At 69.7% G+C, this 47,703-nt stretch carries 43 protein-coding genes, 1 tRNA gene and 1 pseudogene; 30 read left to right on the plus strand and 15 right to left on the minus strand.

Annotation, left to right across the window (positions count from 1 at the left end; all coding sequences use genetic code 11):
* Window positions 1–127 precede the first annotated feature (127 nt).
* Window positions 128–292 (minus strand): annotated as a pseudogene (locus tag MU407_RS06980) (transposase); the annotation flags it as partial.
* A gap of 163 nt (window positions 293–455) precedes the next feature.
* Here MU407_RS06980 and MU407_RS06985 point away from each other — a divergent pair.
* Entirely contained in the window at window positions 456–923 is a 468-nt protein-coding gene (locus tag MU407_RS06985; RefSeq protein WP_246956416.1) for a hypothetical protein, read from the plus strand.
* A gap of 39 nt (window positions 924–962) precedes the next feature.
* Here MU407_RS06985 and MU407_RS06990 read toward each other — a convergent pair whose 3' ends face one another.
* The 7 genes from MU407_RS06990 to MU407_RS07020 all read right to left on the minus strand — a co-directional run bounded on the left by MU407_RS06990 (window position 963) and on the right by MU407_RS07020 (window position 8,020).
* Window positions 963–1,718, minus strand: coding sequence for an alpha/beta fold hydrolase (locus tag MU407_RS06990; protein WP_281507743.1), 756 nt, complete (start codon window positions 1,716–1,718; stop codon window positions 963–965).
* A gap of 332 nt (window positions 1,719–2,050) precedes the next feature.
* A complete protein-coding gene (locus MU407_RS06995) occupies window positions 2,051–2,788 on the minus strand; it encodes a C2 family cysteine protease (protein WP_246956420.1) in 738 nt (245 codons plus the stop codon).
* 45 nt (window positions 2,789–2,833) lie between these two features.
* Window positions 2,834–4,054, minus strand: a complete 1,221-nt coding sequence (locus MU407_RS07000) for a pyrophosphate--fructose-6-phosphate 1-phosphotransferase (RefSeq protein ID WP_246956422.1) — start codon at window positions 4,052–4,054, stop codon at window positions 2,834–2,836.
* Between the two features lie 76 nt (window positions 4,055–4,130).
* Window positions 4,131–4,922, minus strand: coding sequence for a histidinol-phosphatase (gene hisN / locus MU407_RS07005; RefSeq protein WP_102235151.1), 792 nt, complete (start codon window positions 4,920–4,922; stop codon window positions 4,131–4,133).
* Window positions 4,923–5,076: 154 nt separating this feature from the next.
* A complete protein-coding gene (gene rsgA, locus MU407_RS07010; protein ID WP_246956424.1) occupies window positions 5,077–6,129 on the minus strand; it encodes a ribosome small subunit-dependent GTPase A in 1,053 nt (350 codons plus the stop codon).
* Window positions 6,126–7,466, minus strand: a complete 1,341-nt coding sequence (gene aroA, locus MU407_RS07015; protein WP_102235153.1) for a 3-phosphoshikimate 1-carboxyvinyltransferase — start codon at window positions 7,464–7,466, stop codon at window positions 6,126–6,128. Before aroA ends, rsgA begins: the two co-directional genes overlap by 4 nt.
* A 5-nt stretch (window positions 7,467–7,471) precedes the next feature.
* Entirely contained in the window at window positions 7,472–8,020 is a 549-nt protein-coding gene (locus tag MU407_RS07020) for a hypothetical protein (RefSeq protein ID WP_102235154.1), read from the minus strand.
* Window positions 8,021–8,342: 322 nt separating this feature from the next.
* On the opposite strand from MU407_RS07020, the gene MU407_RS07025 reads away from it, so the two are divergent.
* Both MU407_RS07025 and MU407_RS07030 read left to right on the plus strand, forming a co-directional pair.
* Complete coding sequence (locus MU407_RS07025) at window positions 8,343–9,050, plus strand: sigma-70 family RNA polymerase sigma factor (RefSeq protein ID WP_281507744.1); 708 nt, start codon at window positions 8,343–8,345, stop codon at window positions 9,048–9,050.
* Window positions 9,047–9,376: a zf-HC2 domain-containing protein gene (locus MU407_RS07030; protein ID WP_246956426.1), complete on the plus strand. Its 330-nt coding sequence runs from the start codon at window positions 9,047–9,049 to the stop codon at window positions 9,374–9,376. The genes MU407_RS07025 and MU407_RS07030 overlap by 4 nt, the downstream gene beginning before the upstream one ends.
* Window positions 9,377–9,665: 289 nt before the next feature.
* On the opposite strand, the gene MU407_RS07035 is transcribed toward MU407_RS07030, so the two are convergent.
* From MU407_RS07035 to MU407_RS07050, 4 genes are all read right to left on the minus strand, one after another.
* A complete protein-coding gene (locus tag MU407_RS07035; protein WP_246956428.1) occupies window positions 9,666–10,310 on the minus strand; it encodes a GDSL-type esterase/lipase family protein in 645 nt (214 codons plus the stop codon).
* Between the two features lie 81 nt (window positions 10,311–10,391).
* Complete coding sequence (locus MU407_RS07040; RefSeq protein WP_246956430.1) at window positions 10,392–14,192, minus strand: multifunctional oxoglutarate decarboxylase/oxoglutarate dehydrogenase thiamine pyrophosphate-binding subunit/dihydrolipoyllysine-residue succinyltransferase subunit; 3,801 nt, start codon at window positions 14,190–14,192, stop codon at window positions 10,392–10,394.
* Window positions 14,193–14,310: 118 nt separating this feature from the next.
* Entirely contained in the window at window positions 14,311–15,411 is a 1,101-nt protein-coding gene (locus MU407_RS07045) for an ATP-binding protein (protein ID WP_102235158.1), read from the minus strand.
* Window positions 15,408–16,154, minus strand: coding sequence for a response regulator transcription factor (locus tag MU407_RS07050; protein ID WP_246956432.1), 747 nt, complete (start codon window positions 16,152–16,154; stop codon window positions 15,408–15,410). The genes MU407_RS07045 and MU407_RS07050 overlap by 4 nt, the downstream gene beginning before the upstream one ends.
* Window positions 16,155–16,451: 297 nt before the next feature.
* Between MU407_RS07050 and MU407_RS14465 the strand changes: the two genes are divergently transcribed.
* The 3 genes from MU407_RS14465 (at window position 16,452) to MU407_RS07065 (ending at window position 18,524) form a co-directional block, all read left to right on the plus strand.
* Window positions 16,452–17,330: a M23 family metallopeptidase gene (locus MU407_RS14465; RefSeq protein ID WP_246956434.1), complete on the plus strand. Its 879-nt coding sequence runs from the start codon at window positions 16,452–16,454 to the stop codon at window positions 17,328–17,330.
* The gene (gene tsaD / locus MU407_RS07060; RefSeq protein ID WP_246956436.1) at window positions 17,327–18,376 is read left to right on the plus strand and encodes a tRNA (adenosine(37)-N6)-threonylcarbamoyltransferase complex transferase subunit TsaD; all 1,050 of its coding nucleotides are present in this window, start codon (window positions 17,327–17,329) and stop codon (window positions 18,374–18,376) included. Before MU407_RS14465 ends, tsaD begins: the two co-directional genes overlap by 4 nt.
* A 75-nt stretch (window positions 18,377–18,451) precedes the next feature.
* Window positions 18,452–18,524 (plus strand) — tRNA-Arg (locus tag MU407_RS07065).
* A gap of 79 nt (window positions 18,525–18,603) precedes the next feature.
* Here the strand turns inward: MU407_RS07065 and MU407_RS07070 are convergent.
* A complete protein-coding gene (locus MU407_RS07070) occupies window positions 18,604–20,877 on the minus strand; it encodes a bifunctional alpha,alpha-trehalose-phosphate synthase (UDP-forming)/trehalose-phosphatase (protein ID WP_102235161.1) in 2,274 nt (757 codons plus the stop codon).
* Window positions 20,878–21,128: 251 nt separating this feature from the next.
* On the opposite strand from MU407_RS07070, the gene lysA reads away from it, so the two are divergent.
* The 21 genes from lysA (at window position 21,129) to MU407_RS07175 (ending at window position 42,309) form a co-directional block, all read left to right on the plus strand.
* Entirely contained in the window at window positions 21,129–22,541 is a 1,413-nt protein-coding gene (gene lysA / locus MU407_RS07075) for a diaminopimelate decarboxylase (RefSeq protein ID WP_102235162.1), read from the plus strand.
* A 142-nt stretch (window positions 22,542–22,683) separates the two neighbouring features.
* Entirely contained in the window at window positions 22,684–24,057 is a 1,374-nt protein-coding gene (locus MU407_RS07080) for a homoserine dehydrogenase (RefSeq protein ID WP_246956438.1), read from the plus strand.
* A gap of 4 nt (window positions 24,058–24,061) precedes the next feature.
* Window positions 24,062–25,120 carry a threonine synthase gene (thrC, locus tag MU407_RS07085; protein ID WP_246956440.1) on the plus strand — a complete coding sequence of 353 codons (1,059 nt, stop codon included), beginning with the start codon at window positions 24,062–24,064 and terminating at the stop codon, window positions 25,118–25,120.
* Window positions 25,117–26,031 (plus strand): homoserine kinase, encoded by a 915-nt coding sequence (thrB, locus tag MU407_RS07090; protein WP_102235164.1) that lies wholly within the window; start codon window positions 25,117–25,119, stop codon window positions 26,029–26,031. The genes thrC and thrB overlap by 4 nt, the downstream gene beginning before the upstream one ends.
* 329 nt (window positions 26,032–26,360) lie before the next feature.
* Window positions 26,361–28,358, plus strand: coding sequence for a transcription termination factor Rho (rho, locus tag MU407_RS07095; protein WP_246956442.1), 1,998 nt, complete (start codon window positions 26,361–26,363; stop codon window positions 28,356–28,358).
* Between the two features lie 29 nt (window positions 28,359–28,387).
* Entirely contained in the window at window positions 28,388–29,359 is a 972-nt protein-coding gene (locus MU407_RS07100) for a LacI family DNA-binding transcriptional regulator (RefSeq protein ID WP_246956444.1), read from the plus strand.
* A 174-nt stretch (window positions 29,360–29,533) separates the two neighbouring features.
* Window positions 29,534–29,746, plus strand: coding sequence for a 50S ribosomal protein L31 (gene rpmE / locus MU407_RS07105; protein ID WP_246956446.1), 213 nt, complete (start codon window positions 29,534–29,536; stop codon window positions 29,744–29,746).
* A gap of 149 nt (window positions 29,747–29,895) precedes the next feature.
* On the plus strand, window positions 29,896–31,035 hold the full coding sequence (prfA, locus tag MU407_RS07110; protein WP_348648020.1) for a peptide chain release factor 1: 1,140 nt from the start codon (window positions 29,896–29,898) through the stop codon (window positions 31,033–31,035).
* Entirely contained in the window at window positions 31,032–31,937 is a 906-nt protein-coding gene (gene prmC / locus MU407_RS07115; RefSeq protein WP_102235169.1) for a peptide chain release factor N(5)-glutamine methyltransferase, read from the plus strand. Before prfA ends, prmC begins: the two co-directional genes overlap by 4 nt.
* Window positions 31,934–33,046, plus strand: a complete 1,113-nt coding sequence (locus MU407_RS07120; RefSeq protein ID WP_246956448.1) for an L-threonylcarbamoyladenylate synthase — start codon at window positions 31,934–31,936, stop codon at window positions 33,044–33,046. The genes prmC and MU407_RS07120 overlap by 4 nt, the downstream gene beginning before the upstream one ends.
* Window positions 33,043–34,167, plus strand: a complete 1,125-nt coding sequence (locus MU407_RS07125) for an MraY family glycosyltransferase (RefSeq protein WP_246956450.1) — start codon at window positions 33,043–33,045, stop codon at window positions 34,165–34,167. Before MU407_RS07120 ends, MU407_RS07125 begins: the two co-directional genes overlap by 4 nt.
* Window positions 34,154–34,606 carry a hypothetical protein gene (locus tag MU407_RS07130; protein WP_246956452.1) on the plus strand — a complete coding sequence of 151 codons (453 nt, stop codon included), beginning with the start codon at window positions 34,154–34,156 and terminating at the stop codon, window positions 34,604–34,606. The genes MU407_RS07125 and MU407_RS07130 overlap by 14 nt, the downstream gene beginning before the upstream one ends.
* A gap of 343 nt (window positions 34,607–34,949) precedes the next feature.
* The gene (atpB, locus tag MU407_RS07135) at window positions 34,950–35,669 is read left to right on the plus strand and encodes a F0F1 ATP synthase subunit A (RefSeq protein ID WP_255407867.1); all 720 of its coding nucleotides are present in this window, start codon (window positions 34,950–34,952) and stop codon (window positions 35,667–35,669) included.
* Between the two features lie 72 nt (window positions 35,670–35,741).
* Complete coding sequence (gene atpE / locus MU407_RS07140) at window positions 35,742–35,978, plus strand: ATP synthase F0 subunit C (RefSeq protein ID WP_102235174.1); 237 nt, start codon at window positions 35,742–35,744, stop codon at window positions 35,976–35,978.
* A gap of 10 nt (window positions 35,979–35,988) precedes the next feature.
* A complete protein-coding gene (locus tag MU407_RS07145; RefSeq protein ID WP_102235175.1) occupies window positions 35,989–36,528 on the plus strand; it encodes a F0F1 ATP synthase subunit B in 540 nt (179 codons plus the stop codon).
* Between the two features lie 9 nt (window positions 36,529–36,537).
* Window positions 36,538–37,353 (plus strand): F0F1 ATP synthase subunit delta, encoded by an 816-nt coding sequence (locus MU407_RS07150; RefSeq protein ID WP_102235176.1) that lies wholly within the window; start codon window positions 36,538–36,540, stop codon window positions 37,351–37,353.
* A gap of 78 nt (window positions 37,354–37,431) precedes the next feature.
* A complete protein-coding gene (gene atpA, locus MU407_RS07155; protein WP_246956454.1) occupies window positions 37,432–39,057 on the plus strand; it encodes a F0F1 ATP synthase subunit alpha in 1,626 nt (541 codons plus the stop codon).
* Window positions 39,058–39,121: 64 nt separating this feature from the next.
* A complete protein-coding gene (locus MU407_RS07160; RefSeq protein WP_102235178.1) occupies window positions 39,122–40,033 on the plus strand; it encodes a F0F1 ATP synthase subunit gamma in 912 nt (303 codons plus the stop codon).
* A 51-nt stretch (window positions 40,034–40,084) separates the two neighbouring features.
* Window positions 40,085–41,554, plus strand: coding sequence for a F0F1 ATP synthase subunit beta (atpD, locus tag MU407_RS07165; protein WP_158239348.1), 1,470 nt, complete (start codon window positions 40,085–40,087; stop codon window positions 41,552–41,554).
* Window positions 41,551–41,850, plus strand: a complete 300-nt coding sequence (locus MU407_RS07170; protein WP_102235180.1) for a F0F1 ATP synthase subunit epsilon — start codon at window positions 41,551–41,553, stop codon at window positions 41,848–41,850. Before atpD ends, MU407_RS07170 begins: the two co-directional genes overlap by 4 nt.
* Before the next feature lie 18 nt (window positions 41,851–41,868).
* Window positions 41,869–42,309: a DUF2550 family protein gene (locus tag MU407_RS07175; protein ID WP_102235181.1), complete on the plus strand. Its 441-nt coding sequence runs from the start codon at window positions 41,869–41,871 to the stop codon at window positions 42,307–42,309.
* Between the two features lie 61 nt (window positions 42,310–42,370).
* Here MU407_RS07175 and MU407_RS07180 read toward each other — a convergent pair whose 3' ends face one another.
* Window positions 42,371–43,594 carry an amidohydrolase family protein gene (locus tag MU407_RS07180; RefSeq protein ID WP_102235182.1) on the minus strand — a complete coding sequence of 408 codons (1,224 nt, stop codon included), beginning with the start codon at window positions 43,592–43,594 and terminating at the stop codon, window positions 42,371–42,373.
* Window positions 43,595–43,741: 147 nt separating this feature from the next.
* Complete coding sequence (gene nucS / locus MU407_RS07185) at window positions 43,742–44,467, minus strand: endonuclease NucS (protein WP_102235273.1); 726 nt, start codon at window positions 44,465–44,467, stop codon at window positions 43,742–43,744.
* A 146-nt stretch (window positions 44,468–44,613) separates the two neighbouring features.
* On the opposite strand from nucS, the gene MU407_RS07190 reads away from it, so the two are divergent.
* The 3 genes from MU407_RS07190 to MU407_RS07200 all read left to right on the plus strand — a co-directional run bounded on the left by MU407_RS07190 (window position 44,614) and on the right by MU407_RS07200 (window position 47,507).
* Complete coding sequence (locus MU407_RS07190; RefSeq protein WP_233190604.1) at window positions 44,614–45,420, plus strand: hypothetical protein; 807 nt, start codon at window positions 44,614–44,616, stop codon at window positions 45,418–45,420.
* Window positions 45,417–46,496, plus strand: coding sequence for a hypothetical protein (locus MU407_RS07195; protein ID WP_102235183.1), 1,080 nt, complete (start codon window positions 45,417–45,419; stop codon window positions 46,494–46,496). Before MU407_RS07190 ends, MU407_RS07195 begins: the two co-directional genes overlap by 4 nt.
* A 123-nt stretch (window positions 46,497–46,619) precedes the next feature.
* Complete coding sequence (locus tag MU407_RS07200; RefSeq protein ID WP_102235184.1) at window positions 46,620–47,507, plus strand: tetratricopeptide repeat protein; 888 nt, start codon at window positions 46,620–46,622, stop codon at window positions 47,505–47,507.
* Window positions 47,508–47,703: the final 196 nt, after the last annotated feature.

Here is a 47,703-nt window from a genome sequence, read left to right on the forward strand (position 1 = left end):
GCTCGGCCTGCTTTCTACGACGCTCAGCGCGCTCCTCGGCGCTCATCTTCGGCATGGCGTCAATCGTCACAGTGTGTCTCCTTCAGGGGGTGGTGCCACACCCCTTACACACACCATTTGACAGGCCTTCGGGATTCTCTTCACGGTACTTGTTCACCCAGTTCCCGAGGGTGCCGGGAATGATCCCCAGCTCGCCAGCGACCTCGACGATCGGCCGGTCGGACTGGATCACCAGCTGGACTGCCTCGGCCTTGAACTGGGGACTGAACTTACGCCTGGATCTTCCTGCCATGTCCTTGATCCTTCCTCATAGAAGACTGTCCAAGAACCTTGGTACACCCCAGCCCCAACATCGCCTTTGCTGTCACGGATCTCCAGGACCGCCGCAGGGAGGTGGACATCACCGAGTCCACCACGGCGAACTCGCGGCCCCTGCAGCTGCCGGCCCCATCGGCGTGGACAGCCAGGAACCGGTCTCCTTTCCGCTGTTCACCCTGCGTGACGTCGAGTTCCTGCGGTTGAACGGCACCGAGTTCCACGTCGTCGTGGACTCTCAGAGCATCGTGCTGGCGCCGTTCCCGGTGCCGCTGCCGATGCAGGGCCAGCGGCGGTCCTTCTCGAAATACAGCGAGCACGCGGACCTCATGGAGGTCTTCCCCGCAGGAATCGACCAGCTCCCGCGCATCGCCATTGCCGAGGGCACGGATGTCCATCGCGAAGGCCCGACCGCGTATCTCTTCGCCGGTGACGCCCTCGAACGCATCGCCGTGGGGGAGACCGAGGTGGTCAATCGCTTCACGACGTTCGGCACCTGGCCGAAGAAGTACAGCTACCGCGCCGAGATCGACCTTCAGCCCGGCGCGAACGCGGCTGCCTGGCACAATGCCTCCGCCGATGCCACCGGATCGGACGCCACCGAGTGAACGCGCTGTGCCACCGAGTGAACGCGCTGCGGCGGCGCATCACAGCGCGTTCAGGAACTCCTCAATGCTGCGCCGGTACAGCTCCGCATCGTCCCGGTGGATCTGCGCATGCTCGGCCTCCTCAGAGGTCACCAGCTGCTTATCCGCATGGGGCACAGCATCGTAGAGCGTCTGCCCCATCGGCGGGGGAGTGACCTCATCGGCCATCGTGCGCAGCACCAGCGTCGGCCGCGACGTCTTCGCGAGCCACGGCGTGACCTCCGCCTCGCCCAGCCACCAGCCGTGCTCGATCCGGTTCATGACCGTGCCGACGGCCATCATGTAGCCCACCGGGATCCCCTGCTCGGCCTGGACCTCCTGCAGCACCTGCTCGATGAACACGCGCCCGTTGGCGACCGGGCAGTCCAGGATCAGCGCATCGATCCGCGACGCATCCCGCCCCAGGGCGATCCCGGCAGATGGCCCGCCGTAGGACTCGCCCCACAGCACCAGCAGCTGCCCCTCCTCCAGCCGCTCATCCACCTGCGTGACCACGTCGAGGATGTCGTAGGACTCGAGCACCCCGAATGAATTGGTGGGTGCCGTGTTGTCCCCGGAGTTGCGCTGGGCCAGGGCTGCCACATCGAAACCAGCCTCGAGGAACATCTGGGCCGGGCGCATCACCGTCTCCTTCGTACCGCCCATGCCGTGGACCATCACCACCGTCCCGCGCGCGGGCTGGTTGGGTGCGCAGCTCGAGCACCGGGATCGCGTGGTCAAACCGGGTGGAGGAAACCTCGCTGCGGGTGAGCTCATAGGTCTGTGCCAGGCGGTCCACGTCCGGCACGAACGGTTCACGGTTCGCGAGCGTCTCCTCCCGCGTCATGTTCTGCGCGGCGCCCTGGGCCACCAGGTGACCCATATAGCCCGAGAAACCGACCACGGCGAGCAGCACCAGGTTCGCCGTCCCCACGCCAATGCGGGCCAGCACCCGGCGCCATCGCCGCGGGGTCCGGCCAGTGGATCTCGCCCCCCGCCGCCATGACCGCAGCGTACTGGACGATCGCCCGTCTGAGCAGAGCTGACGTCCCGACAGTGCCCCGCCAGCGACCCTCTGGCGCCCAGTGGGGACCGTGAGCCGGAGCGGTTTACCGCAGCGGCGCGCTGATGTCCACCGAGAGAAAACCCCGCCGGAACCTCACCGCATCCAGCACCAGCACTTCCCCGGGCCGGCCCGGATTGCGCAGATGCACATGCCCGGACCGCGGATCCGCTCCCACCACGGCGAACACATGATTGCGGGGGAGCGGGCCGACGGGGCTCGCCACCAATGGGCTCAGCGGATGCGTAGAGGCGAAGATCGCTCGCTGCTCGCCGCGCCAGCTGATGATCTCCTGCGCCGAGGGCAGGCGCAGCATGGAGCGCACCCGCTGCCCGGTCAGCACCTCCAGCCCGAACCGGCCGAAGCCGGACTGCAGGAAGCGGTAGCCGCCGGCCACATGCTGCGCGATGGCCTTCTCGAGCGCTCCCACCCAGCCGGGGTTCGCGCCATCCCGTCGGCCGTGCAGCCAGCGCCCCTGCTCATCGACCGGATACCGGCGTTCAACCCGGATCGGTTCCGCGACGGTCGGCAGCTGCACGAGCACGCCCCCATCGGCGTCCTCCTCGAGCATCGCCCGCAGACGCTCCGGGGCGGTCTCATGGACCGCAAGCAGCGCGGCCATCACCCAGCAGTCCCCGAGCTGCCCCTGACGGGGCCGACGCAGCACCGCGGGCGCGAGCGGTCCGGTATCCACCCGCAGACGCACGGCACGCGCCCGCCCGATGGGGGCGAGCGCGTGCAGGGTGCGGCGCCAGGTCCGCACGCGGGGGCGGTCCATGCTCATCGCGCTGGGCTCCTCACAGCCATCGCCCCCGGTGCGTTCAGTCGGTCAGTGCTGCTCGGCCGGGACGATCTTCTGGCCGGTGCGCTCCATGACCTTCGCGAACCAGTCCTGGGTGACGTCGAAGGACTTGTGACCGGCGATGCGCTCGAACTCGATCGCGCGCAGCACATTGCCGTTGCCCTCGTCGTGGCCGATCACGCCGGAACCACCCTCGAGGGACACCTGCACCGCCAGGTCCGTCATGGACTTGATGAGTCGCAGATCCTCCGGGTTCGCCTTCGCGGAGCGGGAGAAGTATCCGGACTTCTGCACCATGACCTTCTCTGCGCCGAGCTTCTCAGCGAACTGCTTGGCGAACCACTGGCCGGGGTTGATGGTGTCGATCTTGACGTGGCCGAAGGGATCCTTGGGGACCTCCTCACCGCGGGCTTCCATCTCGGCGACGATCTCCGGGATCCCCGCGCCCTCGGACAGGAAGATGTTCACGCAGCCGACCTCGTCCATGACCTTCTTCAGACGCTCGGCCTCGGCATCGATATCGAGCTTCAGCTCCGGCAGGAACACGGCGTGGAGGTCCCACCGCTCGGCGCGGTGGCCGATCCCCGGCAGCCACTCCTGCTGAGCGTGCCACTGCTGGTAGTACTCGGCCGCCTGCGCGGTGAGGTAGCCGCACGCCCGGCCCATGACTTCGTGGACGATCAGCATCCGCGGGTTCGAGCCGTGCTCAGCGATGATGTTCTGCGCGAAGACGCTCGTCTGCTCCGCGGCGGACATCGCCCCCAGGGACTGGCGGATCGGCACGATGTCGTTGTCGATCGTCTTGGGCAGACCCACCACATGCAGGTCGTAGTCGTTCTCGTGCAGGTACTTCGCCAGATCCGCGGCGGTGGTGTTGGTGTCATCGCCACCGATAGTGTGCAGCACGTCCACGCCGTCGGCCTTGAGGCGGTCCGCGGCGACCTCCAGGGCGTTCTGCCCCTCCTGGATCAGGCCGCGCTCGACGAGGTCCTTGGTGTTGGTGAGCTTCACGCGCGAATTGCCGATGGGGGAGCCGCCGTAGTTGTGCAGCAGGCCCGCCTTGGCGCGCACCTCGTCATCCACCACGATCTTCTCGCCGGACAGCAGGCCCCAGTAGCCGTGCCTGTAGGCGATGATCTCCACGTCCGGCACCAGCTCGGTGTAGCGCTCGATGAGGCCGCCGACGGCGGAGGACAGGCACGGGGCATAGCCACCGGCGGTCAGCAGGGCGACGCGCTTGACGGTCATCAGGATGGGATCCCTTCACGATGGGGTTTCGGTCGCGTCGAGTCTAGCGATCCCCACCTGGGCGTCGCCGAGGCGCTCAGTCCCGACCGCGCAGTGCCTCCAGCACGTCCTCATGCAGCAGGGAGTTAGTGGCCAGCGCATTGCCGCCGAACGGGCCGTCCTCGCCCTCGAGCGAGGTGAAACGCCCTCCGGCCTCGGTGACGATTGGGGCCAGCGCCGCCATGTCGTGGAGGTTGAGCTCCGGCTCGCAGGCCACATCCACGGCGCCCTCCGCCACGAGCATGTAGGACCAGAAGTCGCCGTAGGCGCGGGTGCGCCAGAACCGCTGCATGAGGTTCAGCATCTGCGGCAGCTGCTCGCGGTCCGCCCAGCCGTGCAGGGAGGAGTAGGACAGCGAGGCCTCCTCGAGGGTGGAGACCTGGGAGACGTGCAGTCGGGTCGCGCTGCTCAGTCGCGAGCCGGTCCAGGCGCCGCCCTCTTCCGCCGCCCACCAGCGCCGGTTCAGCGCTGGCGCGGAGACCAGCCCCACGACGGTTCGCCCCTCCTCGACAAGGCCGATGAGTGTGGCCCACACCGGCACGCCCCGCACGAAGTTGGCGGTCCCGTCGATGGGGTCGATGATCCACTGGCGGGCTGCGCTGCCGGTGGTGCCGAACTCCTCGCCGATCACCTGGTCCCGTGAGCGGGAGCGCTGCAGCTGGGAGCGGATCATCTGCTCGGCGGCACGGTCGGCATCGGTGACCTCGGTCAGGTCCGGTTTGGTGGAGACCTCGAGATCCTGGGCCTTGAAGCGGCTCATGGTGTGCTGATCCACAGCATCGGCGAGCACATGGGCAAGGCGCAGGTCATCGGCGAAACGAGAGGGCATGACCCCTACAGTAGGCGCTCGCGGGTCGTGTCGGCGGGTACCACGCCCGGCGCGCCTGCGCCGCATAGGCCGACATGCTCTGCAGCCCCCGACGGCTCGCAGCCCCGTCACCCCGCAGGCTCGCACAGCTCGCAGGTTCACGCGTCCTAGAGGCTCACACGTCCCAGGGGTCGTTCGCGCGCAGCACCGTGGCCAGGCGCCGATACGACTCCAGCCGCGCGGACCCCGCGCTGCCGGCCTCCCCGGCGGCCACCAGCTCATCCAGCGCGCAATCCGGGCCATCCGCCAGATGCGTGCAGCCGCGCGGACACTGCTCCGCCAGCGGCGCCAGATCCGCGAAGGCTTCCAGCAGATCCTCGGGATCCACATGCCCCAGCCCGAAGGAGCGCACCCCCGGGGTGTCGATCACCCAGCCGCCGCCGGGCAGCTGCATCGCCAGAGCCGATGAGGAGGTGTGCCGTCCCCGGCCCGTGACGTCGTTGACCTGACCCGTGGCGCGATCCGCGCCGGGCACCAGGGCGTTCAGCAGCGTGGACTTGCCCACCCCGGAATGGCCGATGAGCACGCTCACCCGCCCGGTCAGGTGCTCGCGCAGCTGATCGAGGCCCGCGATCTGCTCCGTGCCATCGGCGGTGATCATGCGGCGGGTCTGCACGTGCTCCAATCCCAGGGGGGCATAGGAGGACAGGAACGGCTCAGGGTCGCGCAGATCCGTCTTGGTCAGCGCCAGCAGCGCCTCGATGCCCGAGACGGATGCTGCCACCAGGCAGCGGTCGATCATGCCGCCGCGCGGCTCGGGGGCGGCCACGGCCGTCACCAGGACCATGAGGTCCACATTCGCGACCAGCGGCCGTTCCGTCGCATCGTCGTCATCGGCGCTGCGACGCAGGAAGGAGGAGCGCTCTGCGATCCGCACGATCCGTGCCAGGCTGCCGTCGCGCCCCGAGGTGTCGCCCACCAGGCCCACGAGGTCGCCGGGGACGATGGGGGAGCGGCCCAGCTCACGGGCGCGCATCGCGGTGACCGCCCGCTCCTGCTCGGTGCCGGCGTCCACGATCGTGCGCCAGCGGCCCCGGTCCACGGAGATCACCCGCGCAGTGATCGCATCCTCATGCCGAGGGCGGTCCTTGGTGCGCGGACGGGAACCGCGACGATTCGGGCGGATGCGCACATCCGATTCGTCGTAGTCCCGCAGCGGGCGCCTCACGCCGACTCCACCCCATCATCGGGGGCCGCTTCGGGATGCAGCATCGACAGCCACATCCCCACGAAGTCCGGGAGGGTCTTCTGCGTGGTGCCCACATCGACGATCTGCATCCCGGGCACGCGCAGACCGATGATCGCCCCGGCGGTGGCCATGCGGTGATCCTCATAGGTCTCGAACACGCTGCCGCGCAGCGGACCGGGCACGATCTCCAGCCCGTCGGGAAGCTCCCGGGTCTGCGCCCCCACCTTCGTCAGCTCGGTGGCCAGGGCCTTCAGACGATCCGTCTCGTGTCCGCGCAGATGCGCCACCCCCGTCAGGCGGGAGGGGGAGTCCGCCAGGGCGCACAGCGCCGCGATGGTGGGGACCAGCTCGCCGACGGCCGACATGTCGGCGTCGATCCCGCGGATCGTGCCGGTGCCGCGCACGCACAGCTCGTCATCTTCTCGCAACACCTCGGCGCCCATCCGCGTGAGCAGCTCGCGGTAGGAGTCCCCGGGCTGGGTGGTGGATTCGGGCCAGTCGGCGATTGCGATGGTCCCGCCGGTGACCACGGCCGCGGCGAGGAACGCCCCAGCATTGGACAGGTCCGGTTCGATCGTCACCTGCCCGCCGCTGATCGGCCCGCGGGCCACGCGCCAGGTGTGTCGGCCCTGGTCATCGCGGCCGTGCTCGACCTGCACGCCCGCGGTGCGCAGCGTCTCCACGGTCATCTCCACATGCGGCAGCGAGGGCAGGGTCTCACCCACGTGCACGAGCTCCACATCCTGCTCCGCCCGCGCCGCGACCAGCAGCACATTGGAGAGGAACTGGCTGGACTCGGAGGCGTCCACCTCGATCCGGCCCCCGGGCAGCCGCCCGGTGCCGTGCACCGTGATCGGCAGATGACCGGCCTCACCGTGCTCGGTGACCTGGGTGCCCTGCTGCCGCAGCACCGAGATCACCGCGTGCATGGGGCGTACGAGCGCGGCATCATCCCCGGTGATGTGCACCTGCCCGCGATGCAACGCCGCCAGCAGCGACACGAAACGCATCACCGTGCCGGCGAGGCCCGTATGGATCTCCACCGGCGCGGCATCCTCGCCCGACCCCGGCTCGGGCATCGGCTCGACGTGCAGCGCACCGTCGCGGACGGACAGATGCACTCCCAGCCGCTCCAGGGCATCCCGCATCAACCGGGTGTCGCGGGAGGCCAGGGCACCCCGCAGACAGCTGGGCCCATCGGCCACGGCCGCCAACAGCATCCAGCGGGCCGTGAGCGACTTCGACCCCGGAACCCGCACCAGGGCGTCGACCGGCTGGTCGGCGACCGGTGCGTTCCACAGCACCTCCGACGGCACGGCGCTCAGCCGCGCTGGGCGGCCAGCTGCTTCTGGGCGTTGCCGACGGCGCCCTTGGCCTTCTTCTCGAGGTCGCGCTGGGTCTTGGCGGCCTTCTTCTGGGACCGCTCGATGAACTGTTCCGCGCGGTAGCCCAGCGACGGCTTGCCGTCGTGATCCACCGCCGCGAGCAGCACGCCGCCCAGCAGGCCGGCGTCGGTGAGGATCGACTGGATCTCCCCGGTCAGATCCTCGCCCCGCAGCTCCCACACGCGCTTGCGGCCGGCCCAACCCACCGACGTGGTGGCCAGCAGCGTGACCGCCGCCAGGCGCGGGCAGCGGTTCGTGGCGTACATCAGGCCAGCACCCGCGGCGACCACCCCGGTCGCCCGCACGATGGTGCGCATATCCAGGAACGACGGCACCTGCGAGACCCCGGCGAGAGACTTGTCCGCGGCCTCGAAGGCCTGCGGGAACACGTCGATCTGCCGCTCGGGATGCAGGGCGGTGCGCACGCCCTCGAAGACGAAGGGGGCGGCGAGCAGGGGACGGGCGATGCGTCGGACCAGAGCCATGATGTCCTCACGTTCTTGATGATGGGGGCACTGCCGGTGACCGGGAGCGATCCTGGTCACCGCGCACCAGACTACCGCCCAGGGAATGATCCGCGCCCCCGGCACGTTGAACTGGTCGGCGGAGCACGCGATACACGCGATACGAGCCTCGACGCGAGCTGCCGTATCGAGGCGCGCATCGCGCGGGCCCGCCCGGATCATCCCGCCCGGGACCGATCCGTCTCGAGCCCCTCAGGAGTCGCCCATGGCCGCAGCCGTGCTGGAGCGTGAGCCGTCCTGTCCGGATGCCCCGATGAGCCGCGGTGCCGTAGATTCATCGGTGATGAGCACCGATCACACCACCCTCGCCACCGAGGATCCGCTGCGGGCCGACGCAGCAGCGGAGCGCGACGTCGCCGATTTCGACTTCGAGGCCGAGGCCCTCAGCCACCTCGATTCCCTCTACGGCGGCGCCCTGCGGATGACCCGCAATCCGCACGATGCCGAGGACCTCGTGCAGGAGACCTTCGTGAAGGCCTTCCGCGCCCAGGACCGCTTCACGCCGGGGACGAACATGCGCGCCTGGCTGTACCGCATCATGACCAACACCTACATCTCCGCGTACCGCAAGATGGAGCGCCGCCCCAAGGAGTCCTGGACGGACACGGTGGAGGATTGGCAGCTCGCGGAGGTCGCCGGGCACACCAGTCGGGGGCTGCGCTCGGCGGAGAATGAGGCGCTGGACCACCTGCCGGACACCGCCGTCAAGGAGGCGCTCGGCGAGCTGCGCGAGGACTACCGGATGGCGGTGTACCTCGCCGATGTGGAGGGCTTCGCCTACAAAGAGATCGCGGAGATCATGGACACTCCCATCGGGACCGTCATGTCCCGCCTCCACCGCGGCAGGCGCCAGCTGCGCGAGAAGCTCGCCGACTACGCGCGCTCAAGCGGCTTCCTGCGTGAAGCCCCCGATGGGGCAGGGACCGCTGAGACCGACGCGACAGCAGCGACCACCACGACCACCACGGACGCCACGGAGGAGGAGCGATGAGCACGAACCAGGATGCCCCCGCCGGCGACGCCGGGCGTGACCTCCGCTTCGGTCTCCATGAAGCACTGGATGGCGAGCTGCCCCACGAGACCGTGGAGCGCATGCGCCGCCACACCGTGGACTGCCCCGAATGCGCCGAGGAATGGGAGCAGCTGCAGCTGCTCAAGGAGCTGGTGCGACGCAGCTGCGCAGACCGAGCCCCCTCCGCGCTGCGCGACCGCATCGTCCTGCAGTGCCGCAGCGTCACCGTCACGCGCACCGGGGCCGATGGCACCTCCGTGACCGTCACCCGCACCACCACGCGCCGCAGCGGCCCCGCCCGCTGACCGTGCACGCATGACAAGCGGCCCCTCCCAGATGGGAGGGGCCGCTTGTCATGGGCCGGTGCGTCGCACGCGGCGACCACGGTCAGCTGTTGGGGCGCTTACCGCGGTTCGCGCTGTTCTTGCGACGCGCCTTGCGCTTGCGGCCTCGCTTGCTCATCACGCTCTCCTTCCTTCGCCCGGGTAACCCGGCAATTGTGCCATAGGAGCATGCCCGCCTCATGGTCCGCAGCAGGGCCGACGGTTTGCTCGTCACCGAGCTCACACAGCAGTGGGGCGGGTGGTGTGCTGCTCAGGCGGAGGTCCCCAGCCAGGCCCCGAAACCACCGTGCAGCACCAGCCAGGCCATCAGCCCGTAGCCGGTCTGCCCCGGATGGTCCCCGGCAGAGCGCGCCAGGTCGCCCTCCCACTGCTCATGGCCGGTCAGCCCGCCGACGGTGTCCACATAGGGGATGCGGCGCCGGGAGCACACATCCTCGAAGGCCCCGGACAGATCTTGGATCCCGGCGCTCAGCCCCGGATCCCGGCTCGGTGCAGGGCCCACCACGAAAACGGGGATGCGCAGCCGCTCCAGGCCGTCGAGGACCTTGGCGAGGTTCAGGCGCGAGCGGGCCAGGGATACCCCGGCGGCGACATCGGCGCGCCCCATCCCGAGCACCACCTGGTGCTCGATGCTGCCATCGGCCTGTCCGTCCCGGGAGAAGCGGCGCTCCACATCGGCGCTCCACCGCTCGGCGAGTTCCGCGGAGGTCTCCTCCGGCAGCGCCGCGGAGAACACGTCGATGCGGCTGCTGGTGCCCTGCTCGCTGGCCACGGCACGGCCCAACCAGCCAAGGGCACGGGCATCGCCCACACCCGCGAGCAGCTCATCGCCCAGGGCGATGACGCGGATGCGGGATTCCTGGGCCGGGGTGGACGACGTGGGCTGTGACTGCACCGGAACCTCCTGGGCCGGGGATGGGAAGGGCCAACTCTAGACGCGCACGCGGCCCCGGGGCGAACCGGGGCCGCGGCCAGGTCAGTCCGCGAAGGCCTCCTCGAGCAGCGCCTCCTGCTCCTGCTTGTGCGCCTGGTTCGAGCCGGTCGCCGGTGAGGCGGAGGCCGGACGGGCCACCACGTGCAGGGTGCGGCCGACCTGCAGGATGAAGTTCATCGCCATGAAGCTCCAGGCGCCCTGGTTGCGCGGCTCCTCCTGGACCCAGGTCAGCGGCACGTCGCCGTAGGTCTCGAGCACCTGCTGCAGTTGCTCGGTGGGCAGCGGGTACAGCTGCTCGACGCGCACGATCGCGGTATCGGTGATGCCGAGCTTCTCGCGGCGCGCCACCAGATCCCAATACACCTTCCCGGAGGTCAGCAGCACGCGGCGGACATCCTTCGGATCCACCGTGGTATCGGGCAGCACCGGCTCGAAGTGACCGCTCGTGAAGTCCTCGACGGAGCTGACCGCCGCCTTGTTGCGCAGCATCGACTTCGGGGTGAAGACGATCAGCGGCTTGCGCGGCTCGGACAGTGCCTGCCGGCGCAGCAGGTGGAAGTAGCTCGCCGGGGTGGAGGGCATCGCGACGCGCATGTTGTCTTCCGCGCACAGCTGCAGGAAGCGCTCGATGCGGGCGGAGGAGTGGTCCGGCCCCTGGCCCTCGTAGCCGTGCGGCAGCAGCAGCACCACACCGGAGCGCTGGCCCCACTTCTGCTCCGAGGCGGAGATGAACTCGTCGATGATGGTCTGCGCGCCGTTGACGAAGTCGCCGAACTGCGCCTCCCACAGCACGAGCGAGTCGGTGCTCTCCACCGAGTAGCCGTACTCGAAGCCGAGCGCCCCGAACTCCGAGAGCGAGGAGTCGTAGACGTTGAACCGTGCCTGGCCCTCACTGAGGTAGGACAGCGGCGTCCACGTATCGCCGTTCTCGTGGTCGATCAGCACGCTGTGACGCTGCACGAAGGTGCCGCGGCGCGAGTCCTGACCGGCCAGGCGCACGCGCCTGCCCTCCATGAGCAGCGAACCGAAGGCCAGCAGCTCGCCGAAGGCCCAGTCGATATTGCCCTCGGTGGCCATCTGCTCACGGCGCGCCAGAACCTGGGCGAGCTTCGGATGGACGGAGAAGCCCTCGGGAGCCTCGCCGTGCGCGGCGCCGATGCGCTGCAGCACCGCGGCATCCACAGCCGTGGAGACCTCGCGCTGACCGCCCTCGCCCTGCTGGGACTCGGGCAGCTCGAGACCCTGCACGCTCTGCTGCGAGTTCTGCTCGCCCGCCCCCTCGCGAGTGGAGGCGAAGGCCTCATCCAGGTGCTCCTGGAAGTTGCGCACCAGCCCCTCGGTCTCCTCCTCGGTGAGGTCGCCGCGCTCGATCAGCGCCTCCATGTACAGCTTGCGGGTGGAGGGCTTGTCGTTGATCAGGCGGTACATCTCCGGCTGGGTCATCGACGGGTCATCGCCCTCGTTGTGGCCGCGGCGGCGGTAGCAGACCATGTCGATCACGACGTCGCGGTGGAACTTCTGGCGGAACCTGAAGGCGATCTCCGCCACCCGCACGCAGGCCTCGGGATCATCGCCGTTGACGTGGAAGATCGGCAGCTGCGTCGACTTCGCGACGTCCGTGGAGTAGAAGGACGAACGCGAGGAATCCGGCAGCGTGGTGAAGCCGATCTGGTTGTTGATGATCACGTGGATCGTGCCGCCGGTGCGGTAGCCGCGCAGCTCCGAGAGGTTCAACGTCTCGGTGACTACGCCCTGGCCGGCGAAAGCGGCATCGCCGTGCAGCAGCACCGGCAGCACCGGGAACTCCTCCGGCCGCTCCAGGCGATCCTGCTTGGCGCGGGTAATGCCCTCAAGCACCGGGTTCACAGCCTCCAGGTGCGAGGGGTTCGCCGCCAGGTACACCTTCGTGCTCGCGCCGTCGCGCGAGGTGTAGGTGCCCTCGGTGCCCAGGTGGTACTTCACATCCCCCGAGCCGAGCTTCTGACCGTAATTGCCCTCGAACTCCTGGAAGATCTGGCCGTAGCTCTTCCCGGCCAGGTTCGACAGCACGTTCAGACGCCCGCGATGGGACATCCCGATCGCGACCTCGTCCAAGCCCTCCCGGGCGGCTCCGGCGAGCACCGCATCGAGCATCGGGATCACGGACTCGCCGCCCTCGAGGGAGAAGCGCTTCTGGCCCACGAACTTCGTCTGCAGGAAGGTCTCGAAGGCCTCCGCGGCGTTGAGCCGATCCATGATGTGGGTCAGCTCGTCCTTGGAGAACGCGGTGCGCGGCGTCTCCATCTGCTCCTGGATCCAGGCGCGCTCCTCCGGATCGGAGATGTGCATGTACTCCACGCCGATGGTGCGGCAGTACGCATCGCGCAGATGCCCGAGGATCTCCCGCAGGGTCAGCTCCTCGTGACCGCCCAGGCCCCGCGTGGGAAAGGAGCGGTCCAGGTCCCACAGGGTCAGCCCGTAGGTCTCCACATCCAGGTCCGGGTGCGTGCGCACCCGGTACTGCAGCGGATCGGTGTCGGCCATCAGATGCCCGCGCACGCGGAAGGCGTGCATCAGGTCCATCACGCGGGCCAGACGCTCGGATTCGGTGTGCTCGAAGGGGTTGTCCGGCACCCAGCGCACCGGCTGGTACGGCAGGCGCAGGGAGGCGAAGACCCGGTCGTAGAACCCGTCCTTGCCCAGCAGCTTGTCACCCATCGCCTTGAGGAACTCGCCGGAGGCGGCGCCCTGGATGATGCGGTGGTCGTAGGTAGAGGTCAGGGTCATGACCTTGGAGACCGCGAGCTCGGCGAGGGTGGCGGGGCTCGCGCCCTGGAACTGCGCGGGGTAGTCCATCGCACCCACACCCACGATCACGCCCTGGCCCTTCATGAGGCGGGGAATGGAGTGGACGGTGCCGATACCCCCGGGGTTGGTCAGCGACACGGTGGTGTGCGCGAAATCGTCCATCGTCAGCTTGCCGGCCCGGGCCTTCTTGACGACCTCCTCATAGGCGCGCCAGAAGCCGTGGAAGTCGAAGCGCTGCGCCGCCTTGATGTTCGGCACCACCAGGCCGCGCGAGCCGTCCGGGCGAGGCATGTCGATCGCGAGACCGAAGTTGATGTCCTCGCGCTCCAGGAGCAGGGGCTTGCCCTTCTCATCGACGTCGAAGCCGTTGTTCATGTCCCGGATCTCGGTGATCGCCTCGATCATCGCCCAGCCGATCAGGTGGGTGAAGGAGACCTTGCCCAGGCGCTTGCGCTTGAGGTGGTTGTTGATGACCATCCGGTTGTCGAACAGCAGCTTCACCGGCACGTCGCGCACCGAGGTGGCGGTGGGCACGGTGAGGGACTCATCCATGTTGCGCACCACGGCGGCGGCGGGGCCGCGCAGCTTCTGCGGCGTGGGCTCACGCAGCTCCACGGCGGGGATCTGCGCCGTGGTGGTGGGCACCTTCGCCGGGCGGTCCGAGGTGGTGGACACCGACGGCTCCGCCTTAGGGGTCGGCTTCGCGGCGGGCTTCTGCGCCGTCGCAGACTTCTGCGGTGCCGGTGCCGACTTCTCCTTTCGCGGCTCCTCCTGGGAGGCCGAGGCCTTCTGCGGCGTCTGCTCCGGCTTAGCCTGCGGGGCGTCCTCGTTCACGGCAGCGTCTTCCTTCGCGGGATCGGGGGTGCCGGCACTCTTGCCGGAGGAGTTATCGACGGCGGGGGTCGCATCATCGCTCGGCCCACTGTCGGCGAAGTACTCCGCCCAGCTCGGATCGACGCTCGAGGGATCCTGTCGCCACTGGTCGCGGAGCGCGTCCACGAGCCACTGATTCGGGCCGAACTCCGCGTGCTCGGAGTCCTGTGTCTGCTGTGACACTCTGAGATCGCCAGCCTTCTCACGGTCGGGTGATACGGATGAGGTCAGCCTATCCCCACTGCAGGCCCGGCGGGCGCTCCGTGAACGGGACCAAAGGCCCGCAGATTCGTGGGAGACATCACGTCAGGCGGTCACCCTCGCGTCCCTGCCGCATCGGAAGGACAACGCGGATGAGGGAGGAGCGTCCATCGTGGGCGGCCTCGGCCCGCGGGTCATCGGCGACGTCGATCGTCCCGCCATGCAGACCCACTGCCCAGCGCGCGATCGCCAGGCCCAGACCCGTGCCGCCCGAGGAATCCGGGGAGCCGCCCCGCTGGAAACGTTCGAACACCCGCGCGCGATCCTCCCGCGCGATCCCCGGGCCTTCGTCATGCACGTCGATGCGCACCCCGGCGCCCTCCTGCGCGGACGCGGCGCAGACGTGGATGCGGCCGCCGACGGGGGAGTGGCGGGCGGCGTTCTCCAGCAGGTTGTGGATCACCTGGTGGAGTCGCGCAGCATCGGCCTCGACCGTGAGGTCCGGCGGCTCCACCTCGACGATCCAGCGCACATCCCGTCCGCCAGCGGCGAGAGAGGCTGCGTCCACGACTTCGTGCAGGAACGGGGTCAGCTCCACGATCTCCAGATCCAGCTCGATCACCCCCGCATCCAAGCGGGAGAGGTCCAGCAGGTGGTCCACGAGCTGGGAGAGACGCTCCGTTTCGGTCAGGGCCACTTCGAGCGCTGCCGGATCCGGCTCGGTCACCCCGTCCACCAGGTTCTCCAGCTGCGCGCGCAGCCCCGCGACCGGGGTGCGCAGCTCATGGGACACATTGGCCACCAGCTCCCGACGGGTGCGGTCGGTCTGCTCCAGCTCCGCGGCCATGGTGGAGAACGCCGCGGCCAGCTGACCCACTTCGTCACGGCTGGTGGCGCGAACATCGCGGCTGTAGTCCCCGCGGGCCATGGCCCGGGCCGCTGAGGTCATCTCCCGCAGCGGGGAGGTCATCCCGCGCGCCAGCACCTGGGTGGAGACCAGTGCGAGCACTACCACCAGGGGCAGAGCCAGCAGAGGGGCGACTCCGGCGCGGATCGAGATCTGGGTCAGCAGGGCGGCGACCGTCACGCTCACAGCCACGAGCACCCCGAGCTTGACCTTGAAGGAGCGCAGGCGGTCTAGCGGTCGCAGATCTAGCCGATCGGGGACGCGACTGCGCGGTGCGGGCACGGAGCCGCTCACGAGTCCTCGGGCTCGTCCGCGGGCACCTCAAGTGCGTAGCCCACACCGTGGACGGTGCGCACCAGATCGGCGCCGAGCTTGCGGCGCAGCGCCTTGACGTGGGAGTCCACGGTGCGGGTGCCGGTGGCATCCACCCAGTCCCAGACATCGGCCAGCAGCTGCTCCCGGGTCAGGACCGTGCCGGGGGTGCTCGCCAGGCACAGCAGCAGATCGAACTCGGTGGGCGTCAGATGCGCCGGGACGCCCCCGCGCATCACCCGTCGGCCTGCCCGGTCGATCACCAGGTCGCCGATCTGCAGCGCCATCTGCGGTTCCGGCCCGGGAGCGGCCGGGGCGCCGGTGCGGCGCACCCGGCGCAGCAACGCCTTGAGCCGGGCGGCGAGCTCGCGCATCGAGAAGGGCTTGGTCATGTAGTCATCGGCCCCCACCCCGAGGCCCACGAGCATGTCGGTCTCATCGTCCCGGGCGGTCAGCATGAGCACCGGGACCGGGTCCTCGGCCTGGATCCGACGGCATACCTCAAGCCCGTCGAAACCGGGGAGCATGACATCCAGGACCACGACGTCGGGCCGATGCTCGGACACGGTGCGCACACCCGAGGGGCCATCGAGCGCGGTGGCCACATCCCAGCCCTCGGCTGTCAGGCGATCGGCGATGGCCCGGGTGATCGTGGGCTCATCCTCGATGACCACTACGCGCACGGGGGCCGGGGACGAGGAGCTGTGCTGCTCTGTGCTCGACATGGCGCCACTGTAATGCGGACCCTGCGGGACCGCCTGTGAGAGGCGGCGCGAGCGGGGATGCGAGTGCGTCCGATGTGACCCAGTCCCCATCTGGACGCGTCGTTCGTCAAGTCTCGGCCAGTGCCGGGCCCGGTCGGCAAAAACTTGGCAATGAGCGGGTTGACCAGGACGTTGTTCATGAATTTCCGGCGTACGTTGGATCGCGTTGTTCGGCGACGCGTCCTTCCCTGTCCGGCGTCGCGACCGGACGAACGTCATTGCAAGGAAACCGCCGTCGAAACAGGAAGAGGTTGCCCCGTGGCCAATCACCGCGCCGAAGGTCGCGCCGCCGTGCGCAAGCCCCGCTCCGTGGGGGGCACCCACCGTGATTCCTGCGTCCCCGGTGGCGCCGTGAAGGTCGGTGTCGTCGGCGTTCTGGCCACCGCGACCATCGCCGCGCCGCTGGCTGCCGCTGCCGCGGGCGTTGAGGACACTGCTCCGCAGCCCGCCCCCATGGCCCAGCAGGCCCCGCAGGTCGCCCCGCAGGACGCCGCGCCCGTCGCCATTCCGACCGCCGCCAAGGCTGACGCCGAGGTGCGCGATACGGGCTCCGCTGCCAGCCGCTCCGAGGAGCGCACCTCCCCGGCGGAGGAGAAGGAGACGTCCGAGGACGCCGCGCAGGAGCAGGAGGCCGAGGGCACCGGCATCACCGTCGAGGTAGAGGAGCCCGAGCCCGTCGTCGAGCCCGCGGCCGAAGCCGCCGAGAACGGCGAGGGCACCGCTGACGCCAGCACCGCTCCGGCCGCCACCTCCGGGACCGTCCGCCCCGTGCCCGGCCCCATCACCTCCGGCTACGGCTACCGCATCCACCCCATCCTCGGCTACTCCAAGATGCACGAGGGCGTGGACTTCTCCGCCGGGTGCGGCACCCCCGTGCGCTCCGTCCGGGCCGGCACAGTCGTGGCCGTCGAGTACAACGGCGCCTCCGGCAACCGTGTGAAGGTCGACCACGGCAATGGTGAGATCTCCGGCTACTACCATCTCTCCGGCTTCGCCACCTCGGTGGGCGCGACCGTGCAGGCCGGGGACGTCGTCGGCTACGTCGGCTCCACCGGGCGCTCCACCGGCTGCCACCTGCACTTCGCGAAGATGGACGCCAACGGAAACTACTCCAACCCGATGTCCTTCCTGCAGTGACCGCTCCCATCGTCCTGGGAGTCGAATCCTCCTGCGACGAGACCGGCTTCGGGATCGTCTCCGAGGGCCGACTGCTGGGCCAGGGTCTCGCCTCGAGCGCTGCCCAGCACGCTGAGTTCGGCGGTGTCGTCCCCGAGATCGCTGCTCGCGCGCACCTCGATGTGGCGGTGCCCACCCTGCAGGTCGCCCTGGCCGATGCGGGCGTCGAGCTGCGCGACATCACCCACGTCGCCGCGACCTCCGGGCCGGGCCTGGCGACCGCCGTGCACGTCGGCCTCGCGGCGGCGAAGTCCATCGCCTGGTCGCTGGACGTCCCGCTGTACGGGGTGCACCATCTGGCGGGCCATGCCGCTGCCGATGTCCTCGAGCACGGTCCGTTGCCTGAACGCAGCATCGTTCTCATCGTCTCCGGCGGTCACACCTCGATCCTCGCCGTCGGTGACCTCGTGCGTGATCCCATCGAGCACCTGGGCGACACCCTTGATGACGCTGCGGGGGAGGCCTTCGACAAGGTGGCGCGTCTGCTGGGGCTCGGCTATCCGGGCGGCCCGGTGATCTCCCGCGCCGCCGCCGACGGAGATCCCACCTCCTTCAGCTTCCCGCGGGCGATGCTGCGCCCCCAGGATGCCCCGTACACCTTCTCCTTCTCCGGGCTCAAGACCGCGGTGGCCCGCACCGTGGAGACCCTTGAGCGGGCCGGCGAGAGCGTGCCGGTCGCGGACATCGCCGCCTCCTTCGAACAGGCGGTCGTCGATGTGCTGGTCACCAAGGCGCTGCGGGCCGTGCAGGACCGGGGCCTGGACACCCTGATCATCGTCGGCGGGGTGGCCGCGAATGCGCGGCTGCGCGCGCAGGCCCAGGAGCGCTGCGACGCCCTGGGGGTCGACCTGCGCATTCCGCCGCCGCGGCTGTGCACCGACAACGGCGCGATGATCGCGGCCGTCGGGGACCTGCTGGTCCATGCGGGCGCTGACCCCAGCGGCCTGGGGATCGCCGCGGATCCCTCCGCGGTGCTGCACGGCGCGCAGCTGCCGCTGCCGCGGTGAGGTCGCTTACATCCCGCGCCGCACCCGGGCCAGGACCGGCCAGGGCGGCGCGGTGTTGCTAGTCTTATCCGGTCAGCCCCTGTAGCTCAGTGGATAGAGCGTCTGCCTCCGGAGCAGAAGGTCGTAGGTTCGAATCCTGTCGGGGGCGCTGATGGAACAACAGGTCAGCCCCGGTTTTTGCCGGAGCTGACCTGTTTCAGGTTCTGTGCGGGGGTGCCGCGACGCGCTCAGCCGCGCTCGCTGCGCAGGGTCAGCAGACGCTCGAGCACATCGCGTGCCGCCTCGGTGTCCGCCACGCGCAGCGCGGCCGCGGTATCGCCCTCGCCCACCTTGATGCCCAGGTCCTGCTCGCCCAGGCGTGCGAAGACGCTCTCATCGGTGACGTCGTCACCCAGGTAGAGCCATGCATCGGCCGCGCTGGCCCGCGCGAGGGTCTCCACGGCGGCGCCCTTGGAGGTGTGCACCACGGCGAACTCCACGACCTCCTTGCCCGGTGTCACCGTGACCTCCGGCAGGCTGAAGCCGTATTCGAGCGCGGCGTCAGTGGCGTTCAGCCCGCCGCGGCCCTTCGCATTGCGGGTGTGCAGCACCGCGGCGGTGGGCTTGCGCTCCACCTCGGTGCCCGGATGCGCCCGCGCGATCCGCTCCAGATGCGCGGTGACCTGCTCCAGCAGCTCCGCCTTCGCGTCATTCATCGCCAGCGCGGACTGGTCCAGCACCTCTGCCTGCATCCACGGCGGCAGCGCCCCCACCTCCGCCCCATGGGATCCGACGAGCACCACGGAGCTGGGCATGTGGGTGTGCGAGTCCAGATCGGCGAGGGCCCGACCGGACACCAACGCCACCGCGACCGAGGGCAGTCCCGCGAGCTCCCGCAGAGCGGTGAGGCTGCGCTGCTCGGGCTGGACCGCATCGCGGTCGGACACGATCGGGGCGATCACCCCGTCGAAGTCCGAGGCGATCAGCAGGCGCGGAATCCGCGCGAACGCCGCGAGAGACTGCTCGATCTGCTCCGGGCTGCTCAGCTCATCGCCGCTCAGGCGGATCACGGCGGGCCCCTGCTCCTCGGGCCGGCCCGCCTCCTCCAGACGGGACAGGAAGTCATGCGCCCAGGACTGCACATCGTGCTCCATCACCTGGTGGCGCAGGGAGCGCATCGCCCCCTCCTGCTCATCCTCGGGCATCGCCAGCGCCTTGAGGATCGCCGCCTTGAGCTCATCGATGTCATGCGGGTTCACAAGCACCGCGGCCCGCAGCTCATCGGCCGCACCGGCGAACTCGGACAGCACCAGCACGCCCCGCAGATCCGGGCGGGAGGCCACGTACTCCTTCGCCACGAGGTTCATGCCGTCCCGCAGCGCGGTCACGAGCACCACATCGGCGGCCATGAACAGAGCGGTCATATCCCGCCGGTCGAAGGAATGATGCTGATAGGACACGGCCGGGCGCCCGATCGGCGCATGTTCGCCGTTGATGCGCCCCACCGTCAGCTCCACCTCATCGCGCAGCTGCCGGTAGGCCTCCACCCGCTCCCGAGAGGGCGTCGCCACCTGGATCATCACGGTGTCCTGCGGGTCGATCGAGCCGTCGTTGAGTAGCTCGCCCCAGGCCTTGAGGCGATGCCGGATGCCCTTGGTGTAGTCCAGACGATCCACGCCCAGCACCACCTTCTTCGGATCGCCCATGTCGCGGCGCAGCTGAGCGGCGCGCTCGCGGATCTGGGGATCCTCGGTGAGGGCGGAGACCGCGGCGGAGTCGATCGAGATCGGGAAGGTCTGCACGAGCACCTCCCGCATCGGCGCTGCGCCCAGCCCCGGCACCGAGATCGTCATTCCATCCACGTGGTAGCCCAGCAGACGCCGCACCGCAGCCACGAAGTTCAGCGAATCGCTCTCGCGCTGGAAGCCGATGAGGTCCGCCCCCAGCAGGCCGCGCAGAATCGCATTGCGCTTGGGCAGCTGGCTGAACAGCTCCACCGGGGGGAAGGGGATGTGGTTGAAGAAGCCGATGCGCACATCGGAGCGCTCATCCCGGATCATCCGCGGCACCAGCTGCAGCTGGTAGTCGTGCACCCAGATGGTCCCGCCCTGCGCGGTGACCGCCGCGGCCGAGCGGGCGAAGCGCTGATTGGCGCTCAGATAGGCGTCCCACCAGGTGCGATGGAACTCCGGATCCACGATGACATCGTGGTAGAGCGGCCACAGGGTCGCATTGGAGAAACCCTCGTAGTAGCGCTCCACCTCCTCCTGCTCGAGGCGCACCGGGAACAGGCTCATCCCATCGGCCTCGAAGGGCTCGGGGGCGTCGCCGGGCGACCCGGCCCAGCCCACCCAGGCACCGGAGTCCACGGTGCGCATGACCGACTCCATCGCGGTGACCAGACCGCCGGGGCTGGTGACCCATTCGGTGGCGCCATCGGGCAGGGTGCGGGCATCCACCGGCAGCCGGTTGGCGACGACGACGAGCTCGTGATGAGGGGCGCGGGCGGGCTGGTCTGACACCGGGGTCTCCTTCGCAAGACAGTGGGGAGGGCGGAGGTGACCGGCGCCGACGGGGATCTGCCGGGCGGCACCCACGCCGTGGTATCGACCCTACCAAGTGGGATCCCTCACGCTCGCGCGCGCAGGGTGCGAAAAGCCGCGCATGCTGCAGGTTCGCCTCATGGACCGAGCGGACGTCCAGCGCGGGTGCCGCCTAGGCTTTCAGGGCGCCGCGCCGCCGCGCGGTGCTGCCCGCACACCCAGGAGTGAGAATGCGCGCCCACGAGGCCGGAGCCCTGCACGGCAACGATGCCGCCCCCACCTGGCTGCCCTATCCCGCCGATGTCAACGCCCTGCTGGACGGACTGTGGTCGACCACGTGCCGCCGCCGCGCGGACGGTGCGCTGGAGGTCGGCGGGGTGGATGTGCACCGCATCGCCGAAGAGGTGGGCACCCCCGCCTTCGTGCTCGACGAGGAGGACTTCCGCGCCCGCGCCCGGCGCTTCCGGGACGCATTCGCGGATGCCTTCGCGCCGCTCGCCGGAGCGGACACCTATTACGCGGGCAAGGCGTTTTTGTGCACCGAGGTGGCGCGCTGGGTCCACGCCGACGGGCTGGGCCTGGACGTGTGCACCGGCGGAGAACTCGCCGTGGCGCTGCGCGGCGGAATGCCCGCCGAACGCATCGCCCTGCACGGCAACAACAAGTCCGATGTCGAGATCCGTCGGGCCCTCGAAGCGGGCGTGGGCCGCATCGTCATCGACTCCCTCCCGGAGATCGAGCAGGTGAACTCCCTGGCCGCGGAGCTCGGGTGCCGCGCCCCCGTGATGCTGCGCGTCACCACCGGCGTGGAGGCGCATACCCATGCCTTCATCGCCACCGCCCACGAGGACCAGAAGTTCGGCCTCTCCGTCACCGGAGGCATCGCGTTCGAGGCCGTGCGGCGCACCCTCGCCGCACAGCACCTGGACCTGGTGGGCCTGCACTCCCATATCGGCTCGCAGATCTTCGACGTCGGCGGCTTCGAGATCGCCGCCCGCCGGGTCCTCCAGCTCACCGCCCAGGTGCGCGATGAGCTGGGGCATGAGGTGACGAGCCTGGACCTCGGCGGCGGCTTCGGCGTCATGTACAACACCCAGCACACCCCCGCCACCCCGGAGGTGCTCGCCACCGGCATCGCCCGGATCATCGGCACCCAGTGCGCCGCGCTCGGGCTCACCGTCCCGCACCTGTCCTTCGAGCCGGGACGGGCGATCGCCGGTCCGTCCACGCAGACGCTGTACACCGTCGGCACCGTCAAGGACGTGCGCCTGGGCGGTCCGCATCACCGCGTCTACGTCTCTGTGGACGGCGGCATGAGCGACAACATCCGCACCGCCCTGTACGACGCCGACTACTCGGTGCTGCTGACCTCCCGGGTCTCCGACGTCGAACCGGAGGTGGTGCGGGTGGTGGGCAAGCACTGCGAGAGCGGCGACATCGTCGTCAAGGACGAGTACCTGCCCGGCGATATCCAGCGCGGTGACCTCATCTCCGTGCCCGTCACCGGCGCGTACTGCTACTCCCTGTCCTCCACCTACAACCATGTCCCGCGCCCGCCCGTCATCGCCGTCAAGGACGGCACCATCCGCACTCTGATCCGCCGCGAGACCGAGGAGGACCTGCTGGGCCTGGACATGGGCTGAGCATCCCGACGCTGCGCACCCGTGCCCGGCGTCACGCACGTTCACGCAGGGACACGATGCGGCGAGCGGCTCGGTTAGAGTGCCAGAGCCCGCCCATCGGCCCTGGGGAAGGACCTTTTCACCGATGACATCGCATGCCCCGATGACCCCCCGCGAATCCAGCGACCCCGCGCCCACCGCGGACGCGGCGACCCCGCCTCTGGAGCAGCTGCCGACCCTGCGCGTGGCCGTCCTCGGTGCCGGCACCGTCGGCAGCGAAGTGCTGCGCCTGATCCAGCAGCAGGGCAAGGACCTCGCCCAGCGCATCGGCGGCCGGCTCGAGGTGATCGGCGTGGCCGTGCGCGATCTCGAGCGCGACCGCGGCGAGCATGTGCCCACCGAGCTGCTGACCGCCGATGCCTCTGCCCTGGTGCGCGAGGCGGACCTCGTGGTGGAGCTGATGGGCGGGATCGAGCCCGCCCGCAGCCTGCTGCTGGAGGCTATGGCTCATGGCGCCTCCGTGGTCACCGCGAATAAGGCCCTGCTGGCGCAGGACGGCGCCGAGCTGTACGAGGCAGCCGATGAGCACGGCGTGGACCTCTACTTCGAGGCCGCCGTGGCCGGGGCGATCCCGCTCGTGCGCCCGGTGCGTGAGTCCCTCGCGGGCGACCGCATCCAGCGCGTGCTCGGCATCGTCAACGGCACCACGAACTACATCCTCGACGCCATGACCCGCACTGGCGCGAGTTTCGAGGATGCCCTCGCAACCGCCCAGGAGCTGGGGTACGCCGAAGCGGATCCCACCGCCGATGTGCAGGGCCACGACGCGGCCGCCAAAGCCTCGATCCTCGCCTCCCTCGCCTTCCACACCCGGGTGCGGGCGGCCGATGTGCACTGCGAGGGCATCACCGCGGTGACCGCGCAGGACATCATTGCCGCCGAGCGCATGGGCCGGGTCATCAAGCTGCTGTCCATCGTGGAGCGCATCGAGGAGGAGGCGGGTGAGCGGGTCTCCGCGCGCGTCTACCCGGCGCTGATCCCCGAGAACCACCCGCTGGCCTCCGTCTCCGAGGCCTTCAATGCGGTGTTCATCGAGGCCGATGCGGCCGGCTCCCTCATGTTCTACGGGCAGGGCGCGGGCGGCTCGCCCACCGCCTCCGCTGTGCTCGGGGACCTCGTCTCTGTCGCCCGTGCCCGCGTGCGCGGGGGTGTGGGGCCGCGCGAGTCCCGCTACGCCGGGCTGGACGTGGTGCCGCTGACGGAGCTGAGGAGCGCCTTCTACCTGTCCCTGACCGTGGAGGATCGTCCCGGCGTGCTCGCCGAGATCGCCGGTACGCTCTCCGAGTACGGCATCTCCATCTCCACCATCCACCAGGAGCCGCTGGGGGCGCAGGAGGAAGGACGCGGGGCCAGCGCCCACATCGGCATCAGCACCCATCGGGCGCTCGAATCGGCGATGGACGCGGCCCTGGACCGCTTCTCCACCTCCGCCGCCGTGCTCTCGATCGACTCCATCCTCCGCATCGAAGGAGACTGACCCGATGGCCCACCCGTGGCGCGGCGTCCTCGCCGAGTACCGCGATCACCTGCCCTTCGCCTCGGATGTCGAGCTGCTGACCCTGGGGGAGGGCGGGACGCCGCTGGTGCACGCCCGCGCCCTGTCCGAGGCCGTCGGCGCCGAGGTGCACGTGAAGGTCGAGGGGATGAACCCCACCGGCTCCTTCAAGGACCGCGGCATGGTCTCGGCGATGACGAAGGCCAAGGCCGACGGTGCGACCGCCGTCGTGTGCGCCTCCACCGGCAACACCTCTGCCTCTGCCGCCGCCTACGCCACCGCGGCGGGGCTGACCTGCGCGGTGCTGCTGCCGCAGGGCAAGATCGCGGCCGGGAAGCTCGCCCAGGCTGTGGTGCACGGTGCCACGCTGATCCAGGTGGACGGCAATTTCGATGACTGCCTGGAGATCGCCCGCAAGCTCGATGCGGAGCATCCCATCGATCTGGTCAATTCCGTGAACCCCTACCGACTGCAGGGTCAGAAGACCGCGGCTTTCGAGGTGTGCGACGCCCTGGGGGCGGCCCCGGACATCCACGTGCTGCCGGTGGGCAACGCCGGGAACATCTCCGCCTACTGGATGGGCTACCGCGAGTACCGCGAGGCCGGTGTGACGCAGGCTCTGCCGCGCATGTGGGGTTTTCAGGCCGCCGGTGCCGCGCCGTTCGTGGCCGGGCATTCCATCACCGACCCGGAGACCGTCGCCACCGCGATCCGCATCGGCGCCCCCGCCTCCTGGAACCTCGCCGTCGCCGCCCGTGATGACTCCGGCGGCCTGATCGACGCGGTCAGCGATGAGCAGATCCTCGCCGCGCAGAAGCGGCTCGCCGCGGAGGATGGCATCTTCGTAGAGCCCGCCTCCGCGGCCGGCGTGGCCGGGCTGCTGCAGCAGGCCGAGCGGGGCCTGGTTCCCGCCGGCGCCCGGATCGCCGTGACCGTGACCGGCAACGGGCTGAAGGACATCGACACCGCGCTGACCCAGCACGACCTCACCCCGGTGGTGATCGAGCCGGATATCGCCGCGGCAGCGGAGGCCATCGGGCTGTGAGGATCCAGCGCACCACAGCGGCAGTTCGCGTCCCCGCCACGTCCGCGAACCTCGGCCCCGGCTACGACGCCCTGGGCCTGGCCCTGGATCTGTGCGATGAGCTGCAGCTGGAGGCCACCACCGGCGGTGTCGAGATCACTGTCAGCGGGGAGGGTGCGGACTCTGTCCCGACAGGGGAGGAGCACCTGGTGGTGCGCGCCCTGCGGCGCGGCCTCGACCACGCCGGCGCTCCCCAGGTGGGGCTGCGCCTGCGCGCGGTGAACCGCATCCCTCACGGACGGGGCCTCGGCTCGAGCGCCGCTGCGACGGTGGCCGGGCTGCTGTTGGCCCGCGGCCTGATCGCCGACCCCGAGGCACTCGATGACCAGACCGTGCTGCAGCTGGCCACCGAGTTCGAGGGGCATCCTGACAATGCCGCCCCGGCCCTGCTGGGCGGGGTGGTGCTGTCCTGGATGCACGGCGAGCTGGCTCGGGCGGCTGCGCTGCAGGTGGCCGATGGCGCGGTGAATCCCGTGGTCCTGCTGCCGCGAACCACCCTGTCCACGCAGGCGGCACGCAGCCTGCTGCCCGAGACGGTGCCGCATGCCGATGCAGCGTTCACCGCGGCGCGCGCAGCGCTGCTGGTGCATGCGCTCGCCGGTGCTCCTCAGCTGCTGCTCGAGGCCACAGAAGAGCGGCTGCATCAGGAGCAGCGCGCCCCGGGTATGCCCGAGAGCGTGGACCTGATGCGGATCCTGCGGCAGGAAGGGCATGCAGCGGTCATCTCCGGGGCAGGCCCCTCGGTGCTGGTCCTGACCGGCCAGCGGGCCGAGGTGGCCGCACTGGTGCGACGCGCGGTGGCCGATCCCGCCGTGTGGCGGATCGCCCAGGTGCCGCTGCGTCGGCAGGCCGCAGGTCCTGTGGTAGGTTGAGCCTGCGTCTCGGTGGTATCGCCCTGACGGCGACCCCCACAGCTCCCTCGCAGGGAAGTTCTGTGCGCGGTTCGTCCCGAGCGATGTGATCGCCCACCAGCGCCCCGCGTGATCCGACGCCCGCCCTCGTGGCGGCCCTCCGATCCCGCGCCGCCGCCGACGCACCCCGAAGCATTCCGGCAGAGCCGTCACCCGTGCCCCGCACTGTGCGGCACGACGAGGGGGCGACCTGCCCGGCCGTGGCCGCTGCGGACCAGGAGGTCCCAGCAGGTTCCGGCCCCCAGACCGATACGGAACCGGCCAGACCGGTCCGACAGGAAGGAACCCTGGTGAACGACACCACCTCCGGCGCGGATCTCGCGGCGAAGAAGCTTCCCGAGCTGCAGGCCATGGCTGTTGAGCGAGGGATCAAGGGCGCCCGTCGGCTCCGCAAGGGCGAGCTGATCGAGGTGCTGAGCGGCGGGAGCGCCCCGTCCGCGGCCCCGCGCCAGAAGGCCGCTGCGGCGCAGGAGTCCCCCTCGCAGAGCGATGCCGCGCCGCGGACGTCTGCTCCGAAGCAGGATTCGTCGGCCCCGTCTGCGGAGGCGGCGCCCTCGCTCGGCATCGAGCTGCCCGAGCGCAGCGGCGGCGGGCAGCAGGAGCAGACCCGCAGCCGCCGTGAGCGCACCCCGCGCGAGGATGGCCAGGAGCGACAGGGCCGCGGGCAGGACGATGAGCGCGAGAGCACGGACCGCCAGAACGGCGGCGGCCAGGATCGTCAGGACCGTGGTGGCCAGGTTCGCGGCAGCCAGGATGATCGTCGGGACCGGGGGGACCGCTCCGGCCGTGGCCGGGGCGATCAGGGCGAGGGCCGCCAGGACGGCGCCCCGCGTCGTCGCCTGGAGGACATCGAGCTGCCCGACCGTTCCGGCGGTGACCAGTCCTCCTCCCAGCGCGGTCAGGGCGGCGGTTCCGGCCAGGGCTCCGACGGTGATGATGAGGAGCGCCGTGGCCGCTCCCGCAATCGCAATCGCTCGCGCGACCGCAAGCGGCGCGGGCGCGGCGGCCAGGGCGGTGACCAGCACCAGGGCGGCCAGAACCAGGGCGGCGACGATGAGGTCCGCGAGGGCGATGAGCTGATGGCCATCGCCGGGATCCTCGACATCCGCGACAACAACGCCTACGTGCGCACCACCGGTTACCTGCCGGGCCCGAGCGACGTGTTCGTGACCATGAACCAGGTCAAGCGGCACGGCCTGCGCAAGGGCGATGCGATCACCGGCCAGGTCAAGGCCCCCGGGGAGGGGGAGGAGCGCCACGTCGAGCAGCACCACTCCGGCGGCGGCCGCGGCCGCAACCGCCGCGGCAAGGGCGGCAACCAGAACAAGTATGCGGCCCTGGTCCAGGTGGACACCGTCAACGGCATGACTCCCGAGCGGGCCCGCCAGCGCGTGGACTTCGGCAAGCTCACCCCGCTGTACCCCGAGGGGCGCCTGCGTCTGGAGCACTCCGGCTCGCCGTTCGCGCCGCGCGTGATCGACCTCGTCTCGCCGATCGGCAAGGGCCAGCGCGGCCTGATCGTCGCCCCGCCCAAGGCGGGCAAGACGATCATCATGCAGCAGATCGCCAACGCCATCACCACGAACAACCCCGAGGTCCACCTCATGGTCGTGCTCGTCGACGAGCGCCCCGAGGAGGTCACGGACATGCAGCGCACGGTCAAGGGGGAGGTCATCGCCTCGACTTTCGACCGCCCTGCGAGCGATCACACGATCGTCGCGGAGCTCGCGATCGAGCGCGCCAAGCGCCTGGTCGAGATGGGCCGGGACGTGGTGGTCCTGCTGGACTCCCTGACCCGTCTCTCGCGCGCCTACAACCTTGCCGCCCCCGCCAGCGGCCGCATTCTCTCCGGCGGTGTGGACGCCTCGGCGCTGTACCCGCCCAAGCGGTTCTTCGGCGCCGCGCGCAACATCGAGCACGGCGGCTCCCTGACCATCCTCGCCTCCGCCCTGGTGGAGACCGGCTCGAAGATGGACGAGGTGATCTTCGAGGAGTTCAAGGGCACCGGCAACATGGAGCTGCGCCTCTCGCGCAACCTCGCCGACAAGCGCATCTTCCCGGCCGTGGACGTCAATGCTTCCGGCACCCGCCGCGAGGAGGTCCTCATGGGCAAGGAGGAGCTGGCGATCATGTGGAAGCTGCGCCGTGTGCTCGGCTCGCTCGAGCAGCAGCAGGCCCTCGAGCTGCTGCTGGAGCGGATCAAGAAGACGCAGTCCAACTCCGAGTTCCTCATGATGGTCGCGAAGAACACGCCCAGCGTCGGCTCGCATTCGCGCAGCAACGACTGAGACCTCGCGCTGTCAACGCGCTGATCAGCATGGATCGCCCCACCATCATCGATGTCGCCCGCCGGGCCGGCGTCTCCCGCCAGACCGTCTCGCGGGCGATGAACGATCAGCCGGGCATCAGCGCGGCCACCCGGGAGAAGGTCCTGGCTGTCGCCCAGGAGCTGCGATACCGGCCCAGCCGTTTCGGCCGCGGACTGGTGGAGAAGGGCCCGGTCACCGTCGGGCTCGTGCTCTCAGACCTGTCCAACGCCTACTTCGCGGATCTCGGCGCCGCGGTGGTGCGCGCCTGCGCCCCACGCGGCTGGAGCGTCGTGATGGTCGAGGCGGATCAGTCGCCGCACCCTGAGCGGGTGGCCTCCGAGCTCGCTCGGCGCGTCGATGCCCTGGTGGGCTACGGCCTGGTGGACGGTGATATCAGCGGCGGGACCGGTATGCCCGTGGTGCAGCTGGATGACAGCGGCCGTGCGCCCGAGCGCTACGCCCTGGTGCGGCTGGACATCGCCGGAGCCGCCGAGGGTCTGGCCGCGCACCTGCGTGCAGTAGGGGTGCGACGGCCCGCGGTGGTGGATCTCGACGGGCCGGATATGAGCCCCCGGGCGCAGGCTTTCAGCGCCGCCCTCGCCTCGCTGCACAGCGAGGGCGAGGTGCCGGTGCACGCCGCGCCGCTCCGCGGGGATCACGATTCACTGATCAGCACGCTGCTGGCCGATGGGACCGATGCGATCATCGCCTTCAACGATGACCTGGCCGTGCACCTGCTGCGCTCACTGCGCCTGCGCGATGTTCCGGTGCCGCACAGCATGCGCCTGGTGGGCATGGACGGCCTGGAGATCGGCAGCCTGGTGAGCCCGGAGCTGACCACCCTCGCCGTGGACCGCGAGGAGGTGGCCCGGCAGTGCGTCGAGCTCGTGGCCGGAATGCTCGAGGGCACGATTCCGTTGACCGGTCCGGCGGCGATCCGCACCGTTCCCTACACCCTGCAGGTGCGCGAGAGCGCCTGAGGGCCGCACCACCTCCCGTCAGCACCGTCAGCAGGTCATGAACCTGCCCGGGGTGGCGCATACCGCATCGCAGAGGTCTCGCCCCGGCCGGATCGTCGTGGCAGACTGAGACGTCGGTTCTGGTTCACGGCGCCCGCCGGGCGCCGACCCAGCGACCGAGAGCTAGGAGACATCATGAAGGCCGAGATCCACCCCGCATACGTCGAGACCCGGGTGACCTGCACCTGCGGCAACTCGTTCACCACCCGCAGCACCAAGACCGACGGCGCCATCAACACCGAGGTCTGCTCCGAGTGCCACCCCTTCTACACCGGCAAGCAGAAGATCCTGGACACCGGCGGCCGCGTGGCCCGTTTCCAGGCCCGCTACGGCAAGAAGAAGAACTGACCCACGGCCTCCGACGCCGGTGCGCGCCCTTTCACGGCGGGCACCGGCGTTGTCGTATGTGGATGGGGTCGTGTGTGGATGAGTGAGGATCAGGTGCAGGCTGTCCCTGGCCGACGGGGACGGTGCGGCGGCGGAAGGAATCGGGTGCGGTGAGCAGGACCAGCAGCAGTGAGGCGGATCTCGCGCCGCTGCGGGCGGAGCATGCGCACCTCCAGGAGCAGATGGCCGATCCGGCGTTGCACTCCGACCCCGCCCGTGCCCGCCGCACCGGCCGCCGCTACGCCGAGCTGCAGACCATCCTCGGTGCCGCAGACGCCCTCGAGTCCACGCGCGCGGATCTGGTGACCGCCGCGGAGCTCGCCGAGCTCGATCCCGCTGACCCCGAACTCACCGCCGAGACCGCTCAGCTGCGCGAGCGCGAGCAGGCCCAGCGCGACCGGCTCGAGGACCTGCTGGCCCCGCGTGATGCCGACGATGCCCGTGATGTGCTCCTGGAGATCCGGGCCGGCGCCGGCGGGGAGGAATCCGCACTGTTCGCCGCCGAGATGCTGCGCATGTATCGGACCTTCGCAGAAACGCGGGGCTGGCGAGTGGAGGTGCTGACCAGCTCCCCGTCGGACCTGGGCGGCCTGAAGGACGTCACCGTTGCGATCAGCGCGAAGAACCCCGCCGATCCCGGGCAGGGCGTGTACGCCCACCTCAAGCATGAGGCCGGGGTGCATCGCGTCCAGCGGGTGCCGGTCACCGAATCCGCCGGGCGCATCCACACCTCCGCCGTGGGCGTGCTGGTGCTGCCGGAGGCCGATTCGACCGATGAGGCCGAGCTGCTCGCCGCGGAGCTCGCCCCACAGAACCTGCGCATCGACGTGTTCCGCTCCTCCGGGCCCGGCGGACAGAGCGTGAACACCACCGACTCCGCCGTGCGCATCACCCATCTGCCCACCGGACTGGTGGTCTCCTGCCAGGACCAGAAGAGCCAGCTGCAGAACCGTGAACAGGCGCTGCGGATCCTGCGAAGCCGTCTGCTGGACGCCCGCCGCGCCGCCCAGGAGGCGGAGTCCTCGGCCACCCGCCGTTCCCAGGTGCGCACCGTGGACCGCTCCGAGCGGATCCGCACCTACAACTTCCCCGAGTCCCGGGTGGCCGATCACCGCACCGGCTTCAAAGCCTCGAACCTGCCGCAGGTCCTCGCCGGGGATCTCACGGACCTGATCGACTCCTGCCGCAGCGCCGAGCGCGAGGAGCGCCTGCGCCAGGCAGCCCAGGATGTGGGAGGCGAGGGGGCATGAGCTCGCACTCGGTCCGTGAGTGTCTGCGTCATGCCCTCGCCGATGCCACGCAGCGTCTCGGCGCCGCCGGCGTGCCCTCGCCGAGCACCGACGCGCGAGCGCTGCTGCAGGCCGCCGCCGGGACAGAGCGACCGCTCGTGCTGCTCGACGCCCTGCCGGAAGACTTCACGGTGCGCTGTGAGGAGCTGCTGGCGCGCCGCGCGGCGCGCGAGCCGCTGCAGCTGGTGCTGGGCTCCGCCCCGTTCCGCCGTCTGCGGCTGGAGATCCGCCCCGGCGTCTTCATCCCCCGGCCGGAGACAGAACTGGCCCTGGACCTGCTGTCCCAGCACTGTGAGGGGGAATGCCGAAGCGTGGTGGATCTGTGCGCGGGCAGCGGCGCGCTCGGTGCGGCCGTTCTCGATGAGCTGCCCGAGGCGCAGGTCCGCGCCGTCGAGATCGACCCAGCGGCCGCCGACCTCGCACAGCGGAACCTCGAGGCCGCAGGACCCGGACGCGGGCAGGTGCTCACCGCCGATATCGCCGCGCCGCCGACGCAGCTGCTCGCCGCAGCGCCCGTGGACGCGGTGCTCGCCAACCCCCCGTACATCCCCGCCGCGGCGGTGCCGCGCGACCCCGAGGTGCTCGCGCATGATCCGCATCGCGCCCTGTTCGGCGGGGGAGAGGACGGGCTCGAGGTACCCGGGGCCGTGATCGACCTGGCCGCGCGCCTGCTGCGCCCGGGAGGTCTGCTGATCATGGAGCACGCCGATGTGCAGGGCGCCGCAACCCGCGAGCTCGCCACCGCTCACGGCGGCTTCACCGCGGTGCGCACCGCACAGGACCTCACCGGGCGCGACCGCTTCCTGCTCGCGCGCCGCGCCGAGATAGAGAGCACCAGCGAGGATGAGAGACTGAACCTGTGAGCGTGCACGATACCCAGAATCCCGAGACCCGTGAGGACTCTCTGAACGCCGCCGTGGACGCGGTGCGCGCGGGAGACCTCATCGTCCTGCCCACCGACACGGTGTACGGCATCGGCGCCGATGCCTTCTCGCCACGCGCCGTCGAGGACCTGCTCGATGCCAAGGGGCGCGGTCGCCAGAACCCGCCGCCAGTGCTGATCGGCGACCACGCCGTGCTCATGGCGCTGGCCACCGACCTACCGGACTACGTCGAGGACCTCGCCGAGGCCCTCTGGCCCGGCGCCCTGACCCTCATCCTCACCGCGCAACCGTCCCTCACCTGGGATCTGGGGGAAACCCGCGGCACGGTCGCTCTGCGCATGCCCGATGACGAGACCGCCCTGGAGCTGCTGCGCCGCACCGGGCCGCTGGCCGTCTCGAGCGCCAACCGCCACGGCAAGCCCGCCGCGCAGTCCGTGCTCGATGCCGCCACGCAGCTGGGCGACACGGTGGCCGTGTATCTCGACGGCGGCACGGTCCCCCTTGGCGAGAGCTCCACCATCCTGGATACGACCGTCACTCCGGCCGAGATCGTCCGGGAGGGCGCGGTTAGCAAGGAGCAGATCATCGAGGCGGTGGGCGATATCTTCACCGCACCGCCGAGCTCCGAGGAGCAGAGCGACGCCACAGAGCACAGCGACGCCGCGGAGGAGAGTGACACCGCAGAGGAGTCCTCTCAGGCGCGGACGGATGCCGAGGCGGCGGACGGCACGGATTCTGCGGACACTGCTGACACTGCGGACGGCGCCGACACCGCTGACACAGCCGATACCGCGGACATCGCTGACACCGCGGACACCGCGGAGGCGGCGCCCGCTGCCGATGTCGCTGATCCGGCCCAGAACGCCGACCCCGTCCAAAACGCCGACCCTGCCCAGGTCGCCGACCCTGCCCAGGACGCCGACCCTGCCCAGGACGCCGAAGCGTCGGGGAGCACCGCGGAGGCACCGAACGTCGCGGAGAACCCCGCGACCAAGGACACCGCGCCTGCGGCCGGAGCCCTGGAGCTCCCCTCCGAGGCAGAGACCCAGGACACCCGACCCGAGGGGTCGGGGAGCACAGCCGGGTGAGGGTCTACCTCTTCATCCTCCTGGTCGCCGCGGCCGTCACCTACCTGCTGACCCCGGCCGTGCGCCTGGTGGCACGGCGTGCCGGAGCGATGACGGCGGTGCGGGAGCGGGATGTCCACGACACGGTGACCCCACGGCTGGGCGGGGTGGCGATGTTCGTCGGGATCGTCGCGGCCCTGCTCGTCGCGGGCAACGTCCCGTTTCTCGAAGGTCTGTTCCGAGACAGTCGCCAGCCCTGGGCGGTGCTCGCCGCCGCCGGAGTGGTCTGCCTGCTCGGAGCGGCCGATGACAAATGGGACCTGGACTGGGTGACCAAGCTGGCCGGCCAGGTGCTCGCCGCCCTGCTGCTGGCCTGGCAGGGCGTGAGCCTGGTGACCCTGCCGATCGGCGGGGTCACCGTGCTCTCCGGCCGCAGCGCACTGATCCTCACAGTCCTGGTCGTGGTGGTCGCGATGAACGCCGTGAACTTCGTGGACGGACTGGACGGACTGGCCGCCGGGGTCATGGCCATCGGCGGCACCGCTTTCTTCCTCTACGCCTATACCCTCACCCGCTCGGCCTCCACCACCGACTACTCCTCCCTGGCCGCGCTGCTGACCGCCGTCATGATCGGGGCGTGTGTGGGATTCCTGCCCCATAACCTCACGCGTGCCCGCATCTTCATGGGCGACTCCGGCTCGATGCTGCTGGGTCTGCTGCTGGCCGCCAGCACCATCGCTGTGACCGGCCAGGTGGACCCCGCGCGTCTGTCCGGCGCGGACATGCTCGGACAGTTCCTGCCGATCCTGTTGCCCATCGGCGTGATGATCGTTCCGTTCCTCGACTTCGGCCTGGCGGTCATACGCCGCATCGGCTCCGGACGCTCACCCTTCCACGCCGACAAAGCCCACCTGCACCACCGGCTGCTGCGCCTCGGGCACTCCAAGCGCGGTGCGGTGATCATCATGTACGTCTGGACCGTCGTGATCTCCGTCGGCCTGCTGCTGCCCCTTGTGCTGCCGATGCGCACCGTCCTCGTGCTGTGGACCGGCAGCCTGCTGCTGGCGGTGCTCATGACCCTCGACCCGCTGCGGTGGCGCAGACCACATCACCAGAAGGAGCCCGCTGATGACCGCCTCTGACCCCGCCCCGGCCCACACGCTGACCGCCGGGGACCGCGGCATGCGCCGCGCCACCCTGCTGGGCCTCGTCGTCGCCGTCGTCCTGGCGCTCGCGATGGTGGCGCTCGCCGCCGCGATCGCCGAACGACCGGCAGTGCTCGGCGCCCTCATCGGCGCCGCCCTGACCGTCGTGGTCGTCGCCCCCACCGCGGTCACCGGCTATCTCGCGCCACGGCTCAGCCCCGTGACAATGGCCGTGACGGTTCTCGCATCCTGGATCCTCAAGATGGTCATCGTGGTGGTCGTGCTGCTCATGCTGCGCGACGTCGAAAGCGTCTCCATCGTCTGGGTGGGGCTCACCCTGCTGGTGGGAGCGCTGATGGGCGTGGTCATCGAGACGGTGCTGCTGGCCCGCGTGCGGAGGCCCCTGGACGTGGAGCCGGACCCACGGCCGGAGTGATGCACCTCGCAGCCCTGGTGAGGACCTTCGGAGGCCCGGAAGAAGGGGCGCACTCTGTTATGGTTATCCGGGCGTCAGGCGCAGTCACCACTGCCTCTTCGGAGGACAGTGAAGCGCAGGCGCCGACCACCGGATCCCACCGCCGGGAGACCGCCTGACATCAGGTGGTGCACCAGTCCCCGCGGCGCGGTGGCCACGATGTGAAGGACAGGCCCTGCCACGATGGCAGACAGATTGAGCACGGGAGATCGACCTGAACACCGCCGACCTTGCCGCTCCGCTCCGCGCCGATGACGGAGCGCCCTTTCACATCCCCACCATCGACGAGTTCTTCCCGGACGCGATCCTCTTCGCCGGCACCCCCTTCGAGTTCAACCGCATCCAGCTGGTGCGGCTGATCATCCTGGCGGCCACGCTCATCTTCCTGTGCATCGTCGCCTCGCGGGCGCGCCTGGTCCCCGGTCGCACCCAGAGCATCGTCGAGCTGCTGTTCGACTTCGTGAACACCAACATCGTGGTGGCGGTGCTGGGGGAGCGGGACGGCAAGCGCTTCGCTCCCTGGCTGATCTCCACCTTCGTGCTGATCCTGGTGATGAACCTCGGGTTCATGGTGCCCGGGCTGAACATGTCCGGCACCGCCGTGATCGGCTTCCCCCTGCTGCTGGCCCTGGCGACGTTCGTGATCTACATGGTCGCGGGCATCAAGGCGCATGGTCTGGGGGGCTACCTCAAGCACGCCACCGCCCCGCCCGGCGTGCCGAAGATCGTGTACCTGCTGCTGGTGCCGATCGAGGCGATCCAGGTCTTCGTGGTCCGCTGGGCCTCGCTGACCATCCGTCTGCTGGCCAACATGGTGGGCGGCCACATGATCATCGTGGTGCTCATCGGACTGACTCACTTCCTGGTGGTCTCCCTGAGCCTGCTGACCATCGCCTCGCCCTTCGCCGCGGGCCTCAGCCTGCTGGTGTTCGCCTTCAAGATCTTCGTGGCGGGCCTGCAGGCATTCATCTTCACCATCCTGTCGGCCGTCTACATCCAGATGGCCGTCTCCGACGAGCACTGACCCGCACGACCTCCAGCTCGCTGGACCCCTGAACTGCCGTCCGCCCGGTCGGCCCAACGAAAGGAAACCCCCGTGGACCCGATGCTCCTGACCGCCATCGAGGGCAACATCGCCTCCGTCGGCTTCGGCCTCGCCGCCCTCGGCCCCGGTATCGGCCTGGGCATCCTCGTCGGCAAGACCGCCGAGGCGCAGGCCCGCCAGCCCGAGATGCGCTCGCAGCTGCAGACCACGATGCTGATCGGCGCCGGCTTCGTCGAGTTCCTCGCCCTGCTGGCGATCGTCTTCGGCTTCGTCCTCGCGTTCATCTGAGGGTCAGCCCATGATCCTCAGCGAAGGAGCCACCCCCGGCTGGCAGCTGTTCGTTCCGCTGCCAGCGGAGATCATCTGGTCGGCGATCTTCATCGCCATCTTCGCCGCGGTCTTCATCCGTTTCGTCCTGCCCCGCATGAATGCGGTGCTCGATGAGCGCTCCGAGAAGATCGAGGGCGGGATCCGGCGTGCCGAAGAGGCACAGGCCCAGGCCGACCAGCTCAAGGCGGATCAGGAGCAGCAGCTCTCCGACGCCCGTCGCGAGGCCGCAGCGATCCGTGACCAGGCCCGGCAGGACGCCGAGCGCATCGTGGAGGAGGCGCGGGGACGCGCCGCCCAGGAGGCCGAGCGCGTCCTGGCCACCGGTCGCCAGCAGCTGGAGGCCGAGCGCATCGCCGCGTCCACCCAGCTGCGCGGTGAGGTCGGTTCGCTCGCGAGCGACCTGGCCTCCCGGATCGTCGGGGAGTCCCTCACCGACGACGAGCGTTCGCGCCGTGTGATCGACCGCTTCCTGGACGACCTCGAGTCGTCCCAGGCCGCCACCCGATAAGGAATCGAGATGCGAGGAACCTCCTCCACCTCCTTCGGTGAGGTGCTTCAGCACGCCCAGGGCGCGTTCGCGTCCGAGGGCGTTCAGCTGGGTGCCATCGCCGAGGAGCTGTTCGCGGTGGCTGATGCCATCGACTCCAGCAACCAGCTGGTCCGCCTGCTGTCCGACGCCGGCCGCCCCGGCGAGGTCAAGGAGCAGGCGGTCCGCACCCTCCTGGGCAGCAAGGTCAGCGCACTCGCGCTCGACCTGACCGTGCAGGTGGTGCGTCGGCGCTGGTCCGAGCAGGAGGACATCCTCGACGCTCTCGAGCTGCTGGGGGTTGCCGCGTACCTCGAGCAGGCACGCCGCGAGGACCGCTTGAGCGCCGTGGAGAGCCAGCTGGTCCAGGTTTCGCGGATGATCGATTCCACGCCGGAGTTGACCACCGCGCTGGACGGGTTGCGTGAGCGGCCTGCCGAGCGCAGCGCCCTGGTGACGGACCTGCTGCGCTCCCGCACCCAGGAGCTGACGGCGGCGATCGCGGCCCGCGCCGTGGGGCGTCGCAGCGACACCAAGCCCGCCCGTCGGGTTGAGGAGTTCGCGCGCTTCGCCGCCGAGCAGCGTCGCCGCTCGGTGGCCCAGGTTGCCAGCGCGGTGCCCCTGACCGACACCCAGCAGGCTCGGCTGGCGAGCCTGCTGGCCGGCATCTACGGCCGCGAGATCCAGATCGACCTGCAGGTGGATCCCACCGTCGTGGGCGGTATGCGGATCCAGGTCGGAGACGATCTCTACGACGCCACCGTCCTGGCGCGCCTGGCCAAGGCCCGCCAGCAGCTGGTGGCCTGAACCGCCCGACGCCACGGCGTCCCCCGAACCCGCACAGCGCCCCCACCACGGGGAGACCGAGAGGAACAACGAGCAGCGATGGCCGAGCTCACGATCAGCCCGGAGGAGATCCGGAACGCCCTGGACACCGCGGTGTCCACCTACCAGGCAGGCAGCACCGAGCGCGAGGAGGTGGGTCGCGTCGTCACCGCGGCCGACGGCATCGCGCACGTCGAGGGCCTGCCCAATGTGATGGCCAATGAGCTGGTCAGCTTCGAGGACGGCACCCTGGGCCTGGCACTGAACCTCGACCTGCGGGAGATCGGTGTCGTGGTCCTCGGGGAGTTCTCCGGCATCGAGGAGGGCCAGCAGGTGCGGCGCACCGGGCAGGTGCTCTCCGTGCCCGTGGGCGATGGCTACCTGGGCCGCGTGGTGGACCCCACCGGCAAGCCCATCGACGGCCTGGGCGACATCGCCACCGTGGGCCGCCGGGCGCTCGAGCTGCAGGCACCCACCGTGATGCAGCGCAAGTCTGTCAAGGAGCCGATGCAGACCGGCCTGAAGGCCATCGACTCGATGACCCCGATCGGCCGTGGCCAGCGCCAGCTGATCATCGGCGACCGCCAGACCGGCAAGACTGCCATCGGCATTGACACCATCCTGAACCAGAAGGACAACTGGGACAGCGGTGATCCCGACAAGCAGGTGCGCTGCATCTATGTGGCGGTGGGCCAGAAGGGCTCCACCATCGCCGGTGTGCGCGCGACCCTCGAGCGCGCGGGCGCGCTGGAGTACACCACCATCGTGGCTGCTCCGGCCTCTGACCCGGCGGGCTTCAAGTACATCGCCCCGTACACCGGCTCCGCGATCGGCCAGCACTGGATGTACGAGGGCAAGCATGTCCTGATCGTCTTCGACGACCTGTCCAAGCAGGCCGAGGCCTACCGCGCCGTGTCCCTGCTGCTGCGTCGTCCCCCGGGCCGCGAGGCCTACCCCGGTGACGTCTTCTACCTGCACTCCCGCCTGCTGGAGCGCTGCGCGAAGCTGTCCGATGACATGGGTGGCGGCTCGATGACCGGCCTGCCGATCATCGAGACCAAGGCCAATGACGTCTCGGCGTACATCCCCACCAACGTCATCTCCATCACCGACGGCCAGTGCTTCCTGCAGTCGGACCTGTTCAACGCCGACCAGCGCCCCGCCGTGGACGTGGGCATCTCGGTGTCCCGCGTGGGCGGTTCCGCGCAGACCAAGGCGATGAAGTCCGTCTCCGGCACGCTGAAGATCAGCCTGGCCCAGTACCGCGACCTCGAGGCCTTCGCGATGTTCGCCTCGGACCTGGACGCCGCCTCGAAGCAGCAGCTGCACCGCGGTGCCCGCCTGATGGAGCTGCTCAAGCAGGCCCAGTACTCGCCGTTCCCGATGGAGGAGCAGGTCGTCTCTATCTGGGCCGGCACCAAGGGGAAGTTCGACGACATCGAGGTCGATGAGGTCCGGGAGTTCGAGGCCGCCCTGCTGGAGCACCTGCGCCACAACGGCACGATCCTGGAGACCATCCGCACCTCCGGCAAGTTCTCGGATGAGACCGAGGAGGAGCTGAGCCAGGTCCTGGACCAGGTCAAGACCGACTTCCTCGCCGCCAAGGCCAATGACCGCGCGGTCAACGATGAAGATGGCCGGGCCACCGAGGATCAGATCGACCAGGAGAACATCGTCCGCGGCTGAGGTCCGGAGCGCCGCCCTACGGCGGCGCCCCTGACGGAGGCATTCGGCGCGAACGAGGAGAGACATGGGAGCCCAGCAGAGGGTCTACAAGCAGAAGATCAAGTCCGCCCAGGGCATGAAGAAGATCTTCAAGGCCAAGGAGATGGTCGCGGCATCGCGCATCGCCAAGGCCCATGCCCGGGTCACGGCGACGACTCCGTACGCCGAAGCGCTCACGCAGGCGATCGGATCGGTGGCCACCCACTCCGAGGAGCTCAAGCATCCGTTCCTGGAGCAGCATCGCGAGCAGACCGGGCGGGCCGGCATCCTCATGATCACCGCCGACCGCGGCATGACCGGCCCCTACTCCCATAACGTCATCCGTGCTGCCGAACAGCTGGCCAACAAGCTGCTCGACGAGGGCAAGACCCCGGTGATGTATGTGGTGGGCCGCAAGGGCGACTCGTACTACCGCTTCCGCAACCGGCCCCCGCACCGGTCCTGGACCCCGTACGCGGAGAGCGAGCTGCCGGACCTGGGCCGGGAGATCTCCCACGTGCTCACCGAGGATCTGCTCAGCGAGGACGAGCAGGTTCACCTCGATGAGCTGTACGTGGTGGGCACGAAGTTCATCTCCCGCTTCCAGCAGCAGACCCGTGCCATCCGCATGGTGCCGATGGGCGTGGTCGATGCGGAGGAGGGCCAGCGCCCCACCTACCCGCTGTATGCCTTCACCCCGGATCCCGATTCGGTCATCGAAGAGCTGATGCCGCGGTACATCGAGTCGCGGATCATCAACATCCTGCTGCAGGCCATGGCCTCGGAGCACGCCTCCACGCAGCGTGCGATGAAGACCGCCACCGACAACGCGGAGACCCAGATCCACAAGTTCACCCGCCTCGCCAACTCCGCGCGTCAGGCGGAGATCACCCAGGAGATCACCGAGATCGTCGGCGGCGCCGACGCCCTGGCAGGAACTGGCCGCACCGACCGCTGAGACCCGGCCGACCGCGTCCCCGCGCGGCGGCCCGACATGGAGAGAACGCACATGAGCACCACCTTTGAACCGCAGGCCCCCGCCGAGGCCCCGGCCGCGACCGGTCGCGTCGCCCGTGTCACCGGCGCCGTCGTCGACGTGGAGTTCCCCCCGGGGAACATCCCGGACCTCTACAACGCGCTGACCATCGACATCGCCGCGAGCGACTCCGGCCTCGAAGCCTCCACCCTGACGCTCGAGACCGCGCAGCACCTCGGTGACGGCATGGTGCGTGCGATCGCGCTGAAGCCCACCGACGGTCTCGTGCGTGGCCAGGCTGTCAACGACACCGGCGCCCCGATCTCCGTCCCGGTGGGCGATACGACCCTGGGCACAGTCTTCGACGTGGTGGGCACCCCGCTGAACAAGCCCGCGGAGCAGCTGCAGGTCACCGAGCGCTGGCCCATCCACCGCCAGGCGCCGAACTTCGACCAGCTCGAGTCGGCCACCACCATGTTCGAGACCGGCATCAAGTCGATCGACCTGCTGACCCCGTACGTCAAGGGCGGCAAGATCGGCCTGTTCGGCGGTGCCGGCGTGGGCAAGACGGTGCTCATCCAGGAGATGATCTACCGCGTGGCCAACAACCACGACGGCGTGTCCGTGTTCGCCGGCGTGGGCGAGCGCACCCGTGAGGGCTGGGACCTCATCGAGGAGATGACCGAGTCCGGCGTCATCGACAAGACCGCGCTGGTCTTCGGCCAGATGGACGAGCCCCCGGGGACGCGTCTGCGCGTGGCTTTGTCCGCCCTGACCATGGCGGAGTACTTCCGCGATGTGCAGAACCAGGACGTGCTCCTGTTCATCGACAACATCTTCCGCTTCACCCAGGCCGGCTCTGAGGTCTCCACGCTGCTGGGCCGTATGCCCTCGGCGGTGGGCTACCAGCCGAACCTCGCCGATGAGATGGGTGTGCTGCAGGAGCGCATCACCTCCACCCGCGGCCACTCGATCACCTCGATGCAGGCGATCTACGTCCCGGCCGACGACTACACCGACCCGGCCCCGGCGACGACCTTCGCCCACCTGGATGCGACCACCGAGCTCTCCCGTGAGATCGCCTCGCGCGGTCTGTACCCGGCGATCGACCCGCTGGCCTCCACCTCGCGGATCCTGGACCCGCGGTACGTGGGCCAGGACCACTACGACACCGCGGTGCGCGTGAAGCAGGTGCTGCAGCGCAACAAGGAACTGCAGGACATCATCGCGATGCTGGGTGTGGACGAGCTGTCCGAGGAGGACAAGGTCATCGTCTCGCGCGCCCGCCGCATCCAGCAGTTCCTGTCCCAGAACACCCACCTGGCCAAGCAGTTCACCGGTGTGGACGGCTCGGACGTGCCGCTGAGCGACACGATCGAGGGCTTCAAGGGCATCTGCGACGGCGAGTTCGACCACATCACCGAGTCGGCGTTCTTCAACGTGGGCGGCATCGACATGGTGCTGGAGAACCAGCACCGCATCGACAAGGAGCTCGGCAAGTGAGCTCGCTCGAGGTCACGTTCGTCACCGCCGACCGCACCGTCTGGACCGGTCGGGCCCGGCAGGTCGTGGTCCCCGCGGTCGACGGATCGATGGGCATCCTGCCGCAGATGCAGCCCACCCTGGCCATCCTCGGCGATGGCCTGGTGCGCATCATCTGCGAGGAGGAGGGCGTGCGCGAGCTGTCCGTGCGCGGTGGATTCGTCTCCGTGGACTCCGACGTCGTGGTCATCGGCGTGGATGATGCCGATCATGACGATGAGGTCGCCAAGGAATCCCTGACCGGCAGTGCCATCTGAGCCGGGCACGACCTCACGATGAGCGCTTCGAACATCCCGATCCTCCTGCTGGGGGTCGGGATGTTCGTCGTCGTGACCGCAGCCCTCGTGATCATCCGCCAGTTGGTGATCGCCCGCGGTCGTGGCGCTTTCGAATGCACGCTGTATCGGCGCGGCCTGGTGGGGGAGGCGGGCTGGCAGCACGGCATGATGCGCTTCGGGACCGACCGCCTGCGCTGGCACCGCGCCTTCTCGCTGCGCTGGCGCCCCTCGGAGGTGATCCGCCGCGCGGAGATCCAGGAGCTCACCCGGGAGCGGCTGGCCGCGGGGAGCGATGGCGGTGCAGACATGTGTCTGGTGATCTTCCAGCTCACGCGTGGCCGGGAGCAGCGCGCCCTCGTGGACATGACCGCCGGGGCGGCTCTGAACGCCTGGGTGGAAGCGGCGCCAACGGGCCAGTTCCGCGGCGACGTGGACTGACAGCAGCTGACCGCCGCCCCGGCCCCATCACCGGACGTTTGCGGCATCCATGGCAGATGGCTCAGTCCGAGAGCACCTCGCCGCGCCGGATCACCCGACGCACCTGCAGCTGCTCATCGACGAGCACGGCATCGGCGCGAGCGCCCGCCCCGAGGTGTCCGATGCGGTCGGCGGCGCCGAGCACCCGCGCAGGCACCACGGTGGCCGCCCGCACGGCCGGCACCAGATCCACGCCGGCCTCGAGCACGGTGAAACGCAGCACGTCCAGCAGATGCGCGGTGCCACCGGCGATCGCGCCGCCCTCGGTGAGGGTCGCGGTGCCCTCAGCGACCGTGACGTCCAGGGCGCCCAGGCGATACTGTCCATCGGCCATCCCGGCGGCGGCCATCGCATCGGTCACGAGCACCACATGATCGGGGGCGGCGAGCGCGAAGACATGCGCGACGGTGCGGGCATCCAGATGCACGCCGTCGGCGATGACCTCCACCACCATCTCTCCGCGCGCGGCGGCATCCAGCGAGGCGAGCGCGGGACCGGGATCGCGGTGGTGGATGGGGCGCATCCCATTGAACAGATGCGTGGCCGTGGGCAGCGGTGAGCGGCCCTTCTCGCGGCGCAGCTCCTGGATGCTGAGAGCGATCGCCCGGGTCATCTGGGTGCTCGAGCCATCCGTGTGGCCCAGCGACGGCACCGCCCCCACCTCGGCGAGTGCCGTGATCACCGCATCGGCATCCCCGGTCTCCGGCGCGAGGGTCATCGTGGCGAGCGCCCCGCCTGCGATCTGAGCAAGCTCGCGCACCAGGTCAGCATCACCATCGATGATGTGCTCGGGGTTTTGGGCGCCGCGCCGGGCCACGGAGACGAAGGGGCCTTCGAGGTGGATCCCGGCGATCTCCTCCGCGGCGGCGAGCTCGGCGAGATCCGACACGCGCTCGCGCAGCGTCGCGGCATCGGCCGTCACCAGGGAGGCGACGAGCGAGGTCGTGCCGTGCCGACGGTGCTCGTGCACGGCGGTCAGCATCGTCTGTGCATCCGCCGCATCGGGGAAGGACGCCCCGCCGCCGCCGTGGCAGTGCACATCCACCAGGCCCGGCAGGATCAGGTCGTCATGTTCCACAGTGCTCTGCGCAGTGTGCGCCGGAGCCTGCGCGGCGGGGCCGGACCAGATGATGTCCTGCCCGCTGATGAGCACAAGCGCGCCGGGCATGAGGCCGCCGGGCAGCACGGCGGTGCCGTGAAGGGCGAGGTCGCAGGTGAGAGGGGTGGCGGATGCGGGGGCGGTCATCGGCTCTCCAGTCAGATGAGATGGGAACGAGTCAGCGGGGATCGTGCTGCCCCGCAGAGGAAGCGGGCGGCGTTGGGTGGGACAGGGCTGGTCGCGGCGTGTGGGGCGTGGCGCTGGCACACGAGAGCACGAGGCGGGACGGCCGGCTCAGAACAGGCGCGACTCGGCATCGTCGATGCCGCGCAGGGCGTCGTAGTCCAGGGTCACGCAGTCGATACCGCGGTCCCCGGCCAGCACGCGGGCCTGCGGCTTGATGGCCTGGGCGGCGAAGATGCCGCGCACGGGTGCGAGCAAGGGGTCGCGGTTCAGCAGCTCGAGGTAGCGCGTCAGCTGCTCCACGCCGTCGATCTCCCCGCGGCGCTTGATCTCGATCGCCACGGTGCCGCCGGCGCCGTCGCGGGCCAGGATGTCCACCGGGCCGATCGCGGTGGAGTACTCCCGGCGCACGAGCGTCCAGCCATCGCCGAGTGTCTCGATGTTCTGGGCCAGCAGCGCCTGCAGATGCGCCTCCACGCCGTCCTTCTGCAGCCCGGGATCCACGCCGAGCTCGTGGGAGGAGTCCTCGAAGACCTCGAACAGCCGCACCCGCAGGCGGTCCCCGGACTTGTCATGCACCACGTCCCACTGCTCGATCCAGGGGCCTTCGAGGTCGTCCTCATCCTGCTGGGCCGCGGCGATCTCGGCATCCCCGCGTCGGGTGGTGCTCAGGGTGCACGGCGGGCTCATCCAGTTCAGCGGCTTGTAGCTGCCGCCGTCGGAGTGGACCAGGACGCTGCCATCGGCCTTGAGGATCAGCAGGCGGGGCGCCTGGGGGAGATGGGCGGTGAGCCGACCGGTGTAGTCGACAGAACAGCTGGCAACGACGAGACGCACCCGGCCAGGGTACGTCACCGCCGCCATCGCCGGTCGGGACCGTCCGTGCCTCCCCTCACGTGCGTGTGGCGGGCACGGGCCCGGAACCGTATCGTGGGCAGGTCACTGCCTCGGCCCGTCCCGGGCCGCCCCGAAGGAGCGTCACCGTGCAACGAATCCTGGCCGCCCTGCTGATCCTGATCGGCGTCGCGGGCCTCGTGCTGGGCCGCCTCGGCGAGACCACCTGGGCGCCCGAGACCCAGACCACCGCGACCGTCGAGCTCGATGATCCCGGCCCCGCCGTGGTGATCGATCCCGGTGTGCTGTACATCGGCGGCCAAGAAGGCCGCGTGACCATCGAGGGTGAGGGCGAGGTCAGCCTGATCACCGCTGGTGGCGGCGATATCGATGCCTACCTCGAGGGCGTGCATCACACCCGGATCACCGGGGCGAGCGACTGGCAGACCCTGAGCGTCGAAGAGGTCGAGCCCGAGGGGGAGGCGGAGATCGCAGATCCCACCTCCTCGGACCTGTGGCGCACCATCGATACCTCGCAGAGCCCCGCCACGATCGATGTGGCGGAGTTCTGGGCCCAAGAGAATGACGACAACCTCAAGCCGTATCGGCAGATCCTGATCGTCACCGACGGCACCGCCCCGGGCGCTTCGAAGGTGTCGATCACCTGGCCGGTCGACGCTGAGAACGAGTGGGTGCCCTACGCCTACGCCGGTGGCGCCGCGATCGCCGTGGTGGGCCTGGTGCTGCTCGTGGTGTCCGTCGGCCGCGGGTCCTCCCGCCCCAGCGGGCGCCGTCGCCGCGTGGATGATGCCGCGCCGCCCCGCTCCGAGCCGGCGGAGTCTGTCGCCGGTGGGTCCGAGGCTGCGGACCTCGCTGCGCCCAGCGATGATGATCCCACGGATGATCCCACGACCGAACAGCTGCCCACCATCGATGATGAGGAGCCCCGCCGATGACCCGCCCTGATCACCGCACCGGCTCCCTGCGGGCCACCCGCAGGATCCGTCCGGGCCGTCGTGAGCTCCTGCTCGGCAGCGGACTTCTCGCCGCCGGCGCGCTGAGCGCCTGTGCGAGCGAGGTCGAGCCCCCCGCCGCCCCGGTGACGGGTCCCGAGCTCGAGGCCCCCACGCCGGTACAGACCGAGGAGCAGCTGTCCACCGCCATCAGCGAGATCCATGAGGCCGTGGCCGCCGCCGATGAGAAGCGGTCTGCGAAGCCGCTGGACCCTCGCGTGGTCGGCTCCGCCCAGGAGTTCCGCTCCAAGCTCTACAAGCTGATCAAGAAGTCCAAGGGCTTCGCAAAGGACCTCGAGCGCCCCGGCGCCTCGATGGTGATGCCGCTGACCAGCGTGGACGCCGAGTTCCCCCGGACGGCGATCGCCCTGGTGGAGGACGCCGGGGACTCCGGGGTGCCGTTCTTCATGGCGCTGCGGCAGGAGTCGGCGAAGGACCCGTACACGACCTGGGGCTGGGCGCAGCAGGCGGTGGGCGTGGAGATGCCCGATGTGGCCAATGCGCTCGTGGGCTCCCAGCAGGTGGGGCCGGACGCGGATGATCTGCTGATGACCCCCATGGCCGCGCTGAAGCTGTATGCCAAGGTGCTCTCGGACGGTGATGAGGCGGATCCGGACGACAAGCTGGCCGATGACCCCTTCAAGGTCCAGACCCACAAGAATATCGCCCAGGAGCGCAAGGAGCTCAACACCGGGGTGGACTACGACGAGGCGGCGACCATCAAGGAGGTGTGGACCGTGCGCGAGGAGGACTTCGTGGGTCTGCGCACCGACGAGGGCGGTGCCCTGGTGATGTCCACCATCACCTCCAAGCGGACCGTGCGCATCAAGGAGCGCGGCACCATGCGCTACGAAGAGGAGAACCCGTACACCAAGGCGGCGGGGACGCGGGAGTTCAACGAGAACTTCATCCGCACGTTCGGCACTCACGTTGCCGTGCATATCCCGCCCAAGGGCGCGAAGGGCAAGATTCAGCCGGTGGGTGCCACACAGACCGTGCTCGGCGTCACGGGGGAATGAACGACCCCGAGGCAGCAGTGCGGTGGCGCCGCGCGGGTGCTCTCACCGGCTGAGCTCGTTGCCGCCCCGCGGGATCGCCACTGCCTAGACTGGTCAGGTCCCGACCACGTCGAAGGAGTCCCTGTGACCGATCCGTACGGCATCATCGATCTGTCCACGCTCAAGCAGCCCGCCGGCTCGGAAGAGTCCGGCAGCAGCACCCCGGCCCAGCATGAGGTGGCCGTGACCGAGCAGGGTCTCGAGCAGATCATTGCCGACTCCCAGCGCATCCCCACCCTGCTGCTGGTCACCAGTGCACGGGTGCCCGATGGGGAGTCCTTCCTCGCCGCGCTGCGCAGCGCTGTGGATGCCAAGGGCGGAGCGGTGCGCCTGGCGACCGTGGATGCCGATGCGCAGCAGCGGGTCGCAGCGGCCCTGCGTGTTCAGCAGCTGCCCACGCTGCTGCTGCTCCTGCTGGGTCAGGTGCAGCCGATCGTGCAGTCCGTGCTGCCCGCAGAGGAGATCTCCGCACTGCTGGATCAGGTGGTGCAGGTGGCGCGGCAGCAGGGCATGGAGCTGCCGGAGGGTGCCGGAGAGCAGGCGCCCCCCGAGGAGCCGCTGCCGGAGCTGATCGCCCAGGCCTACGCCGCGATCGACCAGGGGGATCTGGAGGGCGCACAGTCTGCGTTCTCCAAGCACCTCACCGAGAACCCGGCCGATGCCGAGGCGAAGGCGGGACTGGCTACGGTCTCGCTCATGCAGCGCACGCAGGGCCAGGACCTCAACGGCGCGCGCGAGCAGGCGGCGCAGCACCCGGAGAATCTGGACGCGCAGCTGCTCGTGGCGGACCTTGACATGCTGGGTGGGCACGTCGATGACGCGTTCGCGCGCCTGCTGGACCTGCTGCGCGGCGCCGATGCGGAGACCAAGGACACCGTGCGCGCCCGCCTGTTGGACCTGTTCGAGGTGGCCGGGCCCAATGATCCTCGCGTAGCCCCCGCCCGCAAACGCCTGGCGAACCTCCTGTTCTGAGGCCTGGGGTCAAGAGCCCTAGCCCCCAGCCCAAGCCCCGCGAAAAAAAAAAAAGAAAAACTGCTTCCGCCTCCATTATCTGGCGGAATGCACCCGCGTTCGTCCCTCATCACAGCTTTCGCATGTACTCCATACGTATTACTACTCGCTGACCCCTCAGGAGCTGTATATTTTCACCTGCGACAACATTTACAGG

The sequence above is a fragment of the Brachybacterium sp. Marseille-Q7125 genome (genome assembly GCF_023062615.1).
Lineage (GTDB): Bacteria > Actinomycetota > Actinomycetes > Actinomycetales > Dermabacteraceae > Brachybacterium.

Bases quoted from the DNA above. Each gene is read 5' to 3' on its own strand.
- hisN (WP_102235151.1), bottom strand. From the start codon at position 4,922: ATGCCCTCTCGTTTCGCCGATGACCTGCGCCTTGCCCATGTGCTCGCC.
- lysA (WP_102235162.1), top strand. From the start codon at position 21,129: ATGCGCGCCCACGAGGCCGGAGCCCTGCACGGCAACGATGCCGCCCCC.
- MU407_RS07130 (WP_246956452.1), top strand. From the start codon at position 34,154: ATGACCGCCTCTGACCCCGCCCCGGCCCACACGCTGACCGCCGGGGAC.
- MU407_RS07080 (WP_246956438.1), top strand. From the start codon at position 22,684: ATGACCCCCCGCGAATCCAGCGACCCCGCGCCCACCGCGGACGCGGCG.
- MU407_RS07150 (WP_102235176.1), top strand. From the start codon at position 36,538: ATGCGAGGAACCTCCTCCACCTCCTTCGGTGAGGTGCTTCAGCACGCC.
- MU407_RS07195 (WP_102235183.1), top strand. From the start codon at position 45,417: ATGACCCGCCCTGATCACCGCACCGGCTCCCTGCGGGCCACCCGCAGG.
- MU407_RS07145 (WP_102235175.1), top strand. From the start codon at position 35,989: ATGATCCTCAGCGAAGGAGCCACCCCCGGCTGGCAGCTGTTCGTTCCG.
- MU407_RS07160 (WP_102235178.1), top strand. From the start codon at position 39,122: ATGGGAGCCCAGCAGAGGGTCTACAAGCAGAAGATCAAGTCCGCCCAG.
- MU407_RS07020 (WP_102235154.1), bottom strand. From the start codon at position 8,020: ATGGCTCTGGTCCGACGCATCGCCCGTCCCCTGCTCGCCGCCCCCTTC.
- MU407_RS07175 (WP_102235181.1), top strand. From the start codon at position 41,869: ATGAGCGCTTCGAACATCCCGATCCTCCTGCTGGGGGTCGGGATGTTC.
- MU407_RS07000 (WP_246956422.1), bottom strand. From the start codon at position 4,054: ATGACCGTCAAGCGCGTCGCCCTGCTGACCGCCGGTGGCTATGCCCCG.
- rpmE (WP_246956446.1), top strand. From the start codon at position 29,534: ATGAAGGCCGAGATCCACCCCGCATACGTCGAGACCCGGGTGACCTGC.
- MU407_RS07100 (WP_246956444.1), top strand. From the start codon at position 28,388: ATGGATCGCCCCACCATCATCGATGTCGCCCGCCGGGCCGGCGTCTCC.
- MU407_RS06990 (WP_281507743.1), bottom strand. From the start codon at position 1,718: ATGAGCTCACCCGCAGCGAGGTTTCCTCCACCCGGTTTGACCACGCGA.
- MU407_RS07030 (WP_246956426.1), top strand. From the start codon at position 9,047: ATGAGCACGAACCAGGATGCCCCCGCCGGCGACGCCGGGCGTGACCTC.
- atpA (WP_246956454.1), top strand. From the start codon at position 37,432: ATGGCCGAGCTCACGATCAGCCCGGAGGAGATCCGGAACGCCCTGGAC.
- thrC (WP_246956440.1), top strand. From the start codon at position 24,062: ATGGCCCACCCGTGGCGCGGCGTCCTCGCCGAGTACCGCGATCACCTG.
- atpD (WP_158239348.1), top strand. From the start codon at position 40,085: ATGAGCACCACCTTTGAACCGCAGGCCCCCGCCGAGGCCCCGGCCGCG.
- MU407_RS06995 (WP_246956420.1), bottom strand. From the start codon at position 2,788: ATGAGCATGGACCGCCCCCGCGTGCGGACCTGGCGCCGCACCCTGCAC.
- MU407_RS07025 (WP_281507744.1), top strand. From the start codon at position 8,343: ATGAGCACCGATCACACCACCCTCGCCACCGAGGATCCGCTGCGGGCC.
- prmC (WP_102235169.1), top strand. From the start codon at position 31,032: ATGAGCTCGCACTCGGTCCGTGAGTGTCTGCGTCATGCCCTCGCCGAT.
- MU407_RS07180 (WP_102235182.1), bottom strand. From the start codon at position 43,594: ATGACCGCCCCCGCATCCGCCACCCCTCTCACCTGCGACCTCGCCCTT.
- MU407_RS07050 (WP_246956432.1), bottom strand. From the start codon at position 16,154: ATGTCGAGCACAGAGCAGCACAGCTCCTCGTCCCCGGCCCCCGTGCGC.